The 55,380-nt window shown below is 73.1% G+C and carries 55 protein-coding genes and 2 pseudogenes (2 of these 57 cut by a window edge); 29 read left to right on the forward strand and 28 right to left on the reverse strand.

Going from position 1 to position 55,380, the window contains the following annotated elements; genetic code table 11:
- Positions 1–280, forward strand: the 3' end of a protein-coding gene (locus RM779_RS04610; RefSeq protein WP_311616053.1) for an SIS domain-containing protein. 476 nt of this gene lie to the left of the window's left edge; only the last 280 of its 756 coding nucleotides appear in the window; its start codon lies beyond the left edge, outside the window; it ends in the stop codon at positions 278–280.
- Between the two features lie 23 nt (positions 281–303).
- Here the strand turns inward: RM779_RS04610 and RM779_RS04615 are convergent, their stop codons facing one another.
- A complete protein-coding gene (locus RM779_RS04615) occupies positions 304–1,692 on the reverse strand; it encodes a PAS domain-containing protein (RefSeq protein WP_311616055.1) in 1,389 nt (462 codons plus the stop codon).
- A 445-nt stretch (positions 1,693–2,137) separates the two neighbouring features.
- Positions 2,138–2,761: a pyridoxamine 5'-phosphate oxidase gene (gene pdxH / locus RM779_RS04620; protein WP_311616514.1), complete on the reverse strand. Its 624-nt coding sequence runs from the start codon at positions 2,759–2,761 to the stop codon at positions 2,138–2,140.
- A 265-nt stretch (positions 2,762–3,026) separates the two neighbouring features.
- Between pdxH and RM779_RS04625 the strand changes: the two genes are divergently transcribed.
- Complete coding sequence (locus RM779_RS04625) at positions 3,027–4,118, forward strand: citrate synthase 2 (protein ID WP_311616057.1); 1,092 nt, start codon at positions 3,027–3,029, stop codon at positions 4,116–4,118.
- A gap of 14 nt (positions 4,119–4,132) precedes the next feature.
- Here the strand turns inward: RM779_RS04625 and RM779_RS04630 are convergent, their stop codons facing one another.
- From RM779_RS04630 to RM779_RS04645, 4 genes are all read right to left on the reverse strand, one after another.
- On the reverse strand, positions 4,133–4,882 hold the full coding sequence (locus RM779_RS04630) for an SAM-dependent methyltransferase (RefSeq protein ID WP_311616059.1): 750 nt from the start codon (positions 4,880–4,882) through the stop codon (positions 4,133–4,135).
- Positions 4,883–5,020: 138 nt separating this feature from the next.
- A complete protein-coding gene (locus RM779_RS04635; protein WP_311616061.1) occupies positions 5,021–6,550 on the reverse strand; it encodes a sodium:solute symporter family protein in 1,530 nt (509 codons plus the stop codon).
- A gap of 40 nt (positions 6,551–6,590) precedes the next feature.
- Positions 6,591–7,850, reverse strand: coding sequence for a glucarate dehydratase family protein (locus RM779_RS04640; RefSeq protein ID WP_311616062.1), 1,260 nt, complete (start codon positions 7,848–7,850; stop codon positions 6,591–6,593).
- 106 nt (positions 7,851–7,956) lie between these two features.
- Positions 7,957–8,184, reverse strand: coding sequence for a 3-hydroxyacyl-CoA dehydrogenase family protein (locus RM779_RS04645; protein ID WP_311616064.1), 228 nt, complete (start codon positions 8,182–8,184; stop codon positions 7,957–7,959).
- A gap of 140 nt (positions 8,185–8,324) precedes the next feature.
- On the opposite strand from RM779_RS04645, the pseudogene RM779_RS33635 reads away from it, so the two are divergent.
- A pseudogene (locus tag RM779_RS33635) lies at positions 8,325–8,774 on the forward strand (DUF4158 domain-containing protein); the annotation flags it as partial.
- A gap of 294 nt (positions 8,775–9,068) precedes the next feature.
- Here the strand turns inward: RM779_RS33635 and RM779_RS33640 are convergent.
- Positions 9,069–9,221, reverse strand: a pseudogene (locus RM779_RS33640) (hypothetical protein); the annotation flags it as partial.
- A 215-nt stretch (positions 9,222–9,436) separates the two neighbouring features.
- Positions 9,437–10,228 carry an MBL fold metallo-hydrolase gene (locus RM779_RS04655; RefSeq protein ID WP_311616068.1) on the reverse strand — a complete coding sequence of 264 codons (792 nt, stop codon included), beginning with the start codon at positions 10,226–10,228 and terminating at the stop codon, positions 9,437–9,439.
- Positions 10,229–10,324: 96 nt separating this feature from the next.
- Between RM779_RS04655 and RM779_RS04660 the strand changes: the two genes are divergently transcribed.
- The gene (locus RM779_RS04660) at positions 10,325–10,933 is read left to right on the forward strand and encodes an ABATE domain-containing protein (protein ID WP_311616070.1); all 609 of its coding nucleotides are present in this window, start codon (positions 10,325–10,327) and stop codon (positions 10,931–10,933) included.
- A gap of 272 nt (positions 10,934–11,205) precedes the next feature.
- Entirely contained in the window at positions 11,206–12,213 is a 1,008-nt protein-coding gene (locus tag RM779_RS04665; RefSeq protein ID WP_311616071.1) for a recombinase family protein, read from the forward strand.
- A gap of 201 nt (positions 12,214–12,414) precedes the next feature.
- On the opposite strand, the gene RM779_RS04670 is transcribed toward RM779_RS04665, so the two are convergent.
- Positions 12,415–15,237 (reverse strand): FAD-binding and (Fe-S)-binding domain-containing protein, encoded by a 2,823-nt coding sequence (locus RM779_RS04670; protein ID WP_311616073.1) that lies wholly within the window; start codon positions 15,235–15,237, stop codon positions 12,415–12,417.
- A 208-nt stretch (positions 15,238–15,445) separates the two neighbouring features.
- On the opposite strand from RM779_RS04670, the gene RM779_RS04675 reads away from it, so the two are divergent.
- The 7 genes from RM779_RS04675 (at position 15,446) to serC (ending at position 22,005) form a co-directional block, all read left to right on the forward strand.
- Positions 15,446–16,954 (forward strand): sensor histidine kinase, encoded by a 1,509-nt coding sequence (locus RM779_RS04675; RefSeq protein WP_311616075.1) that lies wholly within the window; start codon positions 15,446–15,448, stop codon positions 16,952–16,954.
- Entirely contained in the window at positions 16,951–17,379 is a 429-nt protein-coding gene (locus RM779_RS04680; protein WP_311616077.1) for a roadblock/LC7 domain-containing protein, read from the forward strand. The genes RM779_RS04675 and RM779_RS04680 overlap by 4 nt, the downstream gene beginning before the upstream one ends.
- Entirely contained in the window at positions 17,376–17,732 is a 357-nt protein-coding gene (locus tag RM779_RS04685; protein ID WP_311616079.1) for a DUF742 domain-containing protein, read from the forward strand. Before RM779_RS04680 ends, RM779_RS04685 begins: the two co-directional genes overlap by 4 nt.
- On the forward strand, positions 17,713–18,354 hold the full coding sequence (locus tag RM779_RS04690) for a GTP-binding protein (protein ID WP_311616081.1): 642 nt from the start codon (positions 17,713–17,715) through the stop codon (positions 18,352–18,354). Before RM779_RS04685 ends, RM779_RS04690 begins: the two co-directional genes overlap by 20 nt.
- Positions 18,351–19,601, forward strand: a complete 1,251-nt coding sequence (locus RM779_RS04695; RefSeq protein WP_394813219.1) for a cytochrome P450 — start codon at positions 18,351–18,353, stop codon at positions 19,599–19,601. Before RM779_RS04690 ends, RM779_RS04695 begins: the two co-directional genes overlap by 4 nt.
- Entirely contained in the window at positions 19,598–20,818 is a 1,221-nt protein-coding gene (locus RM779_RS04700) for a cytochrome P450 family protein (RefSeq protein WP_311616083.1), read from the forward strand. Before RM779_RS04695 ends, RM779_RS04700 begins: the two co-directional genes overlap by 4 nt.
- A gap of 68 nt (positions 20,819–20,886) precedes the next feature.
- Positions 20,887–22,005 carry a phosphoserine transaminase gene (gene serC, locus RM779_RS04705; protein ID WP_311616085.1) on the forward strand — a complete coding sequence of 373 codons (1,119 nt, stop codon included), beginning with the start codon at positions 20,887–20,889 and terminating at the stop codon, positions 22,003–22,005.
- Positions 22,006–22,078: 73 nt separating this feature from the next.
- Here the strand turns inward: serC and RM779_RS04710 are convergent, their stop codons facing one another.
- Both RM779_RS04710 and RM779_RS04715 read right to left on the reverse strand, forming a co-directional pair.
- Entirely contained in the window at positions 22,079–22,912 is an 834-nt protein-coding gene (locus RM779_RS04710) for an ABC transporter permease (RefSeq protein WP_311616088.1), read from the reverse strand.
- Positions 22,909–23,886 carry an ATP-binding cassette domain-containing protein gene (locus RM779_RS04715; protein WP_311616090.1) on the reverse strand — a complete coding sequence of 326 codons (978 nt, stop codon included), beginning with the start codon at positions 23,884–23,886 and terminating at the stop codon, positions 22,909–22,911. Before RM779_RS04715 ends, RM779_RS04710 begins: the two co-directional genes overlap by 4 nt.
- 106 nt (positions 23,887–23,992) lie before the next feature.
- On the opposite strand from RM779_RS04715, the gene RM779_RS04720 reads away from it, so the two are divergent.
- Entirely contained in the window at positions 23,993–24,793 is an 801-nt protein-coding gene (locus tag RM779_RS04720; RefSeq protein ID WP_311616092.1) for a TetR/AcrR family transcriptional regulator, read from the forward strand.
- Positions 24,794–24,816: 23 nt separating this feature from the next.
- Here the strand turns inward: RM779_RS04720 and RM779_RS04725 are convergent, their stop codons facing one another.
- Positions 24,817–25,884: a hypothetical protein gene (locus tag RM779_RS04725; protein ID WP_311616093.1), complete on the reverse strand. Its 1,068-nt coding sequence runs from the start codon at positions 25,882–25,884 to the stop codon at positions 24,817–24,819.
- A 205-nt stretch (positions 25,885–26,089) separates the two neighbouring features.
- Between RM779_RS04725 and RM779_RS04730 the strand changes: the two genes are divergently transcribed.
- Positions 26,090–26,617: a hypothetical protein gene (locus RM779_RS04730; protein WP_311616095.1), complete on the forward strand. Its 528-nt coding sequence runs from the start codon at positions 26,090–26,092 to the stop codon at positions 26,615–26,617.
- A gap of 98 nt (positions 26,618–26,715) precedes the next feature.
- Positions 26,716–27,711, forward strand: coding sequence for an aldo/keto reductase (locus RM779_RS04735; RefSeq protein WP_077060820.1), 996 nt, complete (start codon positions 26,716–26,718; stop codon positions 27,709–27,711).
- Positions 27,712–27,838: 127 nt separating this feature from the next.
- Here the strand turns inward: RM779_RS04735 and thpR are convergent, their stop codons facing one another.
- Positions 27,839–28,390 carry an RNA 2',3'-cyclic phosphodiesterase gene (gene thpR / locus RM779_RS04740; RefSeq protein ID WP_311616098.1) on the reverse strand — a complete coding sequence of 184 codons (552 nt, stop codon included), beginning with the start codon at positions 28,388–28,390 and terminating at the stop codon, positions 27,839–27,841.
- 46 nt (positions 28,391–28,436) lie between these two features.
- Between thpR and RM779_RS04745 the strand changes: the two genes are divergently transcribed.
- The gene (locus RM779_RS04745) at positions 28,437–29,006 is read left to right on the forward strand and encodes a GNAT family N-acetyltransferase (RefSeq protein WP_311616101.1); all 570 of its coding nucleotides are present in this window, start codon (positions 28,437–28,439) and stop codon (positions 29,004–29,006) included.
- On the opposite strand, the gene RM779_RS04750 is transcribed toward RM779_RS04745, so the two are convergent.
- Together RM779_RS04750 and RM779_RS04755 are read right to left on the reverse strand one after the other, a co-directional pair.
- The gene (locus RM779_RS04750; protein WP_311616102.1) at positions 28,996–30,327 is read right to left on the reverse strand and encodes an MFS transporter; all 1,332 of its coding nucleotides are present in this window, start codon (positions 30,325–30,327) and stop codon (positions 28,996–28,998) included. The two genes, RM779_RS04745 and RM779_RS04750, sit on opposite strands and share 11 nt — an antisense overlap.
- 35 nt (positions 30,328–30,362) lie before the next feature.
- On the reverse strand, positions 30,363–30,818 hold the full coding sequence (locus RM779_RS04755; RefSeq protein WP_311616104.1) for a MarR family winged helix-turn-helix transcriptional regulator: 456 nt from the start codon (positions 30,816–30,818) through the stop codon (positions 30,363–30,365).
- Positions 30,819–30,928: 110 nt separating this feature from the next.
- Here RM779_RS04755 and RM779_RS04760 point away from each other — a divergent pair, with 110 nt between their 5' ends.
- Positions 30,929–31,201 carry a DUF2530 domain-containing protein gene (locus RM779_RS04760; protein ID WP_311616106.1) on the forward strand — a complete coding sequence of 91 codons (273 nt, stop codon included), beginning with the start codon at positions 30,929–30,931 and terminating at the stop codon, positions 31,199–31,201.
- Positions 31,202–31,214: 13 nt separating this feature from the next.
- Here the strand turns inward: RM779_RS04760 and RM779_RS04765 are convergent, their stop codons facing one another.
- Positions 31,215–32,015 (reverse strand): endo alpha-1,4 polygalactosaminidase, encoded by an 801-nt coding sequence (locus tag RM779_RS04765; protein WP_311616108.1) that lies wholly within the window; start codon positions 32,013–32,015, stop codon positions 31,215–31,217.
- Positions 32,003–35,125: a sacsin N-terminal ATP-binding-like domain-containing protein gene (locus RM779_RS04770; protein ID WP_311616110.1), complete on the reverse strand. Its 3,123-nt coding sequence runs from the start codon at positions 35,123–35,125 to the stop codon at positions 32,003–32,005. The genes RM779_RS04765 and RM779_RS04770 overlap by 13 nt, the downstream gene beginning before the upstream one ends.
- Positions 35,126–35,210: 85 nt before the next feature.
- Here RM779_RS04770 and RM779_RS04775 point away from each other — a divergent pair, with 85 nt between their 5' ends.
- Entirely contained in the window at positions 35,211–35,930 is a 720-nt protein-coding gene (locus RM779_RS04775; RefSeq protein WP_311616112.1) for a sulfite exporter TauE/SafE family protein, read from the forward strand.
- Between the two features lie 34 nt (positions 35,931–35,964).
- Here the strand turns inward: RM779_RS04775 and RM779_RS04780 are convergent, their stop codons facing one another.
- Positions 35,965–36,714: a DUF3027 domain-containing protein gene (locus RM779_RS04780; RefSeq protein WP_311616518.1), complete on the reverse strand. Its 750-nt coding sequence runs from the start codon at positions 36,712–36,714 to the stop codon at positions 35,965–35,967.
- Between the two features lie 290 nt (positions 36,715–37,004).
- Between RM779_RS04780 and RM779_RS04785 the strand changes: the two genes are divergently transcribed.
- From RM779_RS04785 to RM779_RS04800, 4 genes are read left to right on the forward strand one after another with little or no spacing between them, the layout of a single operon-like run.
- On the forward strand, positions 37,005–38,402 hold the full coding sequence (locus RM779_RS04785) for an MFS transporter (RefSeq protein WP_077060812.1): 1,398 nt from the start codon (positions 37,005–37,007) through the stop codon (positions 38,400–38,402).
- Between the two features lie 28 nt (positions 38,403–38,430).
- The gene (locus RM779_RS04790; protein ID WP_311616115.1) at positions 38,431–39,024 is read left to right on the forward strand and encodes a hypothetical protein; all 594 of its coding nucleotides are present in this window, start codon (positions 38,431–38,433) and stop codon (positions 39,022–39,024) included.
- 19 nt (positions 39,025–39,043) lie between these two features.
- Positions 39,044–39,766 carry a futalosine hydrolase gene (locus RM779_RS04795; RefSeq protein WP_311616520.1) on the forward strand — a complete coding sequence of 241 codons (723 nt, stop codon included), beginning with the start codon at positions 39,044–39,046 and terminating at the stop codon, positions 39,764–39,766.
- The gene (locus RM779_RS04800; protein WP_311616117.1) at positions 39,759–40,640 is read left to right on the forward strand and encodes a 1,4-dihydroxy-6-naphthoate synthase; all 882 of its coding nucleotides are present in this window, start codon (positions 39,759–39,761) and stop codon (positions 40,638–40,640) included. The genes RM779_RS04795 and RM779_RS04800 overlap by 8 nt, the downstream gene beginning before the upstream one ends.
- Here RM779_RS04800 and RM779_RS04805 read toward each other — a convergent pair.
- Positions 40,637–41,020, reverse strand: a complete 384-nt coding sequence (locus RM779_RS04805) for a cold-shock protein (RefSeq protein ID WP_077060810.1) — start codon at positions 41,018–41,020, stop codon at positions 40,637–40,639. The two genes, RM779_RS04800 and RM779_RS04805, sit on opposite strands and share 4 nt — an antisense overlap.
- Positions 41,021–41,182: 162 nt before the next feature.
- Here RM779_RS04805 and RM779_RS04810 point away from each other — a divergent pair, with 162 nt between their 5' ends.
- Positions 41,183–41,461, forward strand: a complete 279-nt coding sequence (locus RM779_RS04810; RefSeq protein WP_394813220.1) for a hypothetical protein — start codon at positions 41,183–41,185, stop codon at positions 41,459–41,461.
- Here RM779_RS04810 and RM779_RS04815 read toward each other — a convergent pair.
- Complete coding sequence (locus tag RM779_RS04815; protein ID WP_311616122.1) at positions 41,449–42,075, reverse strand: HAD family hydrolase; 627 nt, start codon at positions 42,073–42,075, stop codon at positions 41,449–41,451. The genes RM779_RS04810 and RM779_RS04815 overlap by 13 nt on opposite strands.
- A 96-nt stretch (positions 42,076–42,171) precedes the next feature.
- Between RM779_RS04815 and RM779_RS04820 the strand changes: the two genes are divergently transcribed.
- The 4 genes from RM779_RS04820 to RM779_RS04835 are packed head-to-tail and all read left to right on the forward strand — an operon-like array spanning position 42,172 to position 46,161.
- Positions 42,172–43,239: a FecCD family ABC transporter permease gene (locus RM779_RS04820; RefSeq protein ID WP_311616124.1), complete on the forward strand. Its 1,068-nt coding sequence runs from the start codon at positions 42,172–42,174 to the stop codon at positions 43,237–43,239.
- On the forward strand, positions 43,236–44,324 hold the full coding sequence (locus RM779_RS04825; protein WP_311616125.1) for a FecCD family ABC transporter permease: 1,089 nt from the start codon (positions 43,236–43,238) through the stop codon (positions 44,322–44,324). The genes RM779_RS04820 and RM779_RS04825 overlap by 4 nt, the downstream gene beginning before the upstream one ends.
- Positions 44,321–45,160, forward strand: coding sequence for an ABC transporter ATP-binding protein (locus RM779_RS04830; RefSeq protein ID WP_311616127.1), 840 nt, complete (start codon positions 44,321–44,323; stop codon positions 45,158–45,160). Before RM779_RS04825 ends, RM779_RS04830 begins: the two co-directional genes overlap by 4 nt.
- Positions 45,157–46,161, forward strand: coding sequence for an ABC transporter substrate-binding protein (locus RM779_RS04835; protein WP_311616129.1), 1,005 nt, complete (start codon positions 45,157–45,159; stop codon positions 46,159–46,161). Before RM779_RS04830 ends, RM779_RS04835 begins: the two co-directional genes overlap by 4 nt.
- A 38-nt stretch (positions 46,162–46,199) precedes the next feature.
- On the opposite strand, the gene pstS (RM779_RS04840) is transcribed toward RM779_RS04835, so the two are convergent.
- From pstS (RM779_RS04840) to RM779_RS04865, 6 genes are all read right to left on the reverse strand, one after another.
- Positions 46,200–47,273, reverse strand: a complete 1,074-nt coding sequence (pstS, locus tag RM779_RS04840) for a phosphate ABC transporter substrate-binding protein PstS (RefSeq protein WP_311616131.1) — start codon at positions 47,271–47,273, stop codon at positions 46,200–46,202.
- Positions 47,274–47,292: 19 nt separating this feature from the next.
- Positions 47,293–48,072: a phosphate ABC transporter ATP-binding protein PstB gene (pstB, locus tag RM779_RS04845; RefSeq protein WP_077060804.1), complete on the reverse strand. Its 780-nt coding sequence runs from the start codon at positions 48,070–48,072 to the stop codon at positions 47,293–47,295.
- A gap of 37 nt (positions 48,073–48,109) precedes the next feature.
- Positions 48,110–49,228 (reverse strand): phosphate ABC transporter permease PstA, encoded by a 1,119-nt coding sequence (gene pstA, locus RM779_RS04850; protein ID WP_311616134.1) that lies wholly within the window; start codon positions 49,226–49,228, stop codon positions 48,110–48,112.
- Positions 49,228–50,175 carry a phosphate ABC transporter permease subunit PstC gene (pstC, locus tag RM779_RS04855; RefSeq protein ID WP_311616136.1) on the reverse strand — a complete coding sequence of 316 codons (948 nt, stop codon included), beginning with the start codon at positions 50,173–50,175 and terminating at the stop codon, positions 49,228–49,230. The genes pstA and pstC overlap by 1 nt, the downstream gene beginning before the upstream one ends.
- Before the next feature lie 151 nt (positions 50,176–50,326).
- Entirely contained in the window at positions 50,327–51,442 is a 1,116-nt protein-coding gene (gene pstS / locus RM779_RS04860; protein WP_311616138.1) for a phosphate ABC transporter substrate-binding protein PstS, read from the reverse strand.
- A gap of 253 nt (positions 51,443–51,695) precedes the next feature.
- Entirely contained in the window at positions 51,696–52,508 is an 813-nt protein-coding gene (locus RM779_RS04865; RefSeq protein ID WP_311616140.1) for a response regulator transcription factor, read from the reverse strand.
- Between the two features lie 336 nt (positions 52,509–52,844).
- Here RM779_RS04865 and RM779_RS04870 point away from each other — a divergent pair, with 336 nt between their 5' ends.
- Entirely contained in the window at positions 52,845–53,915 is a 1,071-nt protein-coding gene (locus tag RM779_RS04870) for a hypothetical protein (protein ID WP_311616142.1), read from the forward strand.
- On the forward strand, positions 53,912–54,790 hold the full coding sequence (locus tag RM779_RS04875; protein ID WP_311616144.1) for a fructosamine kinase family protein: 879 nt from the start codon (positions 53,912–53,914) through the stop codon (positions 54,788–54,790). Before RM779_RS04870 ends, RM779_RS04875 begins: the two co-directional genes overlap by 4 nt.
- Here RM779_RS04875 and RM779_RS04880 read toward each other — a convergent pair.
- Both RM779_RS04880 and RM779_RS04885 read right to left on the reverse strand, forming a co-directional pair.
- Positions 54,781–55,032, reverse strand: coding sequence for a DUF397 domain-containing protein (locus RM779_RS04880; protein WP_311616146.1), 252 nt, complete (start codon positions 55,030–55,032; stop codon positions 54,781–54,783). The genes RM779_RS04875 and RM779_RS04880 overlap by 10 nt on opposite strands.
- 9 nt (positions 55,033–55,041) lie before the next feature.
- A protein-coding gene (locus RM779_RS04885) for a helix-turn-helix domain-containing protein (protein ID WP_311616148.1) crosses the window boundary here: on the reverse strand, positions 55,042–55,380 show its final stretch. 516 nt of this gene lie beyond the right edge of the window; 339 of the gene's 855 nt are visible here — the last part of the coding sequence; its start codon lies beyond the right edge, outside the window; it ends in the stop codon at positions 55,042–55,044.

Consider the following 55,380-nt stretch of genomic DNA (forward strand, 5'->3'; position numbering starts at 1 on the left):
GGGCGCGTTCCTGAAGGACCACTGCGACCTGGTTCTCGACAGCGGTATCCCGGTCGGCGACACGACCCTGACCGCGGACGGCATCGGCGCCCCGTTCGCCCCCGCCTCCACCGTCGTGACCTGCGCGCTGCTCCAGGCCCTCGTCGCCGAGGCCGTCGGACGCCTGGCGGCCGACGGCACCGAGCCGCCGCTGCTGCGCTCCGGGAACGTCGACGGCGGCATCGAGTGGAACGAACAGGTGTACGCCGAACGCGCCGACCAGATCCTCTGGCGCCGCTGAGCCGACCGGGCGGCCGGCCCGGCTCAGCATGCGCCGGCCGCACCGCCCAGGTCGACCGCCGCGGCCAGCCGCAGCGCCACGTCCTCGCCGTACGCGGCGTCCGCCCGGTCGAACGGGCGCCGGCCGTGGCCCCGCAGGAACGTCAGCACGCCCAGGCTCCTGGCGCGGCTGCGCAGCACCACGCACAGCGCGTGCTCCGCCTCCGGCGGCCACCGGTGCTCCGCGGCCCAGTCCGAACGGCCCGTTCCGCCCGTCGTCCGCACCGGCACCCCGCGTTCGAACGCCTGGAGCGCCGGGTGGCCGGGGCGGTAGCGGACCGCCACGCCCGCCGTGCCCACCGGCGGGGCGAACGCGGCCGGGCTCTCCGCCGTCCGCACGAGACCCGGCGCCCGGGCGGCGGCCGGGCCGGGCACGGCCACGTCGAGCAGCGCGTGCTCGGCGAACCCGGCCAGCGCGTAGTGCAGGTGCAGCATGGCCGCCTCGCGCGGGTCCTCGCACTCCGCCGCCGCCCGCGAGGCACGGCTCAGCTGGCCGTCGCGGAACGCGCGCCGCGCCGCGCCCTGCCCCGCGCGCCTGGAGTGGGTGACGTCCTGGAAGATCCAGGCGACGCCCAGCGGCGGCGCCTGCGGCGCCAGCGGGGAGCCGAGCCGCAGGAACCCGCCGAGCAGGCAGCGCCGGTCCCCGGCCGCGGCGGGCACCGGCGGGATGCCGAACTGGTCCTCGCGGCAGGGGTCTTCGGCCTGCGTGAGCCACAGCTCCACCGGCCCGTCCGGCGCCTGCCCGGCCAGGGTGTGCTCCAGGGCGCTCTCCAGCTCCTCCATCCCGGCGCCGAAGAACTCGGCGAGCGGCTCGCCCAGCATGTCCACGGGCGTGATGTCCAGCGCCTGCGCGACGCGGCCGTTCGCGGCGACGGTGCGCAGGTCGGGGTCGACGACCAGCACCGCCCACGGGGAGTCGGCGAGCAGCGCCTCGCTCAGCGACAGGTTCCGTTCGAGGTCGAGCTGGGCGTGCACCTCGCTGAACGCGCAGTACGCCCCCGTGCTGCGCCCGTCCGGCGCCCGCACCGCGCTGACCTGCGCGCGGACCAGCAGCCGCCCGCCGTCGCGCCGCAGCAGGGGGAACTCCTGTACCTGGCGGCCCGACGGGTTCGCGGTGCGCCGCAGGACGCCGAGCAGGCGGTCGTTCACGTCGGTCGCGTCGGCGTCCCGCACCGCCCAGCCGCCGAGCCCCTTGCGTCCCACCGCCTGCTCGGCGGTCCAGCCGAGCAGGCGCTCGGCCTGCCGGTTCCAGTGGGTGATGCGCCCGCCGCTGTCCACGGCGAACAGGGCCGCGTCCATGCCGTCGAGCAGGGCCGACAGCAGGCGGTCATCGGAAACGCGGTGCGCGGACTGAGTCTCGGAAGGAGTGGTCACCTGATACCCCCAGCACAGGAGAATGAGCGCCGGTCGCGTGCGCCGGACCATTCAACTGCATCGTGACGTCCGTCACATAGGGTTTCAGCGAATCTCGTTGCCGCACCGAAATTCGGTTGTGGTGCTTCCGGGGGGCCGCCTACCGTGTGGGGTACACGAGAAGGGAGGTGGTTCGGCAGATGTATGACAACCGGACGCGTGAGGTGACTGCGGCCTAACGGCCGTCGTACCACGACACGTGGCGCGCCGGCTCCGCCGGCCAATCCCAAGCAGTCACCCGATCCGCGGGCCGCCGGTATCGTCCGGCCGGCTCCCCGGCGGGCGCATCGAGCGCCTACCGGGGGCTACGGCCCGCGGGTCGTTTTTTTGTGCCCGCCCGCCCCGCGGGCTCAAGGACGCGGGCTCAAGGACGCGGGCTCAAGGACGCGGGCTCAAGGACGCGGGCTCAAGGACACAGCCGCTCGACGGTCCAGCCCTCGCCCGCGCGCACGTAGGCCAGCCGGTCGTGCAGCCGGTTCTCCCGGCCCTGCCAGAACTCGACGGACCGCGGCACGATCCGGTAGCCGCCCCACTGCGGCGGCGCGGGCACGTCCGCCCCCTCCGGGTAACGCTCGGCGAGCTGCGCGTACAGCTGGTCGAGCTTGGCCCGCGAGGCGACCTTGGAGGACTGTTCGCTGGCCCACGCGCCGAGCTGCGAACCGTGCGGCCTGGTGCGGAAGTAGGCCGCGGTCTCGGCCCGGCCCGTGCGCTCCGCGGTGCCGAGGACGATGACCTGCCGGGCGATGCCGTGCCAGGGGAACAGCAGGGAGACGTGCGGGTTCCCGTCCAGGTCGCGGCCCTTGCGGGACCCGTAGTTGGTGAAGAAGACGAAGCCGCGCCGGTCGAACTGCTTCAGCAGCACCGTGCGGGTGCTGGGGCGGGCGGTGGCGTCCACGGTGGCGAGGATCATGGCGTTCGGCTCGTGCAGGCCGCTGCCCGCGGCCTGCGTGAACCACCGCTCGAACTGCTCGAACGGCTCGGCGGCCAGGTCCTTCTCGTCGAGACCGGCCGCGCGGTACCGGGCGCGCATGGCGGCGGGGTCCAGCTGGGCGCCCGGGGCACCGGCGGCGGTATCGGCGTTCTCGGCGGTATCGGCGTTCTCGGCGGTATCAGCGTTCTGGGTGTGCTCGGCGTTCTCGGTGTTCTCGGCGTGGGACACGCGCCATATCTTGCAACATACGGCCGACGGTGGCGCGCGCCGAGAGCTTTCGTCCCGTGCTCTCCGGCCCGCGGCCACCCGGCGTTAAGGTGACCGCCAGAATCGCAGCGCGCCGAGTGCCCGAAGGAGCAGTCATATGTCGGAGTTCGTGCCCGGGCTCGAAGGGGTCGTCGCGTTCGAGACGGAGATCGCGGAGCCGGACCGCGCGGGCGGCACGCTGCGCTACCGCGGCGTGGACATCGAGGATCTGGTGGGTCAGGTGCCGTTCGAGCAGGTGTGGGGCCTGCTGGTCGACGGCGCGTTCACGCCGGGGCTGCCGCCGGCCGAGCCGTTCCCCATCCCGGTCCGCTCGGGCGACGTGCGGGTGGACGTGCAGGCCGCGCTCGCGCTGCTCTCGCCGGTGTGGGGCCTGCGTCCGCTGCTGGACATCGACGCCGCCCAGGCCAGGGAGGATCTGGCGCGCGCCGCGGTGATGGCGCTCAGCTTCGTCGCCCAGTCGGCGCGCGGCGCCGGGCTGCCGATGGTGCCGCAGCGCGAGATCGACAAGGCGGACAGCATCACGGAACGCTTCCTGCGCCGCTGGCGCGGCGAGCCCGACCCGCAGCACGTGGCCGCGCTCGACGCGTACTGGATCTCCGCGGCCGAACACGGCATGAACGCGTCCACGTTCACCGCCCGCACCATCGCCTCCACCGGCGCGGACGTCGCCGCCGCGCTCTCCGGCGCGGTCGGCGCCATGTCCGGGCCGCTGCACGGCGGCGCGCCCTCGCGCGTGCTCGGCATGATCGAGGAGATCGAACGCAGCGGCGACGCCGCCGGCTACGTGCGGCGCGCGCTGGACGCGGGCGAGCGGCTGATGGGCTTCGGGCACCGGGTATACCGCGCGGAGGACCCGCGGGCGCGAGTGCTGCGCCGCACGGCGCGCGAGCTGGGCGCGCCCCGGTTCGAGGTGGCGGAGGCGCTGGAGCGGGCGGCGCTCGCGGAGCTGCGGGAACGCCGTCCGGACCGGGTGCTCGCCACCAACGTGGAGTTCTGGGCGGCGATCATGCTGGACTTCGCGGAGGTGCCCGCGCACATGTTCACGGCGATGTTCACGTGCGCGCGGACGGCGGGCTGGTCGGCGCACATTCTTGAGGAGAAGCGCACGGGCCGGCTGATCCGCCCCTCGGCCCGCTACGTCGGCCCGGCGGCCCGCGAACCGCGGTCGGTCGCCGGACACGGCGGCTGAGCGGGCCCGCCCGGTCAGGGGCGCAGCACGAAGACGCCCCAGCCCAGGTAGCGGCGCTGGTAGGCGAGGTGGGCGCGGCGTGAGGAGGTCAGCAGCGAGCGGATCTCGGCCGCGTCCTCGGCGTCCGGGTGGTCGCGGAGCCAGTCGCTGGTGGTGTGCCACTGGGCGGCGGCGTAACGGTCCCAGCTGTCGCCGTCGGCGAGCGTCATCTCGATCAGTTCGCAGCCGGCCTCCTGGAACCGGTCCAGCGTTCCGGCGAGCGTGGCGCAGTCCTCCGGACCGATGCCCAGGGCCTCGTGGGCCTCGGCGGGGACGGTGTCCTCGGCCCAGTAGATCTCCCCGACGAGCAGCAGCCCGTCGTCCGCGACGAGCGGCCGCATCAGGCCGAGGGTGCCGCCGAGCCCGCCGCCGATCCACGTGGCCCCGATGCAGGAGACGACGTCGAACGGCGTGCCGCCGGCCCGTTCCGCGGCCCAGGCGGCGGCGTCGGCCTGCTCGAACGTGACCTGACCGGCCACGTCAAGTTCCGCGGCGCGGGCGCGGGCCGCGGCCAGGAAGACCTCGCTGATGTCGACCCCGAGGCCCGCCACACCGTGCGCGCGGGCCCAGCGGGAGAGCATCTCGCCCTTGCCGCAGGCGAGATCGAGCACGCGCCGACCGGGCGCGAGCCCGCAGATCCCGCCCAGCAGGTCCAGCTTGGCCTCGGTCAGCGGGTTGAGGATGCGGTGCCTGGCCTCGGCAATCTCGTGGTATCGCAGCGTCATGGGAACGGAGTCTGTGCCGTCCGCGGCGGAGCGGCAATCGCATTACTCCCGGCACACCCCGGCACACCCCCGGCACGGCGGACGGGCCCGCCGCCCGGGCAGGGGGCGGCGGGCCCGGCCATCCGTGGGGGGATCGGTTCAGGCGGTGGGAACCTCCCGTTCCCCGGCGGGCTGCCGCTCGGCGGCGGCGGAATCGGTGTCGTCCGGGTCGGTGCTGAGGGAGTCGATCAGCGCGTCCCGTTCGTCGGTGCCCTCGGGCTTGATCAGGCCGAGGCCGATGTAGAGGACGAGGGACGTCAGGAGCGGCAGGCCGACGATGGCCGCCTGGGTGGCGTCCTCGACGATGTAGCGCACGAAGTACCACACGAGCAGGCCGCCGGCCCAGGACGTGATGGCCGCGGTGGGCCCGTTACGGCGGAACCATGGCAGCAGGCCGAGCATCAGCGGGATCGAGATGGGCCCCATGGTGGCGGCCACGAGTTCCACGACGGTATCGAGGACGAATCCCTCGCCGCCGGTGGATATCGCGATCGTCATGCTGAGCGTGACGAAGAGGACGGTGGTGATCCGGGCGAACGTCAGCTGGGTGCGGTCGGAGAAGTCCCTGACCTTCGGGACGAGCACCGGGGCGATGTCGCGGGTGATGACCGCGGTGATGACGTTGGAGTCGGAGGCGACCATCGCCATCGTGTGCGAGAAGAACCCGGCGAGCATCAGGCCGATCATTCCCGCGGGCAGCAGCTCCTTGGACAGTTCGATGTACGACTCCTCGCCGTTGGACAGGCCGGGCACGATCAGCGGCGCGGCGATCATCGGCAGGAAGAGGATCAGCGGCCAGACCAGCCACAGGGCGCTGGAGAGGAGGGCGGAACGGCGGGCGGCGGAGCCGGAGGGCGAGGCCATGTAGCGCTGCGCCAGGTTCCACATGCCGCCGTTGTACTCGAAGGTCTTGACGAAGAGGAACGCGATGACGAGCCAGGTGGTGACGGAGCCGGCGATCGGGTCGCCGCGGCCGTCGGGCAGGTCGTTCCACATGGCGAACGGGAAGTCGGCGCCCAGCTCCGCCATGACGGCGATCAGCATGGCGACGCCGGCCACCGCCTGGATGACGAACTGGCCCATGTCGGTGAGGACATCGGCCCACAGGCCGCCGACCGTCATGTAGGCCATGGTGGCGACGCCGGTGAAGATGATGCCCCACTCGAGCGGGATGTCCGCGAAGCCCTGGAGCAGGACGGAGATCGCGACCCACTTGGCGGCGATGTCGACGACCTTGAGGGCCGCGCCGCTGTAGGCGAGAACCTGCTGGGTGGGCAGGTTGTAGCGGTGGGCGAGGTATTCGAGCGGTGACTTGACGTCGTGTTTGGCGCGCAGCCGGTTCCAGCGGGCGGCGAAGAGGAACGCGCCGATGCCGACGCCGAGTCCGATGGTCAGCGGCCACCAGAAGTAGATGGTGATCCCGTCGTTGTAGGCGACGGCGGCAAAGGCGACGAACATCACCGCGCTGTAGCCCGACATGTGGTGCGAGATGCCGGAGAGCCACCAGGGGATGCGCCCCCGGGCGGTGAAGAAGTCGGCCACACTGTGGATGCGGTTCTTCGACCACCAGCCGATGGCGACCACGACGAGGAAGTAGCCAGCGACCACGATCCAGTCCAACGCGGACATCGCGGCTCCTAAGGGAAGGGGACGGGGGTGCCTGGGCGGGTTACCAGTGCGCGCGTTTCGCTTGGAAGTCCGGGTCGAAGCTGCGCATGTAGGCGGTGTCGTCGCGCCGCCTGACGGTGCAGGTGCGGTACTGCTCGTGCATGACCGCGAGGGCGTCGCGGTCGAGTTCGACGCCGAGCCCCGGGCCTTCCGGCACGGGGACGGCGCCGCCGGTGAAGCGGAGCGCGCCGGGGGCCACGACGTCCTGCCCGTCCTGCCACGGGGTGTGGGTGTCGCAGGCGTGGTTCAGGTTGGGCGTGGCCGCGGCGAGGTGGGTCATGGCGGCGAGGCTGATGCCGAGGTGGCTGTTGGAGTGCATGGACAGTTCGAGGCCGAACGTGCCGCACAGCGCGGCCACTTGGGCGGAGCGCAGCAGCCCGCCCCAGTAGTGGTGGTCCAGGAGCAGCACGCCGATGGCGCGCTGCGCGATGGCCGGCGGCAGGTGGTCGTGGGTGACGACGCACATGTTGGTGGCCAGCCGCATCGGGACGCGGGCGGCGACCTCGGCCATGCCGCCGATGCCGGGTGCCGGGTCCTCCAGGTATTCGAGCACGTCGCCGAGCGCGTTGCCGATCCGGATGGAAGTGGCGGGCGTCCAGGCGGCGTTGGGGTCGATGCGCAGCGGCAGTCCGGGGAAGGCGTCGTGCAGCGCGCGCACGGCCTCGGCCTCCTCGTCGGGGGCGAAGACGCCGCCCTTGAGCTTGATGGAGGCGAAGCCGTACTCCTCGATGAACAGCCGGGCCTGGGCGACGATGCCGTCCGGGTCGAGCGCGGCGCCGAACCGGTCCTCCTTGGCGTCCGGATGGCCGGCCCACTTGTAGAAGAGGTAGGCGCTGTAGGGGACGGCGTCGCGGACGGGTCCGCCGAGCAGGTCGGCCACGCGCAGCCCGGCGGCCTTGCCGCGGATGTCGAGGCAGGCGACCTCGAACGGCGAGAACACGGCGTCGACGGTCTTCTGGTTGGAGCCGGCTCCGGTGAGGCCGTGCTGGTCGGTGACGACGTCGGCACCGACCGAGGCGGCGACCCTGGCGTAGAGCGCGTGGTGGGCGTGGACGCTCACCCCGGTCAGCTCGCGCGCGGCGGCGCGCACCCGGTCGAGGTGGGAGAGGTCGCCGTAGGTTTCCCCGAGGCCGGTGAGGCCCTCGTCGGTGACGACCTCGACGACGGTGCGGAGCGCCCACGGTTCGTGGACACCGGTGGCGTTCAGGAGCGGTGGGTCTCGGAAAGCGACGGGAGTGACGTGTACTTCGCGTATGCGCATGGCCCACCCGATTCATGTATCTGAACGGAAGACATTCTCATGAACGGACTTCGCCACCATAGGAGGGGGGCATGGCAGCGTCAAGAGTGTGAACGCGGGCCACATTTCAGATCTCTGAATGGCAGACCGACCGGCCGCCCGGGTCTCCGGGCGGCCGGTCGGGCGCGGCGCGTGCCGCGCCGTCAGCCGTAGGGGTAGAAGCCGCGGCCGTCTTGCGGCCCAGCAGATTGCCCTCGACCATCCGCAGCAGCAGCAGCGGCGGCGCGAGGTGCGGCTCGCGGAACTCGGCGTGCAGCGCCTCGGCCACCGACAGGACGACGTCGAGGCCGATCATGTCGGCGAGTTCGGCCCTGTTCTCGTATAGCTGCGGCGAACGGACATGTAGCGCTGTGTGATTGCCCTGGTGCTCGTTTCTCCTGGCCGGGCGCCTCGTTGAGCTGAACGAGTGATCTCGGTCGGGTGGAGGGGGGCGGGGTGCGGCAGGACTGGGAGCCGGAGGACCTGATTGAGGTCCGGACGCTGCCGGAAGACGACATGAAGCGGGTGCGGAACAAGTCCGGGGCGACTCGGCTCGGGTTCGCGCTGTTGCTGAAGTTTTTCGAGGTGGAGGCCCGGTTCCCGGAGTCGGCCAGGGAGGTGCCGGCCACCGAGGTGGAGTACGTGGCCCGGCAGGTGAAGGTTCCGGCCGGGGCGTGGGCGGAGTACGACTGGCAGAGCAAGGCGATCCAGCGGCATCGGGGCGAAATCCGGGCGGCGTACGGGCTCCGCGCGAACACCGAGGAGGACCAGGACCGGCTGGCCGCCTGGCTGGCCACCGAGCTGTGCCCGGTGGAATTGTCGCGGGACCGGCTGGCGGCCGCGGTCGTGGCTCGGTGCCGCAACGACCACGTCGAGCCGCCAGCGCCCGGGCAGGTGCGGCGGTTGGTCGGCAAGGCGATCAAGGACTTCGAGAAGCGGTTCTGCCGCGGCACGCTGGACCGGCTCGGCCACGCGAGCCGCTCGCGGCTGGAGGACCTGATCGCGGTCGACGGAACCGAGCAGGGCGCCGACGGCGATGGCGCGGCGGCCGAGGGCGGGCGGTCGCACTTCACCGAGCTGAAGACGGCGACCTGGCAGGGGCGGACAAGGAGTCCCAGGAGGTGTCCATGCTCGCCCTGCACCTGCTCCAGTCCTGCCGTAGTAGTCGCCGCCCTGGTCTCCTTCGACCACGACGTAGGCGCCGGCCTTGTCGGCTTCGGCGACGGTGTCGAGGACCGTCAGGCGGATGTCGGAGAAGGCGTCGACGTGCTTCTTCTCCGCGCCGATGAATCCTGCGGCGCCGGGGCGGGGGCTGTCGATCTGGGGGCAGAAGACGAAGTCCGGGTGGAACATGCCGGTGAGCGTGTCGTAGTCGCCCTACTGAAGGGCCTGGTAGAAGCGGTGCACGAGGCCGGCGTTGGTTGCGGTGGACACGTGATCGGGTCCTTCCCTGTCGTTGTGGCACGGCGCAGGGGACGCTGCGAGGGGTTGCTCCCAGGGGCGGGGCTCGGCGTGTGGGGAGCCCCGGCCCTGGCACGAGGTCTCGGTTCCTGAGTGGCGGTCCGGGCTCAGGCGCCCTGCGCCCAGTCCTGGTCCAGGCGGTCGGTCAGGCCCGCGGCGGCGAAGGCCGCCTCCAGCTCGTCGCGGCCCTCGGTGAAGTGGGCCCAGCTGTCGTGGTGGACCGGGACGACGCGGCGGGCGTCGAGAATCCGGGTGGCCTCGGCGGCCTGGGCGCTGTCCAGGACGACCGGTCGGCCGTCGAAGAGCATGGGGAAGCGGGGTGCTCCGGCGAACAGGAGGGTGGTGTCGATCGGGGCGAAGCGTTCGGCGATCTCCCTGACCGCGTCGAGCGAGGCGTTGTCGCCGCTGACGTAGACCGTCGGCAGGCCCTCGCCGGTCAGGACGAAGCCGACGACCTGGCCGACGAAGGGCTCGATCTCCTCACGCGCGCCGGGGCCGTGGATGGCCGGGACGCCGGTCACCGTGATGGTGCCGCCGCCCAGGCGCTCCAGCTCGGTCGACTCCCAGTCGGCCAGACCCTGGGCCTTCGCCCCGAGGCGCTTGCCGCCGCCGGGGGTGGTGAGGGTGAGGGGGACGTCGGCGAGCAGGGCGCGGCCGGAAATGTCGAGGTTGTCGGCGTGCTCGTCGTGGGAGAGCAGGACCACGTCGATGGGGCCGAGGTCGGCGGGTGTGGTGGTGGAGGGGGCGGTCTTGGTCAGGGTCGGGCCACCGGGCGCGGCGTAGTCGCCGGGGCCGTCGAAGGTCGGGTCGGTCAGGAAGCGCAGGCCGCCGTACTCGAACAGGGCGGTCGGGCCGCCGAACGTGCGGACCGGGAACTGGTTGGCATTGTGCTGGGACATGCCATCTCCTCTTTTCTCACGCAAACTGTGCATGTTTTCCGTGAGTCCAAGCGTAAGCAGACCTCACGGGAAAACACAAGCGTTACCATGAGAGGCATGGATGAGACCCTGGCCACCGACGTGGCACCGACCGCCCTGCCTCCGGTACCGGGTGCCGACCGGTACCGCTCCCTGGACTTCGCCGACACTGTCGCCACCCTGCCCGCCGGCCAGGGCTACGACCTGCTCACAGCCCCGGAATCCGCCATGCGCTGGCTCGCCGCCCACGACCTGACCACCCCGGACGTGCAGCTGTACGAGGTGTGCGCACAGCGGATGCGCACGCTGCGCGCCCATATCCGCGCCCTGTTCGCCGCCCGCGTCGACACCACCACGCCGCCCGAGGAATCCCTGCGCGCGGTGAACGAGGCCCTCACGACCGTGCCCACCGCCCCCCTCCTCGCCTGGGACGAGGCCCGGGGGCTGCGCCGCGTCCAGGCGCACCCCACCGACCAGGCCGTCAACCACGCACTGGCGGCCCTCGCCGCCGACGCCGCCGACCTGCTCACCGGTCCCGACGCCGGCATCCTCGCCGCCTGCGGATCAGCCCCCTGCGACCGGTTCCTCCTGCGCACCCACGGCCGGCGCCACTGGTGCTCCACACGCTGCGGCGACCGTGCCCGCGCCGCCCGCGCCTACGCCCGGCGCAGCGGCGCCTCGGACTGACCCACCACCCCAGGGCCCTCCTGCGGACCGCCCGGCGGCCACGCGAAACACCTTTAGCAGGCTGCTTCCGGCTGCCAACCGACAGCCGGGCACTCGATCGGTGAAGATCACCACTTTGCCCCGGGCCCTCTCGCGAACGTCCCTTTGCGCGAGCAAGATCAATCCGGGACTGGCGGGCCCCGCCAATCCCGGATTCGTTCTCAGAACCTGCTCTCACTCAAGAGCGAGAGTTGCCCTGTTCTGAGACTTGCATTGTGCGAGAATCCGGGCCCATGACGGACCCTCAGCACTCTTCCCCGGCCGACCGGTCGGACGCGGACGACGTCGAACAGCACGCCTGTCCGAAGTGTGACGCGCAGCCCGGCTCGCCGTGCCGATCACGCGGCGGCGCGGTCGCCTCCGCCTACCACACCCGTCGCTTCACCCTGGTGCCCCGCCTGAAGAAGGCGCTGCGCGTGCCGACCCCGGCCGACCGCGGCCCGGGCCGGCCGTGGCGGCCGGGCACCCCGCCGCCGGCGCCGATCGACCCGGATCTGCCGAGCGCGGACATCCGCATCGGATACGCCCGCTGCTCGGCGCTCGGGCAGGAACTCGACTCGCAGCTCGACGCCCTCAGCAAGCACGGCATCCCCAGGGACAAGATCTTCAGCGAGAAGATCAGCACCCGCGTACGGGTCCGCCCGAAGTTCGAGGAGGCGCTGCGGACCGCGCGGGAGGTCAAGGCGCACGCCCCGCACTGCCGGGTCATCTTCACCGTGTACGAGATGAAGCGCCTCGGCCGCGACGCCGCCGAACTCACCGCGTTGGCGGACCACCTCACCGCCCACGGCCTGGTCCTGGAGATGCTGGCCGGGCCCCTGCCCGGCATCTACGACCCCACCGGCCCGGGCAAGCTGCTGTTCGCGTTCTTCGCAGCGATGGCGGAGACCGAGCGGGAGAACATCCGCGAGTCGACGCTCGAAGGGCTCGACGCCGCGGCGCGCAAGGGCAAGCACGGCGGCCGGCCGCCGGTCATCACCGACGACATGCTCCACACCCTGCTCCGGCGCCGCGCCGGCGGCGAGTCCGTCGAGCAGATCCAGCCCGACCTGATCATCCCCACCGGCAAGCGCAAGGGACAGAACCCCTCCGTCGCCAGCATCTACCGGGCGCTCGCCGAACGCGCCAAACGCGAGGCGTACCCCGAAGCCGTCGAACAGGCCCACGCCGACTTCACCGCCTTGAACAACGGAGCGGTCCCCGAGCCTCGTGCTCAAGCAGAAGCCCTCAGATCACACTGAGCTACTTGTCCCCTCGCCGTAGCTATACGAGAACAGGGCCTATTCCGATAGGGAGTGGGGTCATGGACGATGGTCTTTCATGAGGCGGCCGGTATTCTCCGGATAACGGCGGCGGAACGGCGAATTCCCGCTGGTGGTCAGCCCGTTGACGTGGGCCGGAAACGGCTGGCGCGGTGCTCGGATGCCCGCCGGGAAAGCGGGTCACGGCTCATCGGCGAGTGCCTCGGCGAGCACCTCCGCGAGGTGCCGCGCTTGGTGACCGCCGAGCTGTTCCAATTGGGTGCGGCAGGAATAGCCGTCGGCCAGCAGCACCGCGTCCGGCGCCGCCGCCCGCACCGCGGGGAGCAGCTGATCCTCGGCACAGGCCACGGACACCTCATAATGCCCCTTCTCGAAGCCGAAGTTGCCCGCGAGACCGCAGCAGCCGGTGGACAGCGGCCCGGTGAGCCCGGCGCGGTCGCGCAGCGCGCGGTCGGCGGCGTCGCCGAGCGCCGCGTGCTGGTGGCAGTGCGTCTGCCCGGCGACGGAGCGGCCGAGGCGCGGCGGCTCCCAGTCGGGCGCGTACTCGGCGAGGGTCTCCGCGAAGGTGCGGACGCGCCCGGCCAGCGCGTGGGCGCGCGGGTCGTCCGGCAGCAGTTCCGGCAGGTCGGTGCGCAGGGCCGCCGCGCAGGGCGGTTCGAGAACGGTGACGGGCGCGTCGCCGGGCGCGGCCCGCTCCAGGGTGCCGAGCGTGCGACGCAGCACCGCCTTGGCCTGGTCGAGCTGGCCGGTGGACACGTAGGTGAGGCCGCAGCACACCGGCCCGGCCGGCACCGAGGCGCGCAGCCCGGCCGCCCCGAGAACGGCCGCGGCGGCGCGGCCCGCCGCCGGGGACAGGTGGTTGGTGAAGGTGTCGGGGAACAGCACCACCGGCCGGCCGTCCGCGCGGGCCGCCGCCGCCCCCTCGGCGCGCCACCAGTGGGTGAACGGGCGGCGCGCCAGCGCCGGGATGGGCCGTTCCGGCGCGATGCCGCCGGCCCGTTTGGCGAGCGCGGCCAGTGGCGGAACGCGCCCGGCGGCGTTGGCGAGCGGGGCCAGGCGCAGCGCGGCGGCCAGACGCAGCCAGCGCGGCAGGCGGCCCATGGCGTAGTGGGCGGCCGGCCGGCGGCGCCCGGCGTAGTGGTGGTGCAGGAACTCGGCCTTGTAGGTGGCCATGTCGACGCCGACCGGGCAGTCGCTGCGGCAGCCCTTGCAGGACAGGCACAGGTCGAGCGCGTCGCGCACCTCGGTGGAGCGCCAGCCGTCGGTGACCACCTCGCCGGTCAACATCTCGTGCAGCAGCCTGGCCCGGCCGCGGGTGGAGTGCTGTTCCTCGCCCGTGGCCCGGAAGGAGGGGCACATGACGTGCGTGCCCGCGCTGGTCTCGCGGCACTTGGCGACGCCGACGCAGCGGCGCACCGCGGCGGAGAAGTCGCCGCCGTCGTGCGGGTAGGCGAACGCGACGGGCACAGGGCGGGCGGGCAGCCCGGTGAAGCGCAGGTTGTCGTCCAGGCGCGCGGGGTGGACGAGCACGCCCGGGTTCAGGGCGCGGTCGGGGTCCCACAGCTCCTTGAACGCGCCGAAGACACCGACGAGTTCGTCGCCGTACATGCGGGGCAGCAGCTCGGCGCGGGCCAGTCCGTCGCCGTGCTCGCCGGACAGCGAGCCGCCGTGGGCCGCGACCAGTGCGGCCAGTTCGGTGCCGAAGTCGCGGAAACGGGCGATGCCGGCGGACGTCAGCAGGTCGAAGTCGATGCGGATGTGGATGCAGCCGTCGCCGAAGTGGCCGTAGGGCATGCCGCGCAGGCCGTGGTCGGCGAGCAGGCCGCGGAACTCCCGCAGGTAGGCGCCGAGCCGGGCCGGGGGCACCGCGCAGTCCTCCCAGCCGGGCCACGCCTCGCCGCCGTCGGGCATGCGGGTGGCCAGGCCCGAGGCGTCCTCGCGGATGCGCCACAGCGCGCGCTGGTCGAGCGGGTCGGTGAGCACGGCCTGGCCGGTGGTGCCGTCGGCCGCGGCACGGCACAGGGCGCGGGCGGCGGCCTCGGCCTCGGCGGTGTGCCGGCCGCCCGTCTCCACGAACAGCCAGGCCCCGCCGCGCGGCAGAGCACCGCGCGCCGCCTCGCCGACCAGGTCGGCGGCCATGCCCTCGACGGTCAGCGGACCGTGGACGAGGAGACCGGCGGCGGCCTCGGCCGCGGCTGACTCGTCGGCGTAGCCGAGCACGGCGAGCGCCCGCGCGGGCGGGGCCGCGACCAGGCGGACGGTGGCCTCGGTCAGCACGCCGAGGGTGCCCTCGCTGCCGGTGAACGCGCGGGCCCAGTCCCGGCCCTTCTCCGGCAGCAGCTCGTCGAGCGCGTACCCGGAGATGCGGCGCGGCAGGTCGGGGAAGCCGGTGCGCAGCAGCGCGAGGTGCCGGGCCACCAGCTCCTCCGCGCCCGCGCGCAGGGGCGCGGGCCCGTCCAGGCCGCCGCGGGCCAGGCGGGCCGGGTCGCCGCGGTAGGTGAGGACCTCAAGCTCGTGCACGTTGTCCGCGGTGGTGCCCCAGGCGACGGAGTGCGAGCCGCAGGAGTTGTTGCCGATCATGCCGCCGAGCGTGCAGCGGCTGTGGGTGGAGGGGTCGGGGCCGAAGGTCAGGCCGTGCGGCACGGCGGCGGCGCGCAGCGTGTCGCACACGACGCCGGGCTGCACGACGGCGGTCCTCGATTCCGGATCGAGGCTCAGGACGCGGTTCATATGGCGGGTGAAGTCGAGGACCACGCCGGTGCCGGTGGCCTGCCCGGCGATGCTGGTGCCGCCGCCGCGCGGCACCACGGGCGCGCCGTGGGCCCGGCACACGGCGAGCGCGGCGGCCACGTCGTCGGCATCGCGCGGGGCGACCACGCCGACGGGGACCCGCCGGTAGTTGGAAGCGTCCATGGTGGTCAGTGCGCGGGCCGCGGCGTCGAATTCCACCTCGCCGCGCACGGACGCGCACAGCGCCGCGGCCAGTTCGGTCACGTTCTCCATGCCCCACAGCGTGCACCCTGCGGCACGCGGTTGCCACGCGGGCGCACCGCGGCTCCGCAATGATCGCTCATGTCCGGGAATGCGCGAAAGTAATCAACAGCAACACCCGCCGCTATCACAATCTTTGCTTCCAGGATCTTTAACGCGCCTATAGTGTTGCCGAATTGACAGGTACCGTACGACCAACCCCCATGAGGTTCCTCGGCACATGACGGAGCGCCCTCCTCTGCGGCAGTTGCTGCTCGCCCTCCTCGTCTCCCTGATCGTCTCGGGAAGTGGCTGGCTGGGGGCGGTCTATGCCGCACCCGAGTCCTTCCGCGCCGAGACCGCCTGGGGTGCGGGAGCGGCGGCGTTCCTGCTGACCGCCGCCCTGGTCACCACCGCCCACGCCCGCGGCACGATACGGCGGCTTCGCGCCACGGCCGCCGCGCGCGACGCCGAAACGGCCGCGCGCGACGCGGCGACCGCCCGGTTCGCGGACGAGACCGTTCCCGCGGTGGTGGCACGCCTGCGCGACGGCGCCGCGGCCGACAGCGCGCTCGCCGCGACCGGGCAGCCGCAGGACGAGGCGCTGCGCCGCGTTCTGCGCACCCTGGCCGTCGAGGTGGGCCGCGGCGAGTCCGGCAAGGCCGCCGCGATGGCCGCGAGTGCCAACGCCGCGGGACGCATGCAGGCCCTGGCCACCAGCATGCTCGCCGACCTGCGGGAGATGGAGCACCGGCACAGCGACGAGACGGTGCTCGGCGACCTGCTGCACCTGGACCACCGCACCGCCCAGGCCGGGCGGCTCGCCGACAGCATCGCCGTGCTCACCGGCGCCCGCTCCGGGCGGCGCTGGGCCAAGCCGATCGTCATGGAGAGCATCCTGCGCGGCGCCATGGGCCGCATCAGCGGCTACCGCAGGATTCGGCTGCACTCGGCCGTGGACGTGGCCATCGCGGGCCACGCCGCCGAGGGCGTCATGCACGCCCTGGCCGAACTCCTCGACAACGCGGCGAACTTCTCCCCGCCCACCGCCGAGGTCCACGTGTACGCGGAGGAGGTGCCGGCCGGCGTCATCCTCACCGTCGAGGACAGCGGCCTGGTGATGAGCGACGTCGCGCTGCGCCGCGCGGAACGCGCCGTCTCCGGCGAACCCCTCGACCTGACCTCGCTCTCCGGCACGCGCCTCGGCCTCGCCGTCGTCGGCTGCCTGGCGCGCAAGCACGGACTGACCGTGTCCTTCCGGCCCTCGGCGCGCGGCGGCACCGGCGCGCTGATGATGATTCCGCAGGAGCTGATCAGCCGCCCGAAGGTCACGGCCACCCCCGCGCCCGCCGCCGCCCCCGCTCCCGAACGCATCACGGCGGAACGCATCACCGCGGAACGCACCACGGACGAACGCACCACGGACGAACGCGCCGCCGCGCACGCGCCCGCGCCCGCCGTGGCGGACGCGCCGCTCGCCACGGCCGAACACGCCCCCGCCGCACCGGCCGACGAAGAACTCGTCGAGTATGGCGCCAGCGGCCTGCCCAAGCGCCGCAGGGGGCGCACGCTCGCGGCCCACCCGCAGAGCGTCACCAGGCAGCCGCGGCCATCGTCGTCCGCGGCCCACTCACCGGCAGAATCCGCCGCCCGTTTCGGTGCGTTCCGCCGCGCCGTACGGGGCCAGGGCGACACGCAGCCCGAGGCACCCGCCCCCTCGACTTCCCACCCGGAGGACGAAACCCCATGACCGCACCCACCACGGGAGCATCGCTCGACTGGCTGCTGGAAAGCCTGTTGTCGCGCACGCCGGGCGCCCGGCACGCGCTCGTGCTCTCCCGCGACGGGCTCAAGCTGTGCCGGACCCCGGAGCTGTCCGAGGACCAGGCCGACCAGCTGGCCGCGATCTCGGCGGGCATCCAGAGCCTGTCGCACGGCGCGTCCATGGAATTCGGCGACGGCACCGGCGGCGTGCGCCAGTCGATGACCGAGTTCTACGGCGGAATCCTGTTCATCGTGGAGGCCGGGGACGGCGCCCACCTGGCGATCGTGGCCGACGACGACGCCGACGTCGGCCTCATCGGCCACAACATGAACGAACTCGTCGAGCAGCTGGGCGAGCACTTGAGCGCGCCGCCCCGCGAGGAGTTCGCCGAAGGCGGCGGACCGGCATGAGCCGCCCGGGCCGGGACGACGACCCCGACCGGCTGTACACCCTCACCGGGGGCCGCAGCCGCGCGGAGACGGACGCCTTTGACCTGGTCACGCTCGTGGTGAGCGAATGCGAGCCCGCTACCGGCATGCAGTCGGAGCACGTCAGGATCTTGCGGCTGTGCGAGCGTCCGACGGCCGTCGTGGAGGTCGCCGCCCACCTCAACCTGCCGGTCTCCATCGTGAAGATCCTGCTCAGCGACCTGCTCGCCCTGGGCCGGATCACCGCACGCCACCCGCGCACGACCGCGGGTGCGGCCCAACTTCCCGACACCGATCTCCTTGAGCAGGTACTCGTTGGACTCCGCAACCTCTGACCGACCGGCCGTCCGCACCCCGCTGGGCAGCTCCGCAGACAACGGCCTGAAGATCGTGGTGGTCGGCGGCTTCGGCGTCGGCAAAACGACCATGGTCCGCTCCGTCAGCGACATCAGGCCGCTGAACACGGAGGAGATCATGACGCAGGCGGGCCAGGGGATCGACGACCCCTCCGCCGTCCGCGGCAAGACCTCCACCACCGTGGCGTTCGACTTCGGCCGGATCAGCCTGAACGCCCACACCGTGCTCTACCTGTTCGGCGCGCCGGGCCAGGAGCGCTTCTGGTTCCTGTGGGACCGCCTGTTCGCCGGCACGCTCGGCGCGGTCGTCCTCGTCGACACCCGCCGGCTGGCCGACTCCTGGTACGCCATCGACCGCCTGGAGCACCACGGCACCCCGTTCATCGTGGCCCGCAACGACTTCGGCGGCCCCGCGCACACCGCGGAACAGGTGCGCGAGGCCCTCGACCTGTCCGAGACGATCCCGCTCATCGACTGCGACGCCAGGTCGCGCGCGTCAAGCAAGAGCGTCCTGATCACCCTCGTCGAGCACCTGCACGCCCTCTCCACCGCCTCCACCGCCTCTGGCACCTCCGCCACCGCCCGGAAGACCACACCGTGACGACACAGCCGAAGCAGCCCCCCACCGCCGCGCCCGGCGCGGTGCCGCTGAGCGGGCCCAGGTTCCATACCGATCCGGCCGAGCTGTACCGGGAGATGCGGCAGCAGCACGGTCCCGTCGTGCCCGTCGTGCTGCCCGGCGACATCCCGGCCTGGCTGGTGATCGGCTACCGCGAACTGCACCACGTCACGGGCGACACCGGCGTGTTCACGCGCGACATGGGCCTGTGGAACCAGTGGCCGGTCATCCCCGAAGACTGGCCGCTGCTGCCGATGGTCAACCGACGCCAGCCGTCGATCTACTACACGGTCGGCGCCGAACACCAGCGGCACGTCGGCATGGTCGTGCCCGCCCTGGAAGCCGTCGACCCGTTCGAGCTGCGCCGCCACGCCGAGGAGATCGCGGACGGCCTGATCGACTCGTTCTGCGGCCTCGGCGAGGCCGAACTGATCGGCGACTACGCCAAGATGCTGCCGATCCTCGTCCTCGGCCGCGTCATCGGCTTCCCCGACGCCGAGAGCCACGAACTGACCCGCGCCATCAACGCGCTGGCCGACGGCGGCGAGGACGCCATCGCGGGCCACAAGTACCTCACCGGCGCCATGCAGCGCCTGGTGTCAGGCAAGCGCGCCGCGCCCGGCGCCGACGTCACCTCCCGCATGCTGGCGCACGGCGGGGACTTCACCGACGAGGAGTACGTCCTCGACCTCCAGGCCATCGTCGCCGCCGGCCACCTGCCGACCTCCGACTGGATCGGCAACTCGCTGCGCCTGATGCTCACCGACGACCGGTTCGCCGCCTCGCTCTCCGGCGGCCGGCACAGCGTCGGCGAGGCCATGAACGAGGTGCTGTGGGAGGACACCCCGACCCAGATCCTCGCCGGCCGCTGGGCCGCCCGCGACACCCGGCTCGGCGGGCAGCACATCCAGGCGGGCGACATGCTGCTGCTCGGCCTCCAGGGCGCCCACGGCGACCCGCAGGTGCAGGGCACAGGGCACGCCCACGCGGGCGGCAACAACGCCCACTTCTCCTTCTCGCACGGCGAGTTCCGCTGCCCGTTCCCGGCCCAGGAGATCGCCGAGGTGATCGCCCGCACCGGGATCGAGGTGCTGCTCGACCGGCTCCCCGACGTCGATCTGTCCGTCTCCCCCCGGACGCTGCAACGCCGCCCGTCCCCGTTCCTGCGCGGCATGACGGTGCTGCCGGTCCGGTTCACCCCGACCCCCGCCGTTGGAGGCATGAGATGACCTGCCCCGTCGTCCCCCTCGACCCGCTCGTGCGCGACCGGCCGGGAGAGACCCGCCGGCTGCGCGAGATCACCCCCCTGGCCCGCATCGAACTCCCCGGCGAGGTCACCGTCTGGACGGTCACCCGCCACGCCGAGGCCAGGAAGCTGCTGACCGACCCCAGGCTCGTGAAGGACATCGGCCAGTGGGACCTCTGGCAGCGGGGCGAGGTGACGCGGCAGTGGCCGCTCATCGGCATGATCGACGCCGGCCGCAGCATGTTCACCGTCGACGGCCCCGAGCACCGCAGGCTGCGCGCCAAGACCGCGCAGGCCATCACGGCGCGGCGGGTGACGGAGCTGACCCCCTACATCGAGGAGCAGACGCACCTCCTGCTCGACGACCTCGCCGCCCACGGCGCGAACGGCGCGGCCGTGGACCTCAAGGCCGTCTTCGCGCTGCCGCTGCCGATGGCCGTGGTCAGCGAGCTGATGGGCGTGGACCACACCGAACAGCCGCGGCTGCACCGGCTGTACAAGGCGTTCTTCAGCATGCTCACCCCGCAGGACACCCGCCTCGCGGTCATCGAAGAACTCGACGAGTTCTTCACCAAGATGGTCGCCGACAAGAAGGCGGCCCCCGGCAACGACCTGACCAGCGCGCTGATCCTGGCCGACGAGGGCGGCGAGCCGCTGACCGACGAGGAGGTCATCGGCAACCTGAAGGCGATGGTCGCCGCGGGTCACGAGACGACGATCAGCCTCATCACGCACGCGGTGCGCGCCCTGCTGAACCACCCCGACCAGCTCGACCTGGTCCGTTCCGGCGCCGTGCCGTGGGAGACGGTGGTCGAGGAGACGCTGCGCTGGAACACCCCCGCCTCGCACCTGCTGATGCGGTTCGCCACCGAGGACATCGACGTCGGCGGCACCGTGATCGCCAAGGGCGAGGGGCTGGTGATCTCCTACAGCGCCATCGGCTGGGACACCGCCCAGTACGGCGAGACGGCCGACCGGTTCGACATCACCAGGCCGGGACCGATCCGGCACATCAGCTTCGGCCACGGCCCGCACATCTGCCCGGGGGCGGCCCTCTCGCGTCTTGAGGCGCGTATCGCGCTGCCCGCGCTGTTCGACCGCTTCCCCGGTCTCACGCTGGCCGTGCCGGACGAGGAACTGCGCAACATGCCCATCGTCACGCAGAACGACCTCGTCGAACTGCCCGTCCGGCTCGGCTGACGCCCGCTGCTGTCCACGTCACGAGCCGGATGTGCGGTTTCGGCGTCCAAGGGACTACGCTCCGGCTCGTGGCCGATATCCAGATTCCCGCTGACATCAAACCCGCCGACGGCCGGTTCGGATCGGGCCCCTCCAAGGTGCGCACCGAGGCGCTCAGCGCCCTGGCCGCGACCGGCAGCTCCCTGCTCGGCACCTCCCACCGCCAGGCGCCCGTGAAAAACCTGGTGGGCCAGGTCCGCGACGGCGTGCGCGCCCTGCTGTCCCTGCCCGAGGACTACGAGGTCGTCCTGGGCAACGGCGGCTCCACCGCGTTCTGGGACATCGCGACGCACGGCCTGATCGAGGCCAAGTCGCAGCACCTGTCGTTCGGCGAGTTCTCCGCCAAGTTCGCCAAGGCGGCGAGCAAGGCCCCGTGGCTGGACGAGCCGACGATCATCTCCGCGACCCCGGGCAGCCACCCGGTGCCCAGGGCCGAGCGCGGCGCGGACGCCTACTGCCTCACCCACAACGAGACCTCCACCGGCGTCGCCGCGCCCATCCACCGCGTGCCCGGCGCCGACCAGGGCTCGCTCGTGCTGGTCGACGCCACCTCGGGCGCCGGCGGCCTGCCCGTCGACGTCACCGAGACCGACGTCTACTACTTCGCCCCCCAGAAGTCCTTCGCCTCCGACGGCGGGCTGTGGGTCGCGGCGTTCTCCCCCGCCGCCCTGGAGCGCGTGGAGCGCGTCGCCGCCTCGGGTAGGCACATCCCGGAGTTCTTCTCGCTGCCCACGGCGATCGACAACTCCAGGAAGAACCAGACGTACAACACCCCGGCGCTGACCACTCTGTTCCTGCTCGCCGACCAGCTGGACTGGATCAACGGCCAGGGCGGGCTCGACTGGGCCGTGCGGCGGACGGCGGACTCGGCGGCGCGGCTGTACGGCTGGGCCGACAAGTCCGAGGTGGCCACCCCGTTCGTGACCGACCCCGAGCAGCGTTCCCACGTGGTCGGCACGATCGACTTCGCGGACGGCGTGGACGCGGCGGCCGTCGCCAAGGCCCTGCGGGCGAACGGCATCGTGGACACCGAGCCGTACCGCAAGCTGGGCCGCAACCAGCTGCGGGTCGCGATGTACCCGGCCGTGGCACCGGCGGACGTCGAAGCCCTGACGGTGTGCGTGGACTACGTGATCGAGCGCCTCTGACCAGGCAGCGGAACGACGCGGTGCCCGGCGGGGATCAGCCCGCCGGGCACCGCGATTTCGCGGGCACCGGCACCTACTTGCCGAGGGCCTGGTAACGGCGCACGGCCAGCGGCAGGAAGACCGCGGTGATGATCAGCGGCCAGACCACGGCCATCAGCATCGCGTTCTCCTCGATCCAACTGCTGCCGGTGGGCAGCGGATTGCCGTAGAGGTCGCGGATCGCGTTGGCGGTGGCGGACACCGGGTTCCACATGGCGATGGTGCCCAGCCAGTCCGGCATCATCGACGGCGGCGTGAACACGGACGAGATCATGCCGAACGGGAACGCCACGGCGAACAGGTTGCCCGCCGCCTCCGTGTTCGGCACCAGCAGGCCGATCCACACGCCGATCCAGATGAGCGCGAACCGCAGCAGGAGCAGCAGCAGGAACGCGTAGAGCGTCGCCACGAGCGAGCCGTCCGAGCGCCACCCGATGACCAGCGCGATCACCGCCATCACGGCCAGGTCGAGCGCCGCGTGCAGCACATCGGAGACGCCCCGCCCGGCGACGACCGCGGACGGCGACATCGGCATCGACCGGAACCGGTCGGTGACACCGCGCTCCTTCTCGATGACGACGGCCATCGCCGTGTTCATGAAGCCGAACGCCATCGTCATGGCGAACATGCCGGGCAGCGCGAAGTCCTTGTAGTCCGCGCCCCCGCCCACGTCCATGGCGCTGCCGAAGACGTAGACGAACAGCAGCACCGAGACGATCGGGAAGCCGAGCTGCCAGGCGATGAGCGAGGGCTGCTTGACCAGGTGGGTCAGGTCCCGCTTGACGATGGTCCAGCAGTCGACGAACGCCCAGTACAGCCGCCGTTCCGGTCCGTCGAGCCCGGTAGCGGCCGGTGTCGTCGTGCTCATGCGTCCGTTCCCTTCTCCGTCTCCTTGTCCTTCCCCGTCAGCCGGAGGAAGACCTCGTCGAGCGTCGGGCGGCGCAACCCGATGTCCTCGCACACGACCCCGTTCTCCTGGAGCGTTCTGGCCACCTCGGTCAGGGCCGCGACGCCGTCGCTGACCGGCGCGTGCACGCGCAGGCCCTCCTCGTCCGTCTCGGGCCCCACGCCGCGCGTGACGCGGGCGACGGCCTTGACGGCCGCCGGCACGTCGGCCGGCACCGACACGACCACCTCGATACGGTCCCCGCCCACGGCCCGCTTCAGACCGGCCGGGGTGTCCTCGGTGATCTTGCGTCCGTTGTCGATGAGGACGATGCGGTCGGAGAGCTTGTCCGCCTCGTCCAGGTAGTGGGTGGTGAGCAGCACGGTCGTGCCCAGGGCCGTGAGCCCGCGGACCGCGTCCCACACCTCGCTGCGGCCGCGCGGGTCGAGGCCGGTGGTCGGCTCGTCGAGGAACAGCACCTCGGGCGCCAGGATCATGCTGGCCGCCAGGTCGAGCCGGCGCCGCATGCCACCGCTGTACGTTTTGACCTGCTTGTCCGCCGCCTCCACCAGGCTGAACTCGGACAGCAGCTCCTCCGCCCTGCGCCGCGCCATCGCGTGGTCGAGGTGGAAGAGCCGCCCGAACATCCGCAGGTTCTCCCGGGCGGTGAGTATCTCGTCGACCGCCGGGTTCTGCCCGGTCATGCCTATGCGGCGGCGCACCTTACGCGGCTCGCGCCGCACGTCGTGGCCGCCGACCGACGCATGCCCGCTGTCGGCGCGCAGCAGCGTCGACAGGATGCGGACGCAGGTGGTCTTGCCCGCGCCGTTCGGCCCGAGCAGGCCGTACACCGCGCCGCGCGGCACCGCGAGGTCGAGGCCGTCGAGGGCGGTCTTGTCGCCGTACCGCTTGCGCAGCCCCTCGGCGACGACCGAGAACTCGGATTCGGACGCCATACGCCCCTCCATGCTCCATGGGTAGGTGAACCCTTACTGGGTACACTGTACTCGAAATAACGTACACCGTACCCAGTAATTGCCCCGCCCTAGGATGGCCCGCATCATGACGACGACGCACAGCAGCGGAAGCGGTGACATCAGCCGCAGCCTCCAACTGATGTGGCAGGTCCAGGAGCGGCCCGCCCGTGGCCCGAAGCCCGGGCTCACGCTGACCGCGATCGTCGGAGCGGCCGTCGCACTCGCCGACCGGGAGGGGCTGGCCGCCCTGTCCATGCGCCGGGTCGCGGCCGAGCTGGGCGTCGGCACGATGACGCTCTACCGCTACATCCCGGGCAAGGGCGAGCTGCTCGACCTGATGCTCGACCACATCGAAGGCTTCGACACCGAGCCGGCGCCCCCCGAGGCGGAGGACTGGCGCGCGGGCCTGGCCCGGATCGCCTGGGGCACCTACCGCCACTACCTGGCCCGCCCCTGGCTGCTCCAGGTCAACCAGTCACGCCCGCTGCTCGGCCCCAACGCCCTGCTCGGCTTCGACCGTTTCCTCGCGGTGCTCGACGGGCTCGGCCTCACCGCCCAGGAGCGCATCAAGATCATCATGACCATCGATGCCTACGTCACCGGCACCGCCAGGCACTACGTCCTGCTGCACCAGGCCCAGGAGGAGACGCACATCACCGACGAGGAGTTCTGGAACGCCCAGGCCCCCATCATGGAGACGGCGTACGCCAGCGGCTGCTACCCGCACGTCTTCTCGCTGCCCGCCAGCGCCTTCGACGTGCCGGAGGAGGAGGTGGTGCGCTTCGGCATCGACCGCGTGCTCGACGGCATCGCGGCCTTCCTGGCCACCCTCCCCGAGGACCGCCGCGAAGCCGAAGCCGGCTGCGACGGCCCCACGAGTACCTGAGGCGGCCAGGCCGCGCCGTGGGGTCAGGAACGGGTGCCGCCGCCGCGCAGCAGGCGGCGCAGGCCGAGGACGGCCAGTACGCCCACGACCAGCGCGGTGGTGACGCCCACCGAGAGCCCGCCCTCGTCCCCCTCGTCCCCCTCATCCCCCTCCGCGGCACCGTCCGTTCCGCCGCCGTCGCCGCCGTCTTCGTCCTCCCGCGCCTCCTCGGCCGCGGCGCTCTCCGGGAGGAGGTCACCCGAGAGTTCCACCGGCTCGACCTGGCCGCCCTCCCCCTCGGTGCCGAACATCAGGGTCCGGCCGTCCGGCGTGAACGTCACGGACTCGCCCTGCCGCTGAACGGGCGGGATCACCCGGCGTTCGATCGGCTCGGGAACGCCGTCCGCGAAGCGGTACATGCGGGCCGTGAAGTAGCCGCGGAGCAGCAGACGCGTGCCGTCGGGCGAGAACGCGCCGTCCGTGACCCACAGGTCGATATCCGTCTGGCGCTCGAACACGTTCTGCTCGTTTTCGGACAGCTCCGCCGGGCCGGCGTACAGGGCGGCGCCGCCGTCCTGCTTCTTGCTGACCAGATAGACCCGGCCGGTCTCCGGATGCACCATCAGCGCCTCGGCGTCCCGCGGCCCGTCGGAGTACGTCGCCCGGTACACGGCCGGGGTCACGGTGGCGTCGGCCAGTTGCTCCGGCTCGGGCAGGCGGTAGATCCACACCTCCGGCCACTCGCCGTCGTAGTTGTCCCCGATGTCGCCGACGTACAGGGCGCCGTCGGGGCCCAGGGATATCGCCTCCAGATCGCGTCCCGTGGCCCCGGCGAGGGTGATCGTCGCGAGCGTTTCCCCCGTGCCGCCGTCGATCGCGTACAGGTTGGGCGCCACGTCCTGGTCGTTGTGGGTCCAGTAGACCCCCGAGTGCAGGCGGCTGGCCGCCAGGCCGCTGGACTCGGTGATGCGCGGATCGCCGATCGTGAACGCCGGCGGCGCCTCGGCGGGGGCGGCGGCGAACGCGAGCGGCGCGGCGGCGAGCAGCACACACGCGAGGCCGCCGACGACGGCACGGCGCGGCACGGACCGCGGCGGAGTCCAGGAGAGCATGGCCTCAAGCCTGCCATCCGGCCCACGGAGCCCTCACCCACGGACGGGCTTCGCGAGTACCGCCCCTGCGCAAGTGGGAGGTGTGATTCCTGATGGGGGAGAGTTGCGTGCGATCCGCATCGCATCGGCGAAGATAAAACCGGCATAAGCGGCATAGAGGGCAAGCGCGTTGCGGCTGAGAATCGCCCCTCCCTACGTTCTGCCCATGAGTGCATACGGTCAAAACCCTCAGCCGTTCGCGCCGGCGCCCACGGGGGGCGCCGCGGCGAACCCGATCATCAAGAACCTGCTGCTCGCCGGCATAGGCGGGTCGGCACTCGCCCTGCTCGGCTCGTTCCTCGCCTGGACCTCGGTCGACGTCGAGGGCACCTCCGACACCGTGTCCGGCCTGGACGGTGACGGCATGTTCACGCTGATCACCTCCCTGCTGGCGCTCGGCCTGCTCGCCTTCGGGCTCGTCAAGCAGAACCTGATGGCCGCGGCGGGCTCCATCGTGCCCAGCCTGGTCACCCTGGTCTTCGGTGTGCTCAACTTCCTCGACCCGGAGAAGCTCGCGCGCACCTACGTCGAGGACGAGACCGGCGGGGAGCTGTCCGGCGAGCAGCTGGACGGGTTCATGGAGGGCATCGACTTCTCCAGCAGCTTCGGCGTGTGGATCGTGGTCCTCGGCTCCCTGGTGGCGGTCGCCGCCGCGGGCGTGCTCGCCACGAAGGCCCGCGCGCCGCAGCAGTAGGCCCATCGCTTCACCGCGGCGGTCGCCGGCGTCCGGGGGGACGCCGGCGGCCGTTTTTGTCTTGCCTTGAGCGCACTCCACGGCGTTGGCTTGAGGGCATGGAGTACACACAGCTGGGACGCACGGGACTGAAGGTCAGCCGACTGGTGCTCGGGACGATGAACTTCGGTCCGCTGACCGACGAGGCGGACAGCCACGCGATCATGGACGCGGCGCTGGACGCGGGGGTCAACTTCTTCGACACGGCCAACGTCTACGGGTGGGGCGAGAACAAGGGCAGGACCGAGGAGATCATCGGCACCTGGTTCGCCAGGGGCGGCGAGCGGCGCGACAAGGTCGTCCTCGCCACCAAGGTGAACGGCAACATGGCCGGTGACGGACCCGCGTGGCCCAATCACGACAAACTCTCGGCGGTCAACATCCGCCGGGCCGTGGACGCCAGCCTGAAGCGGCTCCAGACCGACCACATCGACCTGTACCAGTTCCACCACGTCGACCGGAACACGCCGTGGGACGAGATCTGGCAGGCCATGGACGTGCTGGTGCAGCAGGGCAAGATCCTCTACGCCGGCTCGTCCAACTTCGCGGGCTGGCACATCGCCCAGGCGAACGAGGCCGCCGCCCGGCGCAGCTCCCTCGGCCTGGTCAGTGAGCAGTGCCTGTACAACCTGGCCGAGCGCCGCGCCGAGATGGAGGTCATCCCGGCCGCAGAGGACTACGGCCTCGGCGTCATCCCGTGGTCGCCGCTGCACGGCGGGCTGCTCGGCGGCGCGCTCCGCAAGGAACGCGAGGGCGGCGGCAGCCGCAGCGGCGGCGGGCGGTCCGCCTCGGCGCTCGCGGACAGCGCGCAGCGCGCGCAGGTGCAGCGCTACGAGGACCTGGTCGAGAAGCACGGGCTGGCCCCGGGCGAGGTGGCACTCGCCTGGCTGCTGACCCGGCCCGGCGTCACCGGCCCGATCGTCGGCCCGCGCGTGCGCGAACAGCTCGACTCGGCGGTGCGGGCCGTCTCCCTCGACCTGCCGGCCGACCTGCTCGCGGGCCTGGACGAGGTCTTCCCCGGCCCGGGCCCTTCCCCCGAGGCATTCGCCTGGTAGCCCGCCTTCCGCGGAGACGCGCCTAGGACAGGGCCCTAGCCGAAGGCCGCGGCCAGGGCCACCACGGCGAGGAGCACGACGAGTGCGGCGCTGACGATCCGCGTGCGTGTCTTGGCGTTCACAGTGTTTACGGTACGCCCAGCGGCCACGCGGCCCGCACCGAGAACCCCCGTTCCGGCTCGCTGGCCATCAGCACGAGCCGCTCGACCCGGAAGGGCCGGCTCGCGAAGCCGCCCAGTGCGGCGGCGAGCGGGCCGAGTGGGGGGCCGGTGCTCTCGCCGCGGGTGCCGAGGGCGAGCGTCAGGTGCGGGCGGTACGCGTCGTATTGGTCCACCGCGGGGCCGGCTTCCGCTGCCGCGGCGGACAGGGCGTGCAGGGCCGCCGTCTCGCCCGCGAGCCCGGCCCACAGCACCCGTTCCCCGAAGGTGCCGCCCCCCGCCAGCCGCAGTCCGAACGGGGGCCTGGCCGCCGCGGCCGCGGCCAGCCGTTCCCGCAGCCCTGGCAGCCGGTCATCGGCGACCTCGCCGTAGTAGGCCACCGTGACGTGCCAGCCCGCCGGTTCTGACCAGCGCAGCCCGGGGGGCTGCGGCAGCGCGCCACCGTTCCGCACCGCGGCCACGGCCGCGGACAACTCGGTCATGGCCTCCGGCGGCGGCAGCACCGCAGTGAACAGCCGCATCGGCATCCCTCCCGCATCCTGGACCCAAGGCTCTAGCATCCCCCATATGAAGATCAGGCAGGGTGGATTGGACGACCTTCCGGTCATTCTCGGGATGCTCGACGGCGCGGTGGCGTGGCTGGCCGGTCGCGGGCGCACCGGCCAGTGGGGCTCCGAGCCCTGGTCGGCGCGGCCCAGGGCGGTCGAACGTGTCCGGGAGATCGTGGCGTCCGGCGCTCCGTGGATCGCCGAGATCGACGGCGAACCGGCCGGTTCCCTCACCCTCACGCCCGGCCCCGGGCCCTACATAGCGCCGGTTGACGAGCCCGAGGTCTACGTGCACCTGCTCGTCACCGACCGCAGGTTCGCCGGCCGCGGCGTCGGCGCCGCGCTGCTCGCGCACGCCGTCGCGGAGACCCGGCGGCAGGGTGTCGACCTGCTCCGGGTCGACTGCTACGCCGGGGACGACGGGCGGCTCGTCGCGTACTACCGCGACCAGGGCTTCACGCCCACCGAACGGTTCAGCGTCGGGGACTGGCCCGGCCAGCTGCTCGCCCGGCGGATGTCCGCCGAGCCGCAAGAGCCGCAAGCGCCGCCCGCGGCACCCGAGCCGCCCGCGGCGCCGCTCACGCCGTAGCCAGCTCCTCGGGGTCGCGCGGCACCAGGGCGACGCCGCGGCTCCCGGCCTTGAGGCTGATCCGCAGCCGCAGCCCGCCGATGCGCGCCAGCACCAGCGCCACGCCCACCGCGGCACCCGCGCACAGCGCGCCGCCCGTGAGCAGCCCGACCCTGGCGCCGAACGCGTCGGTGAGCCAGCCCATCAGCGGCCCGCCGAACGGCGTCCCGCCGACGAAGACCATCATCATCAGGCTGATGACCCGGCCGCGCATCGCCGGATCGCTGTGCAGCTGTATGCCCGCGTTCGCGGTGACCTGGAACGTCATGGCGACCACACCGACCACCGGCATGAGCAGGGCGAAGACGAGGAACGTCGGCGCCGCGGCGGCCACCATCAGCAGCGTGCCGAACAGCAGCGCCGCGGCCACCGTGAAGCGCATCCGGCGGCTGCCGCGCCGCGCGGCGAGCAGCGCCCCGGCCACGGAGCCGATCGCCATGAGCGAGTTCAGCAGGCCGTAGGTGCCGGCGTCGGCGTGGAAGACCTGGTCGGTGAAGGCGACCAGCCAGATCGCGAAGTTGTAGCCGAAGGTGCCGACGAAACCGAGCAGGACGATCGGCCACAGCAATTCGGGGCGGCTGCCGACGTACCGCAGGCCCTCGCGGAGCTGGCCCTTGCCGCGGGGGGCGCGTTCGGCCGGGGTCAGCTCGGACGTGCGCATCATCAGCAGGCCGGTGATCGGCGCGATGAAGGACAGGCCGTTGAACAGGAACGCCCAGCCGCTGCCCACGCCCGTGATCACGATGCCCGCGACGGCGGGGCCGATCAGCCGGGCGGACTGGAAGTTGGCCGAGTTCAGCGAGACGGCATTGCGCAGCAGCCGCGGCCCGACCATCTCGGAGACGAACGCCTGCCGGGCGGGGTTGTCCACGACGGTCGCGAGGCCGACGACGAAGGCCAGCGCGTAGACGTGGTAGGCGTGCACGGCGCCGCTGAACGTGAGGGCGGCCAGGGCGAGGCCGGTGAGCCCGAGCACGACCTGGGTGCCGAGCATCAGCTTCCGCTTGTCGAACCGGTCGGCGAGCACGCCGCCCCAGAGGCCGAACAGCAGCATCGGCAGGAACTGGAGGGCGAGGGTGATGCCGACGGCGGCGGCGGAATGGGTCAGCTCGTGCACGAGCCAGTCCTGGGCGATGCGCTGCATCCAGGTGCCGATGTTGGACACCGAGGAACCGAAGAAGTGAATCCGGTAGTTGCGGACCCGGAAGGAACTGAAGGTGGATATCTTGTCGGTCGTGGTCAGGGATGCGGGTGCGGAGTCGGCTCCGGGTCCCGGACTCAAGGGGAACACTCCTTCGTGCGTCTGTCCTGTCTCTCCTAAAGATGCGCAAGCTTGTGCAGCACGGGCGCGGCGGCGCGCAGTGCGGCCCACTCCTCCTCGTCCAGCTCACCGGCGAGGTCGGCCAGCCAGGTGTTCCGCTGGCCGCGGCTCTCCTCCAGCATCTCCTCGGCCTGGCCGGTGGCGGCCACGAGCTTCTGCCGCCGGTCCTCCGGGTGCGGTTCGAGCGCGACGAGGCCGCGCTCCTGGAGCAGCGCGATGATGCGCGTCATCGAGGGCGGCTGGACGTGCTCCTTCCTGGCCAGCTCCCCCGGCGTCATCGGCCCGCATCGCGCGAGCGTGCCGAGCGCGGACAGTTCGGCCAGACTCAGTGTCCTGTCCACGCTCAGGTGACGCATCCGGCGGGACAGCCGCAGGACGCCGATCCGCAGCGTGTTCACCGCGTCCGCGTCGTCAGGCTCGTCCAGCTTCACGTTGGGCATCAGCACCGCCATCGCTCATTAGCTTGCCTAACGAAATATATGACGAACGGCGAGCACTGTACATTCCCCGTGCACCCACCTGAGTGATCCGTCTCTCCCGGCGCCCCCGGTAGGCTGCGGGGATGCGCTGGGGTGATTTCACGGACGGCAAGCGGGAGGCGCCCGAGCCCCTGGAGGGCAACGTGGTGGCCACCGTCCTCGTCGGCACGATCGTGTGGGCCGTGCTGTTCGTCGTGCAGGTGCCGTTCTACGTCTGGTACGCCGACCGCGGGCACGAGTGGTGGATCTGGACGTGCCTGGCCGGTGCCGGGCTCGGCCTCTTCGGCCTGTGGTTCGTCCGCCGCCGCGAGGCCGCGATCGCCCGCGCCGCGGGGAGCGGCGAGCCCGCGGGCTGAAGCCCGCTCCCGCTCAGCACGGGTCGCGCCAGGCGTCGAGGTCGAGGCGCTTCGCCATCGAGCTGAGTCCGAGTGCCGTGGTGGTCGCGCAGAACTCCTCGGTGTCCAGGGCGTATTCCACGTGGAAGACGGCCTTGCCCGCCTCGATGAACGGGGTCAGGGCGGCGCACTCGCCGAACTCGGCGCACTCCTCGTTGACCGCGAAGTCGAAGTCGCCGACCAGCTCGGGGATCTGCGGCAGGTCGTTCTTCAGGCCCACGGACAGGCCGCGTTCGTGCGCCAGCTCGGCAATCATGCGGTTGTACGCGAGCTGGTCGTCCGCGGTCAGCGGGAAACCCGTCTCGTTCAGGTAGCCGTCCAGGAGGTCGGGCTCCACCGCGTCGAAGCCCTTGTCGCGGCACAGGTCGAAGCGGGCGGCCATCAGCGGGCGCAGCGCTTCCAGTTGCCGGATGTCGAGCCAGCGTTCGCCCTCCCAGCCGTTGCCCTCGCCGAGCAGCCCGGCGGGGAAGGCGTCCCGGTCCGGACGGAAGTCCTCCCAGGCTCCGGCGTTGATGTAGCAGATGACCCGCACGTCGCGCTCGTGCAGGGCGGCGACGTCCCTCGCGTCCGACTCGAAGCCGTCGATGTCGTAGACCGGAACGTCGACGGCCAGGTCGAGCGGGCCCGTGAGCTGCCACTGCCAGTCGAGCCCGGGCGCGGGCCGCCACGGCTCCGCCGCCCGTTCCCCGGCCGTGCCGTCGGCGGTCTCCCCGGCCGAACAGGCGGTGACGAGGAGCAGCAGCAGCGCGGGGCCGACAGCTCTCAGTCGAACCACCGCGCGGTCTCCAGCTCCTCCGTGCGTGAGGGGTCCTCAAGCAGCGCGGCCAGCTCGAAACGGCGCGGCCACTGCCCGGCGGCCCAGGCGAGCCCGGCGGCCAGGCCCTCCACGGTCGCGGCGTGCAGGACGCCGTCCGCGGCGAGGCGCCAGTCCAGCTCGACCGCGGACACGACCAGCTCGTCGTGCTCCACGTACCGGGGCGGCGTCGCCTCGCCAAGCAGCGCGCGGGCCTCCTCGGGAACGTCGCGCTCCGTGCCGCCGCCCGGCGGCTCGGCCGGCACGGCGGCGCTCAGCGTGCGCACGTCCAGCACCGCGGCCAGCGCGGCGGCCCGCTGCGGCGGAACGGGCAGCAGCGCGCGCCCGCCGGCCAGCGGCAGCAGGTCGGGGGCGTCGGCGACCAGCGCGTCCGCGGCGGCGACGACCGCGGCCGTGCCGTCCACGACGGCCCGCAACTCGTCGGGCAGCGTGACCTCTTCCGGATCGAGCCCGGCGAGCAGCGCGTACAGGCCGTGCAGTTGCGCGGGGGTGACCTCGCGCGCCGGGTCGGCGAGGCGTGCCAGGAGGTCGGCCGCGCCGCCCGGCTCGGCGAGCAGCGCGCGGGCGGTGGTGCGCACCCCCAGGGCGTGCAGCACCTCCTCGTCGACGTCCGAGGTGTCGGCGTCCTCGTAGAGCCGGGCGAGCAGCGGATCGCCGTCCGCCGCGCGCAGCCCGGCCGGGCGGCGGCCCGCGAGGATGGGGGCCCCGCGCAGCCACCACGCCGTGTAGGAACGGGCCCGTTCGAAGGAGCCGTCCGGCATGCGGACGCGGACGGGCGTGGTCAGCGCCTCGCGGAACGGCGGGCGGGACAGCAGGGACAGCACCTCGGGCCAGTGGTCCTCGTCGACCAGCTCCAGGTCGCGGACGGCGACCACCTCGGTCGCGACGGGCGGCAGAGCGGCGTCCGGCAGCGCGTCCAGGGTGTCCTCGCACCACACGTCCACGGCGTCGAGCAGACCGGCGTCGTCCGGCTCGGCGTAGTCGCCCTCGCGCGGCTCCAGCTCGTCCGGGTCGAGCACCACGTCCGCGGCCCGTATCACCGCGAAGTCGGCCTGCACGCCGACGGCCGTCAGCGGCTGCTCGCCCCAGCGGGCGGCCAGGTCCGGGTCACAGGCGGCGAGCTCGCCCTCCTGGATGACGCGCTGGAACGGGCTGCCCGGGTAGACCAGCTCGCCCGCGGGTGTCAGCTCGCCGTCCTCGTCCGGCAGCGCGAGCGCGGCGAGCCACGGCTCGTCGCCCGGCACCAGACCGGCGTCGCGGACCAGGGCGAGCACCGTCTCGGCCAGCTCGGCGGCCGGGATCGCGTCCTCGTCCCACACCTCCACGTCGGCCGAGGCGGCGACAGCCGCCCGCACCTGCGCGGTGGCCAGCACGGCGCGCGGCGTGGCGGGCCCCGCGCCCAGCTTCTCCAGCAGCGGGTGCGCCGCCTCCGGGTGCGCGACCTTCAGGCCGAGGCGGCCGAGGTCCGCGGCCTCGCCGCCCGGCACGGGCAGCAGCACGCGGCGCGGCCCTACGGTCGTGCGGCCGTCGGCCAGCGGAACGGGCAGGCCGGTCAGCAGGTCGGGGTCGACACCGGCCAGCGAGTCGTACAGCCGCCACCACCAGCCGGGCGGGCGCTCCACCCCGGCCAGCCGGTCGATGACCTCGCCGAGGGAGACCCGCGCGACCTCGAGAACGCGCAGCTCCGCGCGGCGTTCGAGCCCGGCGGGCAGCAGCACGGGGAACAGCTCGGCCAGCACGGAAACGGTGTCGGCGCCCGCCCGCTCGACCAGCTCGGCGTCGGTGGGCCGCAGCGCGACCGGCACCTCGTTCTCCGGGTCCTCCTGGACCGGCGGCGCCGCGGCGGGGGGCAGGAACGCGGTGGTGGGCAGCCGCTGGAGCAGCAGGGCGCGCAGCGCGCCGTCCAGCTCGCCGCGGCCGAGCGGGCCCGGCACCAGGCCCAGGATCTCGCCCGTGACCGGCCGCCAGTCGGCGAGCAGCGCGGTGTAGGCGTCGGCGGCCCGGCCGAGGAGGAAGTCGGTGAGCGGTCCGGGCGCGACGTGGCGGCGGGTCGGCTCCAGCGGGAAGGAGGCGATGAGCAGCGCGGGCAGGCCGAGCGCGTCGTCGGTGGGCGTGGGGGCGTGGACGACCGGGGGGCTGGCCGGCGCGGCCGGGGCGCCCTCGGCGTCGACGGGCACGGCCCAGGTCACCGACCAGTGGCGGCGCTCACGCTCCTCGATGGGGCGGTCGGCCAGCAGCTCGGGCGCGGTCTCGCCGGACCGCGTCGACACGCGCCAGCGGGTGGAGCGCACGGCGCTGCCCGCGGGGCCCGGCTCCTCGGTGATCTGCGTGTACGGGCCGAACTGGCGGCGGGTCAGGGTGCGGGTGACGCCGCCGGTCTCGACGGTGACCTCGTCGATGCCGGGGAGGGTCAGCAGCAGGGTGTCGTCGACGGCGTCGAGCAGCCGGGCCGCCAGGTCCTCGGCCGCCGCGTCGCGCAGCGGCAGGGTGACGGCGGTGTCGAAGCCGTCCGGGATCTCGGGCGCGGCCAGCGGGAACGGCAGCCGCAGCAGTGGAACGGCGTGCCGGTGCCCCGCCCTGCGCTCCAGCTCCTCCCGCAGCCGCGGGCTGTCCTCGGCGGTGGCCGCGGCCAGGTCGCCGGCCTCGGCGAGCGACCAGCGGACGCCGCCCGCCCCGCTCGCGACGGCGGGCTCGTCGCTGACGGCGAGCACGGCGGCGAAGCCGACGCCGAACCTGCCGACGCTGCCCTCCGCGTCGCGCTTCGCGGACGCGCGCAGCGTGGACAGCGACTCGACGCCCGCGGCGTCGAGCGGCGCGCCGGTGTTGGCGACGGTGAGCACGCCGTCGCGCAGGGCGAGCCGCAGCCGTCCCAGGCCGCCGCCGCGGGCGGCGGCGTCGGCGGCGTTCTGCGCCAGTTCGACCACGAGCCGGTCGCGGTAACCGCCCCTGGCGAGGTCCTCCTCGGCGTTGGCGTCCTCGCGGAACCGGGCCGGGGAGGCCGTCCATGCGGTGAGGACACCGTGCCGCAGCCGCTCGGTGTCGAAGGGATCGTCGTGGTCGTCGGTGGTCACGGGTGCGACAGTACCGGGTGCCACTGACCCCCCACCCCCGGCCCGGCGGGCCCGCGGGCGGGCGCGGTGGTAGCTTCGTTGCCCGATGCCCGACATATCGTTTCTGCTCCTGGCGGGTGCCGCCGTGTTCCTGGGCTCCGCCGTGCAGAGCGGCATCGGCCTCGGCCTCGGCCTGGTCGCGGCCCCCGTGGTGGCCTTCGCCGACCCGTCCCTGATGCCCGGCGCCCTCCTCGTCACGACGCCGTTCCTGCCCATGCTGACCACGGCCGCCGAATGGCGGCACATCCACTGGCGCGGCCTCGCCTGGGGCCTGCCGGCCCGGCTGCCGGGGTCGCTGGCCGGGGCCTGGCTGGTGGGACAGCTCGAACCTCGGGCGCTGGCCGGGGCGGTGGGCGCGATGGTGCTCCTCGCGGTGGCCGCCACCCTGTCGTCCGTGCGTCTGCCGCTGAACCCGTCCCTGCTGCTGACCGCGGGCGCGCTGTCCGGCCTCACCAGCACCGCCACGTCCATCGGCGGCCCGCCGGTCGCGCTGCTCTACCAGCACGAGGAGGCGGCCAGGGTGCGGGCGACGCTGAGCGGCTTCTTCCTCATCGGGGCGCTCATGTCGCTCGGCGCGCTCGCCGCGTCGGGTGAACTGGACGGCGCGCAGGTGCGTGCCGGGCTCGCGCTGGTGCCGTTCGTACCGCTCGGCTACCTGGCCGGCGGCCCGCTGCGGCGGCGGTTCGGCACGAACGGGCTGCGCACCGCGCTGCTGTGGGTGGTCGCCGCCTCCGGCGTGAGCCTGCTCGCGCGCGCCCTGCTCTGAAACGTCTGGAACGTCCGCACGCGCGCCCGCGGCGTCACAGCGGGTCGGCCCCCAGGTGGTCGATCACCGGCGGCGCCGGCTGCGGCGGCTCCGGCATCACCGCGGCCTCCGAATGCCCGCCGCAGCCGAAGGACAGCGAGACGACGTGCCCGTCGGCCGGGGAGTACTCGTTGCCGCACACCCCGAACGCCTGCCGCAGCGAACCGGCCATCGGCAGCAGGAAGCCGCAGCTCACGCAGCTGGCCGGGGCCGACTGCGCGGTCGGGGTCCGCGGGCCGAAGCCGTCCTCCCAGCGCTCGGCCGCCTCGGTGCGGCCCAGCACGGACAGCACCCGGGGCCTGCCCAGGCCGAGTTCGGCGGCGACGTCGGCGACGGTGGCGCGCTCCGCCGGCTCGGACTCGGGCGCCTCACCGGCGAAGCCCGGCTCAAGGCGCGGGTCGTCCGCGTCGGTCGGCAGCAGGTCGCCGGGGCCCAGGTCGCCCGGCCGCAGCCGCTCGTGCCACGGCACCCAGTCGGGGGCGAGCAGCGCCTCGGGGCCAGGCGTGAGCGCCACCTCGTCGACCGTGACGAGGCGGGCGCGCGAGGCCCTGGTGACGGTGACGCCCCAGCGCCAGCCCGGGTAGCCGGGCTCCTCGCTGCCGAACAGGTGGGTGACGAGCCGGTCGCCCTCGGCGACCGCGCCGAGGTACTCGCCGAGGGAGTGGGGGTGCGCGGCCTCGGCCGCGGCCTCCCTGGCCAGCTCCACCGCCTCGGCACACAACTGGTCGGGGGTCCGGCTCCGCATCCCTGCACTCACAGCATCTCCCCGTGCCCGTTGTTCAACTGAACTCACTCCTACGCCGTTGTCCGGTGCCGGGCGCCTGGAGGCGAACGGAGCCGACGGAGCGGACGCTGGACCGCTGCGACGTCGAGCTGTACGAGGCAAGGCGCACCGTCCGCCCACGCTACCGCACGGCTCGGGCGGCCGACGCGCGGGCCGGGCGCACCCGCCGCCGCGGGGCGCGCGGCGTAAACCGCGGTAAAGGGGAGGTGAGAAGCAGGGGCCGGGGAGCGTTCAGCCTTTAGGCTTGCGCCGTGGCCGCAGGCAGCTCGTCCCGCACCAAGAGCACGTCCGGCGCCGGGGGTTTCCCCCGGACGGTCCGGGCGGCGGGCCGCGTGCTGTCCGTGGTACCGCGGACCGTCGGCCGCCGCATCCGCCGGGCGACGAACGCGCACGGCGCGGGCGAGTCCGGCCTGTCGAAGCTGATCGAGCTGCACGCGGTGCACTCGGCCGGCGACATGATGATCACGATGGCGCTGGCCTCCACCATCTTCTTCTCGGTGCCCACGGACGAGGCACGCGGCCGGGTCGCGCTGTATCTGGCCGTCACCATGGCCCCGTTCGTCCTGCTCGCCCCGGTCATCGGCCCGCTGCTCGACCGGCTGCCGCACGGGCGGCGGGCCGCGATGGCGGGGGCGCTGCTGGCCAGGGGCGGTCTCGCGCTGGTCATTTCGGGCGCGGTGGTCACCGGCGGGATGGAACTGTACCCGGCGGCGCTGGGGGTGATGGTGTGTTCCAAGGCGTACAACATCGTGCGGGCCGCGGTCGTCCCGCGGCTGCTGCCGTCGCGCATCTCGCTGGTGAAGGCCAACGCGCGGATCACCCTGACCGGCCTCATCGCGGCCGGCGCCGCCGCCCCGGTCGGTCTCGCGCTGAACGCGCTGGGCGAGCGCTGGCCGCTGTACGGGGCGTGCGCGATCACCGTCATCGGCGCGTTCCTCTCCTTCCGGCTGCCAGGGCAGGTGGACCTGGCCCGCGGCGAGCGGAAGGTGCACCTCGCGGAGCTGGCGGAGGCGCGGGCCGCGAAGTCGCAGAACCGCGACGACGGGCCGCGCGGGGTGCTGCGCGCGGTGGACTCGCCGGTGTTCAAGGCGCTGCTGGCGAACGCGTCGCTGCGCGCCCTGTCCGGCTTCCTGCTGTTCTTCATGGCGTTCCTGCTGCGCAACGAGTCGCTGCCGGGACTGACCGCCGCGTTCTCGCTCGGCCTGGTCGGGGTGGCCGCGGGCACGGGGAACGCGCTGGGCAACCTGCTGGGGAACTGGCTGCGGGACAGGTCGCCGGAACGCATCCTGCTGACGGTGCTGCTGCTCGCGCTGACCTGCACGGTCACCGCCGCCGCCACCTATCTGTCCGCCACGGTCGTGGCGGTGTGCGCGGCGGCCGGGATCTGCCAGGCGCTGGGCAAGCTGTCGCTGGACGCGATGATCCAGCGGGACGTGCCGGAGGTCGTGCGCACTTCCGCGTTCGCACGTTCGGAGACGACGCTCCAGATGGCGTGGGTGGCGGGCGGCGCGGTCGGGATCATGCTGCCGCTGAACGGCACGCTGGGGATGACGGTCGCCGCGGTCGTGGTGTCCTGCGGAACGGTCGTGACGATCCGCAGTCTGCTGTCCGCCGCCCGCCGCGGCACGCCGCACCCCCGCGTCCGGTGAGCCGTCCCCAGCGGGTTAACCTGCCCGCATGACTGCGCTCGCCACCAGCCTCGCCACCAGCAGGGGCCGCCGGGCCGCCCGCACCACCGTCGCGCTCGGCACCGCCTCGCTGGGGCTCCTCGCGCTGTCCGGCTGCCAGAAGCCGAGCCCGAGCGCACACTTCACGCTCGGTTCGCACACCGCCTCGCGGGAGACCGCGGAGGAGTGCCACGGGCACGACGAGCCGCTGGGCGTGGACCGGGTGCGCGAGTGCCTTGAGGGCGAGGACGGCGTTCCCGCGTTCACCGCCGGGGTCGGGTCCACGTTCCGCATCGGGGTGGACCCCGAGGTCGCCGACACCGGCTGGCTGGTGTTCTACAACGGGCTGCTGCACGACGCGACGCCGTTCACCTCCACCTACCAGACGTTCGAGGTGGACCGGCTGCGGCAGAGCCAGCAGCAGCAGAGCCAGACGACGGGCGCGCTCCCGGAGCGCGGCGATCTGCGGGTCGTCGTGGCCCAGGTGAGCGAGGACTACGACGCGGAGGCCATCTGGAACTCCGAGTCGCAGGAACAGTACGAGGAACGGCTGTTCGGCTCCTTCGAGGGCGTGTGGAACGTCGATCTTGAGTCCGACGTCTGAGGCGGGCGGCGCTCCGCCGCTGAAGGTCCTCGTGGTCACCGCGGTGCCCGCGGAGCGGGACGCGGTGCTCGCCGCCCTCGCGCGGGAGCCGCGGGAGCCGGTGGCGGAGCTGCCGGGCCCGGGCCCCGCGCGCTTCCGGGGCCGCCCGGCGCGGACGCGGCTGACGGTGGACGCGGTGGCCGCGGGCGTCGGCCCCGCCGCCGCGGCGGCGACCGCCTCGGCCGTGCTCGCGGGCGCGCCTGAGCCGTACGGGCTCGTGGTGTCGGCGGGCGTGGGCGGCGGCTTCGGTCCCGCCGTCGCCGTGGAGGCGACGGTGGTCGCCTCCACGATCGTGGCCGCCGACCTGGGCAGCCACACCCCCGACGGGTTCCTCGGCATCGAGGAGCTGGGGTTCGGCGTGGCCGCCCACCGGCCGCCCGAACGGCTGGCCCGCGCGGTCGCCGCGGCCACCGGCGCCGCGTTCGGCCCGGTGCTCACCGTCCAGGCCGCGACGGGCAGCGCCGAGCGGGCCGCGGAGCTGGCCGGCCGGCACCGCGGCGCCGCCGCGGAGGCGATGGAGGGGTTCGGCGTGGCGACGGCCGCCGCGCTGCACGGCGTTCCCGTGCTGGAGATCCGCACCGTCTCCAACGCCGTCGGCCCGCGCGACCGCGACGCGTGGCGGATTCCGGCGGCCCTGCGGGCGCTGACCGCCGCGTTCGCCGCCACCTGGCCCGTACTCGACACCTGGAGGGACCGTGACTGACGCGCTTCGCATCTCCTACTCCCCCTGCCCCAACGACACGTTCGTCTTCCACGCCCTGGCGCACGGCCTGGTGCCCGGCGCGCCGCCGGTGGACGTGTCGTTCGCCGACATCGACGTCACCAACGGGCTGGCGGAGCGCGGCGAGGGCGACATCCTCAAGGTGTCCTACGCGGTGCTGCCCTGGGTGCTCGACACCTACGCGCTGCTGCCCTGCGGCGGCGCGCTGGGGCGGGGCTGCGGGCCGCTGGTGCTCACCGCGGGCGAACGGGAGCCGGCGGACCTGGCCGGGCGGACGGTGGCGGTGCCGGCCGAACGGTCCACCGCCTACCTGCTGTTCCGGCTGTGGACGGCGGCGCACGTGCCGGGCGGGGTCGGCGAGGTGCGGGTGATGCCGTTCCACGAGATCATGCCGGCGGTGCGCGACGGGCGGGTGGACGCCGGTCTCGTCATCCACGAGGCGCGCTTCACGTTCCAGCGGTACGGGCTGCACCGGCTGGCCGACCTCGGCGAGTTCTGGGAGGGCACGACCGGGCACCCCATCCCGCTGGGCGCGATCATCGCCAAGCGGTCGCTCGGCGAGGAGCGGCTGCGCGGCATCGCCGACGCGATCCGCGGCTCGCTGCGCCGCGCCTGGGACGACCCGTCCGCGGGCCGGGAGTACGTGCTGGCCCACGCGCAGGAGATGGAGCGGGACGTCGCGGACGCCCATATCGGCCTGTACGTCAACGAGTTCACCGAGGATCTGGGCGACGCCGGGTACGCGGCGATACGTGAGCTGCTGACCCGGGCGGCCGGCGAAGGGCTGGTCCCCGCGGTACCGGAGGCGCTGCTCGCGCCCGTGCCCGCCCCGGCGACTCGCCAGATCCCGTCCTAGACGTCCAGTTGGTCGGCGACCGCGCGGAGCATGCCGGCGATCTTCCGGCCGCTGGTGCGGTCGGGGTACCTGCCGCGCTCCAGCTGCTGGGACACGCCGTCCAGCAGGGTCGTCAGGTCCTGGACGATGGAGGCCAGCTCGTCGGGCTTGCGGCGCTGGGCGGCGGCGACGGAGGGCACGGGGTCGAGCAGTGTGACGGACAGCGCCTGGTCGCCGCGCTGGCCGGCGACGACGCCGAACTCGACACGCTGGCCCGGCCGGAGGCCGTCCACTCCTTCGGGCAGCGCGGATGAGTGCACGAAGACGTCGCCGCCGTCGTCACGGGAAAGGAAGCCGAAGCCCTTCTCGCTGTTGAACCACTTGACCTTGCCGGTAGGCACGTGTCTCGTCCTCGCACTCGTCATAACAATGAGGCGGGCCGACCGGACCCGCCACCTCTCAGGCTAATCGCCCCCGGTCCGGTGACAAGACGCCGCCGGGCCGTTTCGGAGGATCACTGCCCCCGCCGCGAGGCGAGTATGCGCACCTGCGACCCTGGACGGGTGAGTGACAACGACCCGGCGGGTCCCGGGGACGGTCTGGTGCGCGCCGGGGCCGTCGTCTTCGCCGTCGGCGCGGTGGCGACGATGGTCACGGTGATCCCGCTGTTCATCGGCGCGGAGCCGCTGCCGACGGCCGCGTATGTGGTGTCGATGCTGATGGGCGCCGGTTTCGTCATCGCCGCGGCCGGGCTGCTGCGCGGTATGGCGCACCAGCGCCGCGCGGCCCGCGCGGCGCAGGCCGACAGGCCCGTGCCGGGGCGGGGCGTTCAGGCCAGGTAGGCGTCCAGCCAGGCGGGGAACGCGGTGAGGTCGTCCAGCACCGTGTCGGCGCCCGCGGCGCTCAGCTCCGCCGTGGCGCAGGGGCCGGTGGCCACGGCGACCGAGTGGGCCCCGGCCGCCTTCGCGCCCCGCACGTCCCCGATGTGGTCGCCGACGTACACGCGCGCCCCGTGCGCGCGCAGCGCCTCCGCCTTGGCCTCGGCCCACAGCGAGCCGATGACGGCGTCGGGCCGCAGCCCGAGGTGGTCCATGTGCAGCACGGCGTTGGGCTGGTGCTTGGCGGTGACGACGATCGCCCGGCCGCCGTGGCGGTGGACGGCGTCGATGGCCTCCCGGGCGCCGGGCAGCGGGCCGGTGCCGTGCACCGCGTGGTCGGCGTAGATGGTGCGGTAGCGGTCGGCGGTGGCCCCGACCGAACCGGCGGGGAACCAGTACGCCAACTCCTCCTCCACGGGCGGCCCGAGGCGGGAGACCACGAGGTCGGAGTCGACGTACACGCCGGTCTCCGCGGACAGCGCGTCGTAGGCCGCCTTGATGCCCGGCCTGGAGTCGATGAGGGTCATGTCGAGATCGAATCCGACGGTCAGCGGCGCGGTCTGCGGGGAATGCGGCATACGGCTATTGTGCCTCCAGCACGCGCGGAGACTTAGGTTCGCCTAACCTAGGTGCCGTGCGGCCCCGACCGGACCGACCGACCTGCCGAGGAACGCATGCCTGCCGCCGCCCCGCCGTCGCCCGCCGCGCAGCGCGCCGTGTCGCGCGCCGTGCGCGCGCCCAGCGGCGGCGGCGCCGTGCGGCGTTCGGCGCTGCTGGCCGCGGCGGCCGCCGCGGTGGCGCTGGCCGCGCTGCTGAGCCTGGCGCTCGGCAGCCGTTCCCTCGCGCCGGGCGAGGTGTGGCAGGCGCTGATCGGCCAGGGCGAGGGCGCGGCCGCGAAGGTGGTGCGGGAGCTGCGGGTGCCGCGGACCGTGATCGGCCTGATGGTGGGGGCGGCGCTGGGCATGGCGGGCGCGGTGATGCAGGGTCTCACGCGCAATCCGATCGCCGAGCCCGGGCTGCTCGGCGTCAGCCAGGGCGCCTCGGTCGGCGTGGTGCTCGCCATCGCGTTCGCCGGCGCGCACTCGCTGGACGACTACGTCTGGTACGCGCTGGCCGGAGCCGCCCTCGCCGGCGTCGGCGTGTACGCGGTGGCGTCCCGCGGCCGGGGCGGCGCCTCGCCGGTGAAGCTGGCGCTGTCGGGCGCGGCCGTGAACGCGCTGCTCGCCTCGGTCACCGCGGGCGTGCTGACCACGCGCGCCACGACCCTGGAGCAGTTCAGGTTCTGGCAGATCGGGTCGCTTTCCGGGCGGGACGCGTCCATCGCCGCGGATATCTGGCCGTTCCTGCTCACCGGCACGGTGTTGGTGATCGCCGCGGCGCGCGGGCTCGACGCGCTGGCGCTCGGCGACGACGTGGCCCGCGGCCTCGGACAGAACGTGGCCCTCGTCCGCGTCACCGGCGGCCTCGGGGCCGTCGTGCTGGCCGGGGCCGCCGTCGCCGCGGCCGGTCCGATCGCGTTCGTCGGCCTGGCCGTTCCGCATCTGGCGCGCGGTCTGGTGGGCGGCGGGCACCGCTGGCTGCTGCCGATGTCCGCGCTGCTGGGGGCGGTGATGCTGCTGGTCGCGGACGTGGTCGCGCGGCTGGTGTTCCCGCCCTCCGAGGTGCCGTCCGGGGTGATGACCGCGCTGATCGGCGTGCCGTTCCTCGTCGTTCTGGTGCGCAGGTCGGGGGTGCGGTCGTGAGCGGAACGGCCCTGCGGGAAACGGCTCCGCGGCAGCGGCGGCCCGCGGTGGGCGCCGCCGGGTACGCGGTGGCGCGCGGGCGCGGCGCCTCGTTCCTGCTGCACCGGCGTTCGGCCCTGGTGGTCGCGGTGCTGACGGCGGCGCTGCTCGGCGCGTGCCTGGCGTCGCTGTGCCTGGGCACCTCGGCGGTCGCGCCGGGAGCGGCCCTGCGGGCGGCCTTCGGCCTGGACTCCTCCGCCGAGTTCGTCGTCGGAACGCTGCGCCTGCCGCGGATGACGCTCGGGCTGCTGGTCGGCGCCGCGCTCGGGGTGGCGGGCGCGCTGATCCAGTCCGTGGCGCGCAACCCGCTGGCCAGCCCCGACATCATCGGCGTCACGCACGGCGCCGCGGCCCTGACCGTGGGCGCCATGACCTACGGCGCGGTGTCCACCGCCGTGCTGCCGTACTGGTCGGTGGCGGGCGGGCTCGCCGCCGCGGGACTGGTCTACGTCTTCGCCTGGCGCGGCGGCCTGCACGCGGCCCGCTTCGTGCTCATCGGCATCGGCTTCGCCATCGCGCTGCGCTCGGTCACGCAGCTGTTCCTCACCAAGGGCGACTACCAGGTCGCGCAGCAGGCCACCGTGTGGATGACCGGCTCCCTCAACGGGCGCGGCAACGCGGAGGCCGCGCCGCTGGCCATCGGCCTGCTGCTCCTGCTGCCCGCCGTGGTGTGGGCGGCCCGCGCGCAGCGTTCCGTCGTCCTGGACGACGACACGGCCACCGCGCTCGGCATCCGGCTGGCCAGGACCCGGCTCGGCCTGGCGACGGTGGGCGTGCTGCTGGCCGCGCTGGCGACGGGCGCGGCGGGCCCGGTGGACTTCGTGGCGCTGCTCGCGCCGCAGATCGCGCGCCGCCTGACCGGCACCGCCCAGATCCCGCTGGTGTGCTCCGCGCTCACCGGCGCGTTCATCACCGTGCTCGCCGACGTGGCGGCCCGGACCCTGTTCTCGCCCACCGAACTGCCCGTCGGCGTGGTGACGGCCGCGGTGGGCGCGCCCTATCTGCTCTGGCTGATCGTCGCCAACCGCACCGGAGGACGCGCATGAGTCACCGTCTGGGCGCCCGGGGGCTCGTCCTCGGCTACGACGAGGCGCACCCGGTCGTCGACGGCCTCGACCTGGAGATTCCGGACGGGCAGGTCACCGTCATCGTCGGCCCGAACGCATGCGGCAAGTCGACGACGCTGCGGGCGCTCGGGCGGCTGCTGAAGCCGCGCGGCGGCGCGGTGCTGCTGGACGGCCAGGAGCTGGCGCGCATCCCGACGCGGCGCATCGCGCAGGCCATCGGACTGCTGCCGCAGTCCCCCGTGGCGCCCGAGGCGATCACGGTGGTCGACCTGGTGTCCCGCGGGCGCCAGCCGCACCAGCGGTGGTGGCAGCAGTGGTCGGAGGCGGACGAACGGGCCGTGACGGAGGCGATGGCGCGCACCGACGTGACGTCGCTCGCCGACCGGCCGGTGGACGCGCTGTCCGGCGGGCAGCGGCAGCGGGTGTGGATCGCCATGGCGCTGGCGCAGGACACGGACCTGCTGCTGCTCGACGAGCCGACGACGTTCCTCGACATCGCGCACCAGGTCGACGTCCTGAACCTGGTGCGGCGCATGGAACGGACCGTCGTGACGGTGCTGCACGATCTGAACCAGGCCGCCAGGTACGCGGATTTCCTGGTCGCGATGAAGGACGGGCGCATCGTGGCGCGCGGCCGGCCGGAGGAGGTGGTGACGGCCGGTCTGGTGCACGAGGTGTTCGGCCTGGAGGCGGTCGTCGTGCCCGATCCGGTGACCGGCTCGCCGCTCGTCGTTCCCGGGGCGCCGGTGCCCCACCCGAAATCCGCGCCGGGCACGGCGCGGGACACCGCGAGAGAAAAGGCAACGCCCACATGAACCGCAGGCACCACAGGCAGCACAGGTACCGCAGAAGCACCGCCGCCACCGCCGTCGCCCTGACCGCCGCCCTCGCGCTGGCGGCCTGCGGCTCGGACGACTCCGGCTCCGGCTCCGGGGGCGACGGCGAGGGGAACGGCGGGGGCGGCACCAGGACCGTCGAGACCGCGATGGGCCCGGTGGAGGTCCCCGAGGACCCGGAGCGCGTCGTCGTGCTCGACACCGGCGAACTGGACACCGCGATCACGCTGGGCGTCACGCCGGTCGGCGCGGTGCAGACGGACACCGGGACGATGTTCCTCGACTACCTGCCGCAGGAGGGCCTGGCGGACATCGAGAACGTCGGCACCATCGCCGCGCCCGACCTGGAGGCGATCCACGAGCTGGACCCGGACCTGATCCTCGGCAGCAAGGTCCGCGACGAGCAGCGCTACGACGAGCTGTCGCAGATCGCCCCCACGGTGTTCAGCGAGAACGTGGGCGCGCCCTGGCAGGACAACTTCCTCATGCACGCGGAGGCGCTGGGCAGGTCCGCGGAGGCCGAGGAGGTCGTCGCCGCGTACGAGGCGCACGTCGCGGAGGTCACGGAGGCGGTCGGCGGCGCCGAGGCCGCGGCCGGGACCGAGGTGAGCATGGTCCGCTTCATCGAGGGCGGCAACACGCGCCTGTACGGCCAGGACAACTTCATCGGCACCATCCTGGCGGACGTCGGCCTCGGCCGCCCGGCGATCACCGAGGAGGCCGAGGACGGCTTCGCGGTGGAGGTCAGCCCCGAGCAGGTCGACCGGGCGGACGGCGACTTCATCTTCTACACCTCCTACGGCGCACCCGACGCGTCGGGCGAGGAGGACGCGGTCGGCGGGCCGCTGTGGGAGGAGCTGACGGCCGTACAGGAAGGCCGGGCGTTCCGGGTCGACGACCAGCTGTGGTTCCTCGGCATCGGCTACACGGCCGCGGAGCAGATCCTCGACGAACTCCAGCAGCACCTCACGCACACCTGACCCGGGTGAGCCCGGGTGAGCCCGGGTTGAGCACCGGCTCAGCCGTCGGCGTTGATGTGCCGGATCTCCTCGGTGACGCGGGTCTTCAGGGACCGGCTCATCGGGGCGTAGCCGAGGTCCGCCGCGAAGCGGTCGGCGGTGGCGTCGTTCAGGGCCCAGGTCCAGAAGTCGCGCAGCAGCGCGGCGGTGTCGCCGTCGTAGCCGCAGGTGTAGGCGAAGATCCAGTTGGCGCCGGTGATCGGGTAGCCCGCGCCGCCGATGTCGTCGATGGCGAACTGGAAGTTGTCCGGGATCTCCGCCTCCGCGGAGGCGGCCGTGGTGGCCTCAAGGGTCGGCGCGACCGGGGTGCCGTCCTCGTTGACGACGCGGGCGGTGGCGAGACCGGCTTCGTCGGCGTGGGACTGGTTGACGTAGCCGAGGCCGCCGGCGCTGTCCCGCACGGCGCCGGCCACGCCCGCGTTGCCGTCGCCGCCGACGGCGGTCTCGTGCCAGTCGATGTCCGTGCCCTCCGCGTACCGCTCGCCCCAGAACGGGACTTCGGTGGTGAGGTAGCGGGTGAAGACGTAGGTGGTGCCGGAGCCGTCCGAGCGGTGGACGGGGACGATACGCCGCTCGGGCAGGTCCAGGTCCGGGTTGAGCGCGGCGACGGCCGGATCGTTCCAGCGGGTGATCTGCCCGTCGTAGATCCGGGCGAGCACCTCGGCGGTCAGGACCATGCCGTCCAGCGCCTCGTCGTTCAGCACGATGGCGACCGCGCCGAACACCACGGGGAACTGCACGGCGTCGCAGCCGCGGACGTCGGCGGCGACGGCGAGTTCGCGCTGCCGCAGGTAGCGCTCGGATGAGCCGAAGTCGACCGTGCCCGCCAGGAACTGCTCGATGCCGCCGCCGGAGCCGACGGGCCGGTAGTCGATGGCGGCGCCGGTCTCGACGTGCGTGCCGTAGTGCGACATCCACCGTTCGAACAGCGGCTCGGGGAACGTCGCGCCCGAGCCGGCCAGCCGCCCGGAGAGGCTGCCGCGGGTGACCGTGGCGGCGTCGTCCCCGGCGCAGCCGGCGATCAGCAGGAGGGCCGCCGCGGGCGCGGCGGCCCTGACGAGCCGCTTCCGCATGGGACGCTGCCCCCGTTCCTCACCCGAAGCGGCCGGACACGTAGCGCTCGGTGTCACTGTTGGCCGGGTTGGTGAAGATCTTGGTGGTGGTGTCCAGCTCGACCAGGCCGCCGGGCTCGCCGATCGCCTGGAGGTTGAAGAAGCCCGTCGTGTCGCTGATGCGCTGCGCCTGCTGCATGTTGTGCGTCACGATCACGATGGTGTACTGCTCCTTCAGCTCCGTGATCAGGTCCTCGATGGCCTGCGTGGAGATCGGGTCGAGCGCGGAGCACGGCTCGTCCATCAGCAGCACGTCCGGCGCCACCGCGATGGCGCGCGCGATGCACAGGCGCTGCTGCTGGCCGCCGGAGAGGCCGGAGCCCGGACGGTTCAGCCGGTCCTTGACCTCTTCCCACAGGTTGGCCGAGCGCAGCGAACGCTCGACGAGGTCGTCGAGGTCCTTGCGCTTCATCCGCTTGTTGTTGAGCTTCAGGCCGGCCGCCACGTTGTCGTAGATGGACATGGTGGGGAACGGGTTCGGCCGCTGGAACACCATGCCGATGTGGCGGCGGACGCCGACGGGGTCGACGTTCGCGCCGTACAGGTCCTGGTTGTCCATCAGGACCTTGCCCTCGACCCGGGCCTTCGGCACCAGTTCGTGCATGCGGTTGAGGGTGCGCAGGAAGGTCGACTTGCCGCAGCCGGACGGGCCGATGAGCGCGGTCACGGACCGCGGCTCGATCGTCATGGAGACGCCCTGGACGGCGAGGAACTTGTCGTAGTAGATGTCGAGGCCCTTGACCTCGATGCGCTTGGCCACAGTGCTTCGCTTTCTTCTTCGGTCTTCGGGCGCGGGTTCAGGCGCGGGTCTTGGGGGCGAACAGCTTGGCGATCAGCCGGGCCAGCAGGTTCAGCGTCATCACGATGAGGATGAGCGTGAGTGCCGCGGCCCAGGCCCGTTCGTAGAACAGGTCGCGGGCGTGGCCCGGCGCGTAGGCGTACTGGTTGTAGGAGAAGACCGAGAGGGTCGCCATCCGCTCGTTGAACGGGTCGAAGTTGTCGCCCCTGGTGATGCCGACGGTGATCAGCAGCGGTGCGGTCTCGCCGATGACGCGGGCGATGGCCAGCGTCACGCCGGTGGCGATGCCGGCCAGCGCGGTCGGCAGCACCACCTTGAGGATGGTGCGCCACTTGGGCACGGCCAGCGCGTACGAGGCTTCACGCAGCTCGTTCGGCACCAGCTTGAGCATTTCCTCGGCGGAACGGACGACGACGGGGATCATCAGCACGCTCAGCGCGACGGAGCCCATGAAGCCCATGCGGATACCGGGACCGTAGAACAGCTCGAACAGCGCGTAGACGAAGAGGCCGGCCACGATCGAGGGGATGCCGGTCATCACGTCGACGAAGAAGGTGATCCAGCGGGCCAGGCGCCCGCGGCCGTACTCGATCAGGTAGATCGCCGTCATGAGGCCGACCGGCACGGACATCAGCGCGGCGATGCCGGTGATGATCAGGGTGCCCATGAGGGCGTGGTGCGCGCCGCCGCCCTCGTCGACGACGCCAAGCATCGAGTTGTTGAAGAAGTCGGCGTCAAACCGGGCGGCGCCCTCCGACACGACGGTGCTGATCACCGAGATGAGCGGGAGCAGCGCCAGCGCGAACGCCGAGGACACCACGGCCGTCACCAGCCGGTCGAACGCGCCCCGCGGGCCTTCGACCCGGCGGGCCCAGACGTAGATGACGGCCGTGTAGCCGACGGCGACCAGAATGCCCGCGAACGCCGCGCCGAGCAGCCCCGTCTGCCACACGGCGATGCCGGCCAGCACGAACGCCAGCAGCGTGAGCGGCGCCGCGCGGCGCGGCAGGGAACCATGCGTCAGCGGCATGTCGGCCAGCAGCGCGGCGGCCTCCTCGCGGGCCCTGCCCTTGTCGTTCCTGTCGCCCTTGTCCAGGGAGGTCGTCGGAGTGGACATCAGTTGGCTCCCGAGAAGTCGCGACGCCGGTTGATCACCGCGCGGGCCCCCATGTTGACGAGGAGCGTCACGGCGAAGAGGACGAGACCCGAGGCGATCAGCGTGTTCACGTCGAGGCCGGACGCCTCGGGGAAGGACAGTGCGATGTTCGCGGCGATGGTCGAGGGGTTCTCGCTGCTGATGAGGTCGAAGGAGACCACGTCGCGGCTGGCCGACAGCACGATGGCGACGGCCATGGTCTCGCCGAGCGCGCGGCCGAGCCCGAGCATCAGGCCGCCGATGATGCTCGACCTGCCGAACGGGAGCACCGCCATGCGGATCATCTCCCAGCGGGTCGCGCCCAGCGCGAGGGACGCCTCCTCGTGCAGCCGCGGCGTCTGGAGGAACGCCTCCCGGATCACGGCGGTGGCGATCGGCAGGATCATCACGGCGAGGACGATCGTGGCGACCAGCATGGTGCGGCCGGTGGGCGAGGCGGGCCCGTCGAAGAGCGGGATGAAGCCGAGGTTGTCCTCCAGCCACCGGGTGGGCTCGACCGTCATCGGGGCGAGCTCGAACGCGCCCCACAGGCCGAAGATGATGCTGGGCACGGCGGCCAGCAGGTCGATGAGGTAGCCCAGCAGGGAGGCGATGCGGCGCGGCGCGTAGTGCGTGATGAACAGCGCGATCGCGACGGCCAGCGGGGTGGCGATGACGAGCGCGAAGAAGGCCGAGAGCAGCGTGCCGAACAGCACCGGCCAGATGTAGAGGACGATCCCGTCGCCGCCCGGGATCTCCGAGGAGTCGGCCCACAGGGCGGGCCACGCCTCCGCGACCAGGAAGGCCGCGACGCCGGCGAGGATGACGAGGATCAGCACGCCCGCCCCGGTGGAGGCGCCGGAGAAGACACGGTCCCCCAGCCGTTGCGGCGCTCCCCGGGTGCGCGTGCTCGTGGTGGTGGGAGGCACTGTCTCTCCCTTTCTGCTGCTGAAGACTCGATTGCGGGCGACAGGGACGTCAAGGACAGGGCGGGAAGCCCTCAGGTCCGGGCGGGAAGCCCTTAGGTCCGGACGGCCACCCGTGGCAGGGGCCGCCCGGACCGTGGGTGCCGGGACGAGGTCAGCCGGCGGAGATCGCGTCCACCGCGGCCTGGTACTCGGTGCGCAGCGCGTCGGACAGCGGGGCGGAGCCGGCGGTCGCGGCCGCGGCGTCCTGGCCCTCGGGGCTGATCATGTAGGACAGGTACTCGCGGACCAGCTCGGCCTTGGCCTCGTCGTCGTAGGTGGCGCAGGCCATCGCGTAGGAGACGAGGACGATCGGGTAGGCGCCGCTCTCGGTGGTGTCGCGGGCCAGGTCGTAGGCGAAGTCGTACTCGCCACGGCCCTCGACGCGCTCGGAGACCTCAAGCGCGGCGGCGGCGGCCTCGGGCGAGTAGGAGACGAACTCCTCGCCCACGCCGACCGCGACGGTGCCGAGGTCGTCCACCTGGCTGGCGTCGGCGTAGCCGATGGTGCCCTCGCCGCCGGCGACGGCCTGGACGACACCGGCGGTGCCCTGACCGGCCTCGCCGCCGCTGACCGGCCACACGTCGCTGACCTCGTGCGGCCAGTCCTCGCCTGCGGTCACCGACAGGTACTCGACGAAGTTCTCCGTGGTGCCGGAGTCGTCGGAGCGGTTGACCGGGGTGATCGGGAGGTCGGGCAGCTCGGCGTCCGGGTTGTCGGCCGCGATCGCCTCGTCGTTCCAGTTGGTGATCTGCTGGTTGAAGATCTGGGCGATGGTGGCGGGGCTCAGGTTGAGCGAGTCCACACCCTCCAGGTTGAAGACCACCGCGATCGGCGAGACGTACACCGGGATTTCGACGACCTCGCCGCACTGCTCCTGCGCGGCGGCCAGCTCGCCCTCCTCCTCGGAGAGGTAGGCGTCGGTGCCGCCGAAGTCGGTGCCGCCCGCGGTGAACTGCTCGCGCCCGGCGCCGGAGCCGCTCGGGTCGTAGTTGACCGTGACGTCGGGGTGCAGCTCGTTGAACCCGGCCTGCCAGGCGGCCTGCGCGGCCTCCTGCGAGCTGGCGCCCGCACCGGAGATCGTGCCGGAGAGCGTCGACTCCTCGTTGCCCCCGCCGTTGCCGCCGTTGCCGTTGCCGTTGTCCTCTTCGTTGTCGCTGCTACAGGCCGTGACCAGGGCCAGGGCGGAGACCGCGGCTATCGCAGCGCTCTTGGCGCGCCAGTTGCGCATGGACGTTGCTCCTTGTTCATGCCCAGCCGGGCCGGCCGGGTAGTCAATGACGTTGTGGTGTCGAAGAGAACGTAGGAGCGGCCAGCGAAGGAGCGAGGGCCAGAAGGTGAACAGAAAGATAGGTTCAACGGAACCGGCAGTTTCACAAAAAGAGTTGGAATCGTTAAGGAAACGGCCTCCCGCGGGAGACCCGCAGGGCACCGGCACGACGGCAGCGGCCCGGGGCGCCGGGCCGGTGCCGCGCGGTGTCCGGTCAGCTCGCCGGGGGCACCAGGCGGTAGCCGACGCCCCGGACGGTCTGGATGATCTCGGGGTGGTGCGGATCGTCCCCGAGCCGCTCCCGCAGGCGCCTAATGTGAACGGTGATGGTGTTGGAACGGCGCGCGCCCTCGCCCCACAGCTCGGCGCGGATGCGGTCCCGCGTGATCACCTTTTCGGCGTTCAGCATAAGCAGGTGCAGCAGCTGGAACTCACGCAGGGGTAGCCGCGCCGTCGGCACGCCGTGCATCCGCACCTCGTACGTGCTGGGGTCCAGCGTCAGCGGCCCGCAGACCAGCGGCTGGTCCCAGCCGCGGTTCCCGCGGTCGGCCAGGCTCAGCAGCTGCGCGACCTCCCGCGGCCGGTAGGGGCGCGCGACGCACGCGCTGGCGCCGGCGGCGAGCGCGGGGGCGACCTGCGCCGTGTCGTCCGGGCCGACGCCGAGCACCACGGGGATCGAGAGCCGGCGGCGCACGAGGCGCAGCACGGTCGGCCCGTCGATCAGGGGCAGGTCGGCGGAGACGAGCAGCACGTCCGGCTTGCGCAGCCCGGCCTCCAGCAGTGCGGCGGCGCCGTCCGCGCAGTGCACCACCGATACCTGGTACTTGGCGAGCTGGGCCGTCAGGCCCTGCCGGATGCGCTCGTCGGCGTCCGCGAGCAGCACCACCGGGTTGGACCCCAGCGGTATACGCGCCTGCGCGGGCACCGCGGGCTCTGGCAGGTCACCGCCTGCCGCCGGCCCGCCAAGGTCGTCGTCCACACCGCTCGACGGCCGTCTCGGTTGCGTCGTGCTCAACCAGGCGCCCATGGCGCTCTCCCTCGCTGTCGATGTCGGCAGTGAAGAACGCGATGCGGTCTTCAGCCCCGGTCCCGTGGCGGTGCGCGCGCCGCGTCGGGCCGTGGTGCTCGGCGTCAAGGCCAGGTGCCGGGGCCCGGCTCCCGGGGTGCGTGATGTCGGTGTCCGGCGGGGACGTTCACCATGTAACGAGCCGTGGGTAGCGGGTTGTACGGCGTTCGGTGAACCTGCGATGAACAACGGCGTTCTCTCAGGTTCCGCGTCGGCCGTCCCGGTGAGTCCTGTGGGGAGGCGAGAAGTTGACTAGCATCGTTCGGGTTCCGGTCGGCGCGACGCAGGGGCAGTGGCGTGGGAATCGAAGGCGAGCAGCTCGTACTTGACTATCTGAGCCGGGTCGGCGACCTGGCTCACGGAACGCGCATGTCCGCCACGCAGCGGGCGACGCTCGTGAACGGGCTGCGGGACGAGATCGGCAGGCGCCGCGCCGAGGCGGGCGGGGCGGACAGCCGGGCCTCGGTGAAGCGGATTCTGGGCAAGATGGGGCGCCCGGAGGATGTCGTGGCCGCCGCCGCGGAGCACGGGTCGGCGCCCGGGACGACGCCCGCGTCCGTTCCCGCGCCCGCGCCCGTTCCGGCGCCCCGCCCGGTCGCCGAGCCCCCGCGGAAGGAGCGCTCGCGCCGGGAGCGCCGGACCAAGGAGCGCGCCGCCAAGGAGCGCGCGCCGGTCGAGTCGCCGCCCGCCGGTCCCCCGGTCGAGTCCGCGCCCGCCGGTCCCCCGGGCGGGCCCGACGCGCCCGCCTGGCCGGAAGTGCCGCTCGGCGGGCCGCAGCGGGACGCGGAGCCCTGGCCGGACGGCCAGATCGGCCGGTTCTTCGGCGGCATCGAGATCCCCGAAATGCTGCGCGCCTCGCCCGCCCCGGCCGAGGCGGACCCAGACGCGGCCCTCGACGCGGCCCTCGACCCCGAAACGGCCGCGGAGGCCGAGGAGGCGGTCCGGCCCACCGAGCCGGAGCGCGCGGCGCGCACGGCGCGCGGGCGCCGGTGGGCGCGGGCGGCGCTGAGCGGCCGGCGCGTCGGCGGCCCGGTGGAGTACCTGGGCGTGCTGCTGCTGGTCGCGGGCACGGTGGCCGGGTCGATCGTCGTGCTCGGCCTGGGCTGGCTGGTCACCTACTGGTCGCCGCGGCTGAGCCGCCGCGCCGCGCAGTGGGCGACGTTCGGCATGCCCGCCCTGGTGGGCGGCGGCTACCTGCTGTGGCTGCTGGGCCGCACGGCGGGCTACTGGGGCCCGGCGCTCGCCGAGGGCGAAGCGGATGGCGCGTTCGCCGACCACTGGCCCTGGCTGCTGCGCGGCGCCGCCCTGGCCAGCGCCGCGTTCCTGCTGCACCGCGCCCGCCGCAAGCGCCCCCCGGCCGACGCGTGAACGGAGCCGGCCCCGCCCTCCGCGCGGCACTGCGCGCGGCGGGCGTCGACGCCTCGGGGGCGGACGCCCGGCCGCTGACCGGCGGGGTGGTGAGCGAGGTGTGGCTGCTGACCTGGCCCGACGGAACGCGCCTGGTCGCCAAGCACGCGGCGGGCGCGCCGCCGGGGCTGTACCCGGCGGAGGCGGCGGGCCTGCGCGCGCTCGCGGACGACGGCGGCCTCACCGTTCCCGAGGTGCGGCACGCGGGCGACCGGCTGCTGCTGATGCAGGCCATGGCGGCGAAGGACCCCGCCCGGCGCCCCGCCTTCTGGGCCGAGGCCGGACGCGCCCTGGCCCGCCTGCACACCGTCCGGGGGCCGCGCCACGGCTGGTACCGGGACGGCTGGCTCGGGCTGCTGCCGCAGCGGAATGCCTGGGCGGACGACGGCTACGAGTTCTACGCCACCCGCCGCATCCTGCGGTACCTGCCGGAGCCGCGGGCCGTGGCCGCGCTCACGGCCGCCGACCGGGCTGCCATCGAGCGGATCTGCGCGCGGCTGCCCGCGTTCGTGCCGCCGACGCCTGCCGTGCTGACGCACGGCGACCTGTGGCACGCCAACATCGTGGCCACCGCGGAAGGCGCGCCCGCGTTCATCGATCCCGCCGTCTCGTTCACCTGGCCGGACGTGGACCTGAGCATGTTCCACGCCTCCGCGGCGCCCGCCGACGCGGACCGCTTCTTCGGCGCCTACGCCGAGCTGCGGCCGCTCGGCGACGGCTGGCGGGATCGCATGGAGGTGCTGTTCCTGCGCGAGTTGCTGAGCACGGTCGCGCACGAGGACGACTGCGCGGGCGCCCTGGCGCGTCTGCGCCGCATCACGGCCCGTTACGTCTGACCCGCACGTCTGACCCGCCGCGGGCCGGCCAGCCGGTCGAACCGCCCGGCCTTCACCCCGCGCAGCAGCGCGGCGAGCCGTGCGGCGCTGGTGGTCAGCACGGAGCGCGGCGCGTCGGACTCCCGCAGCAGCACCCGGCCGCCGTGGGGGGCCGGCCGCCCCAGCTCCAGGCAGTTGTCCCCGGTGCCTCCCGAGTAGGAGGAACGCTGCCACCGCGTGGCGGCGAGGTTCGGGGTGGGCATCGTCGCCTCTCAGAGTTCTCGCGCGATGTGGTGGATGAGCTGCCGGGACTCGACCGCGTTCAACGACACCTTGCGGGCGCGGGCGAAGAACGCCCGGTAGGCCAGCACGTCGGCCTCGGCGTCGAGGAAGCCGCCGCCGAAGGGGGTGTCGATCTGGATGGTGTCCAGCTGCGGGACGACGCCGGTGGAGTAGAGGACGGGCTGCACGGCCTCGAAGAAGTCCTCGTTGGTGAACGGCACGACGCGCACCGTGATGTCGGGCCGCTCGGAGGAGGCCATGAGGTATTCGAGCTGCCGCCGCACGACGGCGCGCCCGCCGAACCGCATCCGCAGCGCCGCCTCGTGGAT

The organism is Streptomyces johnsoniae, assembly GCF_031845565.1.
In the GTDB taxonomy this organism is placed as follows: Bacteria; Actinomycetota; Actinomycetes; order Streptomycetales; family Streptomycetaceae; genus Streptomyces; species Streptomyces johnsoniae.

Coding starts and splice junctions, on each gene's coding strand:
- RM779_RS04660 (WP_311616070.1), top strand. CDS start 10,325: ATGGATGAGACCCTGGCCACCGACGTGGCACCGACCGCCCTGCCTCCG.
- thpR (WP_311616098.1), bottom strand. CDS start 28,390: ATGCGGCTGTTCACTGCGGTGCTGCCGCCGCCGGAGGCCATGACCGAG.
- RM779_RS04735 (WP_077060820.1), top strand. CDS start 26,716: ATGGAGTACACACAGCTGGGACGCACGGGACTGAAGGTCAGCCGACTG.
- RM779_RS04630 (WP_311616059.1), bottom strand. CDS start 4,882: ATGACGCTGCGATACCACGAGATTGCCGAGGCCAGGCACCGCATCCTC.
- RM779_RS04665 (WP_311616071.1), top strand. CDS start 11,206: ATGACGGACCCTCAGCACTCTTCCCCGGCCGACCGGTCGGACGCGGAC.
- RM779_RS04725 (WP_311616093.1), bottom strand. CDS start 25,884: ATGCTCTCCTGGACTCCGCCGCGGTCCGTGCCGCGCCGTGCCGTCGTC.
- RM779_RS04835 (WP_311616129.1), top strand. CDS start 45,157: ATGAACCGCAGGCACCACAGGCAGCACAGGTACCGCAGAAGCACCGCC.
- RM779_RS04645 (WP_311616064.1), bottom strand. CDS start 8,184: ATGATCGGCCTCGACGTCGTCCTGTCGGTGGCCGAGGCGCTGCACGCC.
- RM779_RS04655 (WP_311616068.1), bottom strand. CDS start 10,228: ATGTCCCAGCACAATGCCAACCAGTTCCCGGTCCGCACGTTCGGCGGC.
- RM779_RS04710 (WP_311616088.1), bottom strand. CDS start 22,912: ATGAGCACGACGACACCGGCCGCTACCGGGCTCGACGGACCGGAACGG.
- RM779_RS04760 (WP_311616106.1), top strand. CDS start 30,929: ATGCGCTGGGGTGATTTCACGGACGGCAAGCGGGAGGCGCCCGAGCCC.
- RM779_RS04685 (WP_311616079.1), top strand. CDS start 17,376: ATGAGCCGCCCGGGCCGGGACGACGACCCCGACCGGCTGTACACCCTC.
- RM779_RS04720 (WP_311616092.1), top strand. CDS start 23,993: ATGACGACGACGCACAGCAGCGGAAGCGGTGACATCAGCCGCAGCCTC.
- RM779_RS04820 (WP_311616124.1), top strand. CDS start 42,172: ATGCCTGCCGCCGCCCCGCCGTCGCCCGCCGCGCAGCGCGCCGTGTCG.
- RM779_RS04675 (WP_311616075.1), top strand. CDS start 15,446: ATGACGGAGCGCCCTCCTCTGCGGCAGTTGCTGCTCGCCCTCCTCGTC.
- pstS (WP_311616131.1), bottom strand. CDS start 47,273: ATGCGGAAGCGGCTCGTCAGGGCCGCCGCGCCCGCGGCGGCCCTCCTG.
- RM779_RS04780 (WP_311616518.1), bottom strand. CDS start 36,714: ATGCGGAGCCGGACCCCCGACCAGTTGTGTGCCGAGGCGGTGGAGCTG.
- RM779_RS04640 (WP_311616062.1), bottom strand. CDS start 7,850: ATGCGCATACGCGAAGTACACGTCACTCCCGTCGCTTTCCGAGACCCA.
- RM779_RS04830 (WP_311616127.1), top strand. CDS start 44,321: ATGAGTCACCGTCTGGGCGCCCGGGGGCTCGTCCTCGGCTACGACGAG.
- RM779_RS04775 (WP_311616112.1), top strand. CDS start 35,211: ATGCCCGACATATCGTTTCTGCTCCTGGCGGGTGCCGCCGTGTTCCTG.
- pdxH (WP_311616514.1), bottom strand. CDS start 2,761: ATGCGCGCCCGGTACCGCGCGGCCGGTCTCGACGAGAAGGACCTGGCC.
- RM779_RS04700 (WP_311616083.1), top strand. CDS start 19,598: ATGACCTGCCCCGTCGTCCCCCTCGACCCGCTCGTGCGCGACCGGCCG.
- RM779_RS04730 (WP_311616095.1), top strand. CDS start 26,090: ATGAGTGCATACGGTCAAAACCCTCAGCCGTTCGCGCCGGCGCCCACG.
- pstS (WP_311616138.1), bottom strand. CDS start 51,442: ATGCGCAACTGGCGCGCCAAGAGCGCTGCGATAGCCGCGGTCTCCGCC.
- RM779_RS04880 (WP_311616146.1), bottom strand. CDS start 55,032: ATGCCCACCCCGAACCTCGCCGCCACGCGGTGGCAGCGTTCCTCCTAC.
- RM779_RS04680 (WP_311616077.1), top strand. CDS start 16,951: ATGACCGCACCCACCACGGGAGCATCGCTCGACTGGCTGCTGGAAAGC.
- RM779_RS04670 (WP_311616073.1), bottom strand. CDS start 15,237: ATGGAGAACGTGACCGAACTGGCCGCGGCGCTGTGCGCGTCCGTGCGC.
- RM779_RS04755 (WP_311616104.1), bottom strand. CDS start 30,818: ATGGCGGTGCTGATGCCCAACGTGAAGCTGGACGAGCCTGACGACGCG.
- RM779_RS04635 (WP_311616061.1), bottom strand. CDS start 6,550: ATGTCCGCGTTGGACTGGATCGTGGTCGCTGGCTACTTCCTCGTCGTG.
- RM779_RS04625 (WP_311616057.1), top strand. CDS start 3,027: ATGTCGGAGTTCGTGCCCGGGCTCGAAGGGGTCGTCGCGTTCGAGACG.
- RM779_RS04715 (WP_311616090.1), bottom strand. CDS start 23,886: ATGGCGTCCGAATCCGAGTTCTCGGTCGTCGCCGAGGGGCTGCGCAAG.
- RM779_RS04790 (WP_311616115.1), top strand. CDS start 38,431: ATGACTGCGCTCGCCACCAGCCTCGCCACCAGCAGGGGCCGCCGGGCC.
- RM779_RS04865 (WP_311616140.1), bottom strand. CDS start 52,508: ATGGGCGCCTGGTTGAGCACGACGCAACCGAGACGGCCGTCGAGCGGT.
- RM779_RS04815 (WP_311616122.1), bottom strand. CDS start 42,075: ATGCCGCATTCCCCGCAGACCGCGCCGCTGACCGTCGGATTCGATCTC.
- RM779_RS04745 (WP_311616101.1), top strand. CDS start 28,437: ATGAAGATCAGGCAGGGTGGATTGGACGACCTTCCGGTCATTCTCGGG.
- pstA (WP_311616134.1), bottom strand. CDS start 49,228: ATGTCCACTCCGACGACCTCCCTGGACAAGGGCGACAGGAACGACAAG.